The organism is Prochlorococcus sp. G5PB11 (assembly GCF_059772425.1).
Genome location: NZ_CM186287.1, coordinates 285,871 through 343,541 on the forward strand (window position 1 = coordinate 285,871; position 57,671 = coordinate 343,541).

A 57,671-nucleotide genomic window follows, 5' to 3' on the forward strand; every position below is an offset into this window, starting at 1 on the left:
CTATTTGATCAATTGCTTCAAATTTTTCAATCTTTGCTACTACAGGTGTATCAAAACCATGATTTCTAATTAAATCTTTTATTTCAATTAGATCTGATGGATTTCTGACAAAACTGAGTGCTACCCAATCAACACCTTGTTTTAGACCAAATGCTAAATCTTTTTTATCTTTCTCTGTCAAGGCCCTAATTGATAATTGAACATCTGGAAAATTAACTCCTTTGTTATTAGAGAGCACTCCGCCAACAGTTACTTTGCAAATTAATCTTTCTTCTTTTAGTTCAACTTTTTCTACTTGCATTTCTACTCTTCCGTCGTCCAAGAGAATCCTATTTCCTATATTTACTTCTTGAGCTAATTTGTCATAAGTGACATTTGCCTGATATTTATTACATTCAATATTTTTTGATGTGAGAATAAACTTGTCTCCATTTTTGATATTAACAGGACCGTTCTTAAACCTTCCAAGTCTAATCTTAGGTCCCTGAAGATCTTGGAGTATTCCAATGTGAATGCCTAGATCATTAGAAACTTGTCTAATTGTTTTTATCCTTTCAGCATGTTCATCATGGTCACCATGACTAAAATTTAGACGAAATGTAGTAGCACCTGCCTCTACTAATTTTGTTATTTGACTCGCACTTTCAGTCGCTGGGCCTATGGTGGCAACGATTTTGGTCCTTCGGGCTAGGTCGAGTATCGTCATTTATGTTGCTTGTGATAACAAAAAACTAACATCTAGTTGTGTTTTATTTGTCAACTTTGCTTTTTCAAGTAAATAAAAATGGAATTAAATGATTATCAAAGAGAATCTCGCAAGACAGCTCTTTATCCTGAAGTCGGTAGCAATGCTATTTATCCAACATTAGGTCTGGTTGGAGAGGCCGGTGAGGTCGCTGATAAAGTTAAGAAAATTATAAGAGATAAAAAAGGTGTATTTGATAAAGATAGTAAGGATGCAATTAAATTTGAACTAGGTGATGTTCTTTGGTACATATCACAACTCTCTAGCGAATTGGGATATGAATTGGAAGAGGTTGCTCATGCAAACTTGCAGAAGCTGAACAGTCGAAAATCTCGAGGGAAAATTCAAGGCAGCGGCGATAATCGTTGAATTTTAAATTATCCATACATTTGAAACCCTCCCATTGCGAGTGCTGCTGCATTTCCAAGTATTCCTTGAACAACTCTGATTACTACAAAGGCTAAAATAGGAGATAAATCTAAGCCTCCTAATGGAGGAATTATTCCTCTGAAAAAATTCAAATAAGGATCGGTAATAGCGCATAAATTTAGAAGTATGGGATTACTCATATCAAGATTTGGGAACCAGGTCAGTAGAACCCTAATGATCAATATTGTTGAATAAATTCCAAGTGTTTTTAAAAGTACAAGCAGAATTGTTGGAATAATTTCGTAACCCATTGGCGATTAATTTTTGGTTCTATATTATGCCGCATTTTTGTCTTCCGCTTGATTTGGTTCAGGTAATACGGAAAATGTTTGATGAAATTTTTCTGAAAGAGTTAGCCAGAAAGAACGACCATCCTTTTGTCGTCTTCTTTCCACGAAATTCTTATCTACAAGTTCTTTAATGTGATCGTATGCTCCAGATCCTCTAAGATCAACTAATTCTGATTGGAGTATCTTCTTCTTAAGCGCAACAGTAGCCAATGTTCTTAGGGTCGCAATCGACAAATCTGCTGGGAGAAGATCCTGAACCAACTCACCTAGTCCTTGTTTTAATTCCAAGCTGTAATGATTTTTGTTTTCAATTATTTCTAAAGAAGTGTCGCGCTGAGCATATCCAGCCTTAAGTTCCCAGAGTGCTTTTTCAATTTCAGCTATATCTTTTTCAAGTAATTCAGCCATCTCTTTTGATGATGTTGGTCTTCCTTTTAGATAAAGGATTGCTTCAATCTTCGCGGGTAAAGAAATTTGTATGTTCTCACTCATAACTTTGAAATTAAAAATTATTTTTTTTGATATCCAAAATTAACGCGTCTAATTGAAGTGTGCACCTAAAAATAATTTATATGCTGGATTATCTGTCTCTTTCCAACTTTTATAACCTATTTTTTCAACAAATTCATTCCAAGCTGGAATGTCGGAGTCATTGACAAGCACACCTATTACTATTCTTCCAGTATCAGCACCATGGTTTCGATAATGGAAAATGCTTATTGTCCATTCTGGTCTCATTGAATTGACAAATCTCATTAAGGCTCCAGGTCTTTCCGGAAATTCAAATCTGTAAAGTAATTCTCTATATTCTCCATTTGATAGTTGATTTATTGATCTTGGTAGCCTGCCCCCAACCATGTGCCTGAGATGAACCTTAGACAATTCATCATTACTTAAATCACAGCAATCAAAACCCTTTCTTTTTATTTCACTTATTAATAGTTCCCTGTCATTTATGTTCGACACTTCAACACCCATAAATATTTGTGCTGTTTTACCTTCTGACATCCTGTAACTAAATTCAGTTAAACTTCTTGATCCAAGTGTTTGACATAAAAGTTTTAAACTCCCTGCTTTTTCAGGAATCCCGACTGCAATCATTGCTTCTTTTTCTTCTCCTAATTCAGCTCTTTCTGCTACAAATCTTAGTCTTTCAAAGTTCATATTCGCACCACAAGCAATGGCAACTAGATTGCTATTCTTTAACTTATTGTTAATAACATGCTTTTTTAAACCAGCGATAGATAAGGCACCCGCTGGTTCTAGAATTGATCGGGTATCCTCAAAAACATCTTTTATAGCTGCGCATATTTCGTCAGTATTTACTGTAATCATTTCATCAACATTTTTTTTGCAAATTGAGAAAGTATTTTCTCCTACCTTTCTTACAGCAACACCGTCTGCAAAAAGGCCAACACTTTCAAGCTCAACGGTTTTGTTTTCTTTTATTGAAAGTGTCATTGCGCAAGCATCTTCAGGTTCAACACCAATAATCTTTGTGTCTGGCCAAATTGCTTTTACGTATGCACTTACTCCTGCTATGAGTCCTCCTCCTCCTACTGCGATGTATATTGCGTCAGGTGGTGTATGACTTTGTCTAAGTATTTCAAGACCTATTGTTCCCTGTCCAGCTATAACCTCAGGATCATCAAAAGGATGAATAAAAGTTAGATTTTCTTTTTTGGATATTTCTAGGGCTTTTTCGTAACATTCATCATATGTTTCACCAAAAAGAATAACTTCTGCTTTAAGTGATTCAACTGCTTTTACCTTCATTATGGGAGTTGTTAAAGGCATTACAATCACGGATCTGCATTCAAGAAATGATGCACTTAAAGCAACTCCTTGCGCATGGTTTCCAGCGCTTGATGCAATTACACCCTTTGAAAGCTCTTTTTTAGATAATTGAGACATGCGATTAAATGCACCTCTTAATTTGAATGAAAAGACTGGTTGAAGGTCTTCTCTCTTTAACCAGATGTCATTTTTAAATTTTTTGCTTAAGTTTTTTGCTCTTTCTAGGGGTGTTTCTTCAGCAACGTCATAAACACGAGCTCTTAGTATTTTCTGTAGATAGTCCTCCATATCTAGTTTTTCACCGATTTTTGGTTTATGTATTTTCTACATTCCATTTGTTCTTGTGCAAGTTTTATCAAAATGTAGGGTAGACCTCGTAGATTGGAGAGATTCAATCTCAGAGTTGTATGCGTCTGAGCCAGTTAAGTCATCCGAATGAGCTTCATGGCTTAGCCATTAGTGAATTGGAAGATGTTGCTTGCCAAATTAGAGAAAGGCATCTTCAAGTTGTTTCTACTAGTGGTGGGCACTTAGGTCCAGGTCTTGGTGTTGTTGAGTTAACAATTGCTCTCTATCAGACTTTAGATTTAGATGTCGATAAAGTTATTTGGGATGTTGGACATCAAGCTTATCCTCACAAGTTACTCACAGGAAGATATGAGCGATTTGATTCGCTTAGGCAGCAAAAAGGAGTTGCAGGTTACCTAAAAAGAACAGAAAGTAAGTTTGATCATTTTGGAGCGGGGCATGCGAGCACATCTATTTCTGCTGCTCTTGGTATGGCGATCGCTAGAGATCGAAAAGGAGAAGATTATAAGTGTGTAGCTGTAATTGGCGATGGTGCCTTGACGGGTGGAATGGCTTTAGAGGCAATAAATCATGCTGGACATCTACCCAAAACCCCACTTTTGGTTGTTTTAAATGACAATGACATGTCAATCTCTCCTCCAGTTGGTGCATTGTCCACTTATTTAAATCGTATGCGGCATAGCCCACCTGTCCAATTTATTTCGGACAGTGTTCAAGAAAGTGTGAAAAATCTTCCTTTTATGGGAGATGCTATCCAAGAAGAATTTAAATCTCTTACTGGTAGTGTTAGGCGATTAGCAGTTCCCAAGGTTGGAGCTGTTTTTGAAGAATTGGGTTTTACTTATATGGGGCCTGTGGATGGTCATGATATTGCTGAATTAACTAGGACATTTAATGCAGCGCATAAAGTTGGCGGACCAGTAATGGTTCATGTGGTTACTACTAAAGGGAAAGGTTATCCCTATGCTGAGGCTGACCAGGTTGGTTACCATGCTCAGTCCTCCTTTGATTTAACGACAGGTAAATCTATCCCCTCTAAAACTCCTAAACCTCCTAGTTTTAGCAAGGTTTTTGGTCAAACTTTAGTAAAGCTTTGCGAGCAAGACAGCAAGATTGTAGGTATTACAGCAGCGATGGCTGAAGGTACTGCTTTAAATCTCTTGCAGAAAGCTATTCCAGATCAATATGTAGATGTTGGAATAGCTGAACAACATGCTGTAACTCTTGCTGGAGGAATGGCTTGCGAGGGTTTGAAGCCAGTGGTAGCTATTTACAGTACTTTTTTACAACGTGCATATGATCAGCTGATACACGATATCGGAATACAGAATTTACCTGTAACTTTTGTATTAGATAGAGCTGGAATAGTTGGTGCTGATGGGCCTACACATCAAGGACAATATGACATTAGTTATTTGAGATGTGTACCTAATTTCACCGTTATGGCTCCAAAAGATGAGTCAGAATTACAGAGAATGTTAGTTACATGTATTAATCACAATGGTCCGTCAGCTTTAAGAATACCTCGTGGTTCTGGAGAAGGGGCCGCATTAATGGAGGAAGGATGGGAGAGCTTAGAAATTGGTAAGGCTGAGATAATAGAAGAGGGCGATAATTTATTGATTATTGGTTATGGTTCTATGGTTTGCCCAGCAATAAAAACAGCAGAAATACTTAAAGAATTTGGTGTAAATAGCACTGTTATTAATGCTCGCTTTATAAGACCATTAGATGAGGAAACTATTCACAAGGCTGCTAAAAAGATTGGTAAAGTAGTAACAATGGAAGAAGGTACATTGTTGGGTGGTTTTGGTGCAGCAGTAGTTGAATCATTTAATGACAATGATATCCTTGTTCCCACATTAAGAATTGGAATACCAGATAAATTAGTTGATCATGCTACTCCACAGCAAAGTAAAGAATCCCTTGGTTTAACACCAGATATGATGGCTGATCAAATTAGAAATAAATTTAATTTTAATTAATTAACTAATAATAAAAATAATAAAAAAAGGATTATTAACTAATAATCCTTTTTTATTATTTAATTTAAAACTTAATATTTATTATAGGACGCCTCTAGCTGCTAGACCCAAAATTGAACCTATTCCTAAAACATGACCTAGGCAATTTGCAGCAACAAAAGAGCCATGACTTAGTCCGCCGTAGAACTGAGCATTAGGCATAGGAAAACCTTCGTTTGGCTTTTCAATATTTGATCTAGCTATTGCATAAGCAAGTAAATTGAAAATGATCATCACAACGGCACATTTTGGAGACCACTGAAATGTCACAGGATCAGCAGCAGCTAGTAGTGTTGTGAACATCTTTTATACCTATTGAATGTTTTCATTATCGACCATAAACAATGCTTTTGCGTCAAATGTTACTCACCTCTTAAGAGTTTTTTACTTCCGTTTTAGTTTTTATTGACTGCAGCATCAATACAAAACCGTAAACAACAAATGCATCGCTAACCGTTAAAAATGATTCTGCTAGTCCGTGCAGTACATCTACATTTGTTAATTCATCTCCAAAATAAATTTGTGCGATTATTGCAAAAACTATCGTCATGAACACAAATAAGAGAGTTAACTTAAAACCTAAAAATGATATTTTTGGTATCGCTTTTGATTTTCCAGCGTAACGCAGGAATATGAGATAAGGAATTAGAGAAAGGATGAAGAATGGACTAGGATCAATTCGTGCAATTGATTCAAGACTAAGAATTGAAATATTCATTGGTTTGGTTGTGATGACTCAGATTTAAATAAGTTCCATGCAGCAAAAGCAAGACATATATTTCCTATTGTTGTAAGAGCTGCCTGTAATACAACTAATCCTTTTAATTCAATACTATTGTCAAATATATGCCAGGTGATTGCGGCCATAGCGCTAGCTAAATTTGGCAACATTGCTAAAGCGAAATAACCTAATGCCTTGTTATTCGATATTGATGAAATATAGTCAATTATTATTATTGCAATGCCCCACTCAAATAGTGTTGCAATGTGGATAAACCATGTTCCTAAGGAAAGTTCATGCATATATTTTCTTTTGTTTAATAAGCTCTTCTAAAACTTCTTGAGAATGTCCTATGGGTCTTACCCCTATCCATTTATATACAACTATACCCTTTGGATTGATCATAAATGTATTTCTTTTTGAATAGGGATCCAACCATGAATCATATGATTTACTTACTTCTCCTGTTGTATCTGAAAGTAAGGTGTATCCAAGTTTTTCGGATGTACAAAATGATTCATGTTCTTCTTCATTGTCAGCAGAGATTCCAACTATGGAGGAATTAAGTTTTTTAAACTTAGAAAGATTATCTTGAAAATTTTTAGCTTGTAATGTACAACCGCTAGAGTAATCCTTAGGATAAAAATATAAAATTAACCATTCACCAGAAAAATCATCTAGAGACCATTCCTTTTTATTGGGAATGTTTTTGTTATAACCATTTAATAAGAAAAGAGGTGCTTTTTGACCAATCCTAACCGAATTTATACTTGCAAATAATCTTGAGGGTTTAATAAATAAAATACTGGAAGATAAAAAAGATTTTATAAACTGTCGCCTTTTCATTTGATTAACAAATCAAATTTAAAGTTTGTTTAAATCTACCCCTAATGATTTGGCATAGTTTCCTAATCCCTTCTTCTGAATAGTTTTTAGTGCTCTTGTGGTTACTCTTATATTAACCCATTTGTTTTCTTCTTCCCACCATAATCTACGCTGCTGCAAATTCGCTTGCTGCAATTTCTTGGTTCTGATATGGGAATGGCTTACTGACATTCCATTGTTAGCTCTAGTACCTGTAAGTTGGCAAACCCTAGACATTTTTCAAGCTTTATCGTCTTTATATTCTATCAAATGAGGTTGAGTTTAAACGAATTTTTGCATTAATTTTCCTAAAACCTCAGCATTTCTAGTTTGAAAAGCTGCGATATCTTTATTCTCGAGACCTCCAATTGACAGTTTTGCCATCTCATAAACATGGATAGCGATTTCATTAGCTAACTGACCTTCTTCAGAATTGTTAGATCCTTCAATAATTATAGGGTTGGAATTTAACTTTAGTAATCCTTGAATAAGAGGATGGTTTGAATTGATGATTAAATTATGATATTCAGGTAAACCAGGTAGTTTCTGTTCCATTAATGCTGTTATGTCATTAATTCTTCTCATTTGCTCTGGTAATAATATTAATGAAGGGGGTGAATTCTCACTTTTTAGGTTTTGAACTTGTACCGTCACTTTTTCATTATTTAGAGCTGAACTAATAATCTTTTTCAGGGTTTCTGACGTTGTATTTCCATCTTTATCTGCAATTTCAGGCGAATCATCTTTTAAACTTTCATCAAGTTCTGAATCGACTCTGACAAAATTTATGTCTTTGTTTTTTTCTTCTAGCCAAGGAATAAATTGGGTATCAATTACAGTATCAAGTTTTAAAACTTCTTTCCCTTGTGAAGTCCACATATTGAGTGCAGTCGATTGAGAGACTTCATCCGTTGAATATAATACCTTTTTGTTATCATCAGTGAGCCTATTCTTATAACCATCAAGAGTGGTAAAAGTCTTCGAACCAGATTTTATTAGTTCTTCAGCGCCTTCAGTATCTTCTGAAATGTTTTTAGTTGTGGAATATAAAATTATCTCTTTTACTTGCTCGGAAAACTTCTCATCTTCCATAGCACCTATTTTTATAAAAGGAGATATGGAGTCCCAAATATCAGCATAAAATTGGCTTTCATCTTTCTTTAATGTTTTAAGTTTATCGGCTAGCTTCTTTGCTATAAAGTTGCCAATAGATTTAACTCTTCTGTCTGATTGTAATGCGCTTCTGCTTACATTTAAAGGTATGTCGGGTGAATCAATTACTCCCCTCAAAGGTAATAGGTATCTAGGAACAATTTCTTTAATTGAGTCACTTACAAATACCTGATTACAGAAAAGTTTGATTTCACCACTCTCCCAATCGGCTCTTCCACTTATCTTTGGAAAATATAATATACCTTGCAAATTATATGGATAGTCTGTGTTTAGATGAACCCATAAAAGAGGATCGCCTTGAAAAGGGTAGAGGTACTTATAGAGTTCAATATAATCTTCATCTTTTAAATTTTGTTTGTTTTCTCTCCATGGTGGATTCATTTTGTTGATAACTTCTTCTTCAAGAGAGATTTCAATCGGCATGAAATCACAATATTTTTTTATTAATGTTTTAATCCTGCTTGGTTCAATGTATTCAATTTCTTCTTCCATTAAATGTAAAATTATATCTGTACCTATTTCTTCTTTATCTGATACATCAAGAGAGTATTGAGGTGAACCATTACATTTCCATTGAATAGCTTGTGAATCATTCTTTGCTGATTTAGTTATTATTTCAACTTCTTCTGCCACCATAAAACTTGAATAAAAACCGAGTCCAAAATGACCAATGAAGCCATCATCAGGTTGTTTATATTTTTCAAGAAATTCTTCTGCACTTGAGAATGCTACTTGATTTATATATTTTTTGATTTCATCGCTAGTCATTCCTATTCCATTGTCACTAATTGTCAATGTCTTATGCTCTCTGTCAATTGAGATCTTTATTTTTTCATCTTCAGATGCGACACAATCACCTGCAAAGGCGGCCATTTTTCTCTTCTTGATTGCATCTACGGAGTTACTTATAAGTTCTCTAATGAATATTTCATGATCTGAGTAGACTGCTTTCTTTATTATTGGAAATATATTTTCTGTGTGAATTAGAATAGTTCCTTCTTCTTTAACAGGCATGACTTAACTAAATTTTTATCATCATAGCGATACAAATTTATATTTAGGTGTTGAGAGCAAAAGTGTTATTAATTAAAGCTCAATAGTTTTCGATCCCTGACAATTATTGAAAATATATGGATTGATTGATATTAATCAATCCATTCAATTTTATTGCATCTGTTGGATTTTAAAAGTTGATCTGTTTCATCATATGTCTTTAAGGGTTCATGTGAAATTAAGGAAACAATTCCTTGAACATGAAATTCTTTCTGGCGTTTTAAAGCTTTATACAAACTGGCACTTTGCTTATATGCTATTAATACTTTTTCATTATTACTTTTCATTTCCTCATTTGAGGATACTAATTCCCTAATTTTATCAATGCTAATACTAAATCCAATTCCATAGCAATTATGATCGCTTGAACTGAATTTCTTCACTAAATCATCATATCTGCCTCCTTTGGCTAGGATAACAGGAGCACTTGATGATGAAGAAACAAGAGAAAATGTTAATCCACTATATAATTTATATTTTGTTCCTAATGTAGGGTCTAATTGTACTTCTATCCTTTTCTCTTTAGCTAATGGTTCAATAATTGTAAATAATTCCTTTAGGTTATCAATGTAGGAATTTGAGCCATAAATTTTCTTTAGATTAGTTAATATGTTTTCTGGTTTTCCTCTCATATTCATTATATTTTTTATAAACTTTCTTTGTTCATCTTCTACATCAAGCGTACTCAAAGCTATGTAATCCAGATCGCAGAGTATATTTTTTATTTGGTCTATTCTGGTTGAATCAAATGAGCTTAAAATAAGTTCCAATAGATATGTATTTCCAATAAGCAATGTCAATTTATATTTCTGATCTATTTCAATTACTTCTAATGATTCTATCAGCAGAGATAAAAGTTCTATCTCTGCATTAATAGCTTTAGCTCCTATTAACTCAACTCCGCTTTGAAATGACTCTTCAATATCAATACCACCATCAATGCTTTGATTGCATTTAAATGATGTTCCTGTTGACCAAAAACGAAGTGGCCTTTCATATTCATTAAATCTAGTTGAAGCGGCACGAACAATTGATGCTGTTATTTCAGGCCTTAATCCGAGTGGTTCATCAGAAACGATTTTTAGTATTTCATTGTTCGAAATTCCACCAGCTGCCATGAGTGTGTCTAGACGTTCAATATTTGGTGGTGATATTCGCTCATATCCCCATAGTTGATATAAAGATGAAAGTTTTGATGCAATGAGATGGTTTTTTCTTACTTGCTGAGGATTTAAGTCGCGCGCACCCGAGGCAGGTTGCAATGTCATTATTTGAATCTTTTTATTACTTAAGGATCACATAAATTAGGACTATTTTCCACCATAAGAGTTAGGTGTTAATGGTCTAATTTTTTCAAGTTCTGTTAGAAGCTGATTTCGTATCTCTGGGTTAGAAGCAAGAATTCTCCCTGTATTAAGATCAAAATCTCCAGAGGGATAATTGGAAACTATTCCACCTGCCATTTCAACTATTGGTACCCCTGCTGCCATATCCCACTTCGCAAGGCCGCGTTCCCAAAAACCATCTACTTTGCCTGAGGCTACAAATGCTAGATCTACTGCGGCTGCTCCTCCTCTCCTGACGCCATGAGTCCGATGTGTTAGCCAGCAAAATTCGGCATAGTTATTATCTAATACTTCTCGTCTGTCATATGCGAAACCAGTAACTAAGAGCGAATCTGATAAGGAATTTGTGTCCGTTACATTTATCTTCTCGCCATTACAAAATGATCCATGCTCTGGAGAGGCATAATAAATTTCATTTAAAGAAGGTACTGATATTGCTCCCAATACTGGATTGCTATTCCAAATTAAACCTATTGAAGTCGCGAAAAATGGATATCCATGTGCATAGTTTGTTGTTCCATCAAGAGGGTCTATGCACCATTTTAATTCTCCATCTTTTAACTTATATCCACTTTCTTCCGCAAGAATAGAAATGTTAGGAGTCTCTTTTTCTAAATAATCTATTACTATTTTTTCACATTCTATGTCTGCATTAGTAACAAGATCTCCAGTAGTCCCCTTACATTTTATCGTTTTAATCCTGCCATAATTATTCATTAGCGATGCCCCGCCTTTTTCAGCGGCCTGTTTCGCAATTTCTAATAATTTATTGATTTCAGCTTTAGTTAGCCCTGCATCCAAGGCTGCGCTTTTACAGCTAGGTATAATCATAAATTTTGTTTTATTTATAATAATCGTCGCTTATTGGAGGATTCTATTTATCTTTAAATCAATTTATTTTCACTAATAGATAACTGATTTCTGGAGACTATTTTATTATAAAATTATTTAATAAATAAATCCAACATTTAAAATTTTAACAAGAGCTCTCTTGTGGTATATATTAAAATTCAGCAATCGAAAAAGGATTTCATTGCTGAATTTAAGGAGAGGTGGCCGAGTGGTTGAAGGCGCAGCACTGGAAATGCTGTATAGGGGCAACCCTATCGAGGGTTCGAATCCCTCTCTCTCCGTGCTTGCTTATGTTGCGTTTAGATGAAAATCTTTAGTTTTTATCCAAATTTTCCAGAGATGTAGTCTTGCGTTGATTTTTGCTTTGGTGAACTGAACATATTTTTTGTTTTACTAAACTCTACTAAGAATCCAACTTTTCCTCCGAGATCATTTCCTTTTTTTTCTGTATTAAAAAAGGCTGTAAAATCACTCACCCTATTAGCTTGTTGCATATTGTGAGTGACAATAATGATTGTAAAATTCCTTTTCAATTCATGTATTGTCTCTTCAATTTTTAATGTAGATAACGGATCTAGTGCTGAACAAGGCTCGTCCATTAAAATCACATCAGGTTCGATTGCAATTGTCCTTGCGATACATAATCTTTGTTGTTGTCCTCCAGATAATGAATAACCACTTTCGTTTAATTTATCCTTGCATTCATCCCAAACAGCTGCCTTGATAAGAGATTCCTCTACTAATTGATCCATGTCACCTCTAAAACCATTTACTCTCGCTCCGAATGCAATATTCTCGTAAATACTTTTTGGAAAAGGATTAGGTTGCTGAAATACCATTCCAATTCTTCTTCTAACTTCTACTGGATCTATGTCTTTTGCATATATATCTGTACCTTCAAAAATGACACTTCCTGATAATTCACAGCCTTCAATTAAATCGTTCATACGATTTATTGCTCTAATAACCGTTGATTTACCACATCCTGATGGACCGATAAAAGATGTAACTTGATGTTTTTTTATATCACAAAAGATATTTTTTACTGCTACTGAATTTCCATATTTTATCGAAACATTATCTAAGGAAATAGAGATAGAGGAGTCGTTTTTAAATTTTTTGTTTTTTGGATTTATTTTGTCAACCATTTTATTATTTACTTATTTCATGATTATACTTTATTTTTAGAAAAAGCACCACGTTTATTGATCCATCTTGAGAAAATATTTAGACTTAATAGTACAACAACTAAAATAAAAGATGCTGCCCAAGCTAGTTGATTTTGTGATTCATAAGGTTCAAGTGCAAAATTATAAATTAGCACTGATAATGAACCCATTTCATAAAAAAGATCGTCAAAACTTGTTATGTAATATCTAGAAAATAATGCTGTAAAGATTAATGGAGCTGTCTCGCCTGCGGCTCTGGCAAGTGCTAAAAGTATCCCCGTAGAAATAGAACTAAATGCTGCTGGCAAAGTGATATTATATATCATAGTAAATTTAGATGCACCAACTCCAAAGGCAGCCCTTCTTAGATTATCTGGCACTAATTTTAATGCTTCATCAGTTGTCTTAATTATTGTTGGCAACATTAAAATAGACAAAGAAATACCACCTGCAATACCACTAAACATTGAACCAAATAATATTTTTGTAGAAACAATTATTGCGTATATAAATACTCCAGCAATTATAGATGGTACTCCTGCAAGTACATTTGATCCAAACCTAACAAAGCTTGCAAATTTTCCAGACTTAGAATATTCAGCAAGATAAATTCCACCACCTACTCCTACAGGTATGGATATTATTGAAGCAATTAATGTCATTATAAAAGTTCCAGTAATTGCGGGCCCTATTCCTCCTGCAGATAGAAGATCATCGCCAGGAGGTTCGGGTTCAAGTATTAATGTCTCAAAATTTATATAGCTTCCGCCTTTGATTAACACATAGCTTATGACTAATATTAAAGGAAGTACAGAGATTATGGCAAAAAGAGCAGAAATAATACTTAAGGCTTTGTTCCCAATATTTCTATTTAGAGAGGGATTATAAGTTAGAATTTTTTGTGAATTATATTTCATTTATTTATATTTTAAGCTCAGTTTTTTAACGATCCACTGAGCAAATACATTTACCATTAATGTTAATATCATAAGGATTAATGCCGCATACATCAGAGAAGAGACCTGGCTACCATCTGCCTCCCCAAATTGATTGGCTAACATTGATGAAATTGTATATGAAGGTGCAAAGATTGACCAGCTAAAGTTATTTGAATTGCCAATAATCATTGTTACTGCCATTGTTTCACCCATGGCTCTACCGAGAGCTAGTAAAACACCTCCAGTAATTCCAGAAATTGCTGCTGGAATAATTACTTTAAAAATTGTTGTCCATCTTGTTGCTCCAATTCCATAGGCTGCTTGTCTAAGATTTGATGGAATTTGATTTAATGAGTCTTTTGAAATAGATGTAATTATAGGTAATATCATTACAACTAAAATTAATATTGCAGGCATCATTCCAGCTCCCAGAGGTTCAGTCCCAAAAAAAGGTATAAAACCAAGTATTTCGTGGACCATGTTCAAAAATGGTCTTATAAATGGCTCCATAATAAACACTGCCCAGAGCCCTAAAACTACTGATGGAATAGCTGCTAAAAGCTCAACCATTATTCCGATAACATCTCTTATATTTTTAGGGATTATATTTTCAGTTATAAATATTGCAGTGCCTACGCCTAATGGAATAGCAATTAATAAAGAAGCTATTGATGTAAAAAGAGTTCCATATATTGCAGTGAATGCTCCATACTCGTCCGTAACAGGATTCCACGCTGAGCTAAAAAGAAACCTCAATCCATATCTTGAAATTGATTCGGTTGATTCATAGTAAACAACTGCAAATATCGAAAAAAGTATGATAGCTACCATTGAAGCCATAGCTAGAACAAGATTTTTAAAGCTTATATCTACCAACTTTTCTGAAGTTGGCCTTCTCCTTAGCAAAAATTTTTTTGTAGTAGCTTTGTCCACTTGCAAAAGCATTTACATTATGAATCTATATCTAATTTCAAATTTTTCATTAACAGGGGGTTAATGATTGGCTTTAAGTGTTGAAGGGTACATAATAAGTATTGAAAACCCTTGAATGCTATTTACTGTGGGGCTTAAATAAGTATTGCCATGGGGAGAATCGTTGGCATTGACTTGGGAACTACTAATTCCGTTGTAGCGGTGTTAGAGGCTGGTAGGCCAGTAGTAATTTCTAATGCTGAAGGTGCCAGAACCACTCCATCAGTTGTTGGCTTTACTAAGGACTCTGAATTATTGGTGGGTCAACTAGCCAGAAGACAATTAGTTCTTAATCCAAAAAATACTTTCTCAAATTTAAAAAGATTTGTTGGTAGAGCATGGGATGAGCTTGAAGACACAAGTCTCTCTGTTCCTTATACCGTTCGCTCAAATGATCAGGGTAATGTTCGAATTACCTCTCCAGTGACAAAAAGAGAATATGCCCCAGAAGAATTAATTGGCAACATTATTAGGAAGTTAATAGATGACGCAGAAACCTATTTAGGCGAAAATGTTGATTCTGCTGTTATCACTGTTCCCGCCTATTTCAACGATTCACAAAGACAAGCAACTCGAGATGCTGCAGTATTGGCTGGTATATCCGTTGAAAGGATTCTGAATGAGCCAACCTCAGCTGCTCTTGCTTATGGATTTGACAAGAGTTCTTCTCGAAAAGTATTGGTTTTTGATTTAGGCGGTGGAACATTTGATGTCTCTTTAATGTCTATTTCAAATGGCGTCTTTGACGTAAAGGCAACTTCAGGCGATACCCAATTAGGTGGTAATGATTTTGATCAAAGAATTGTTGATTGGCTCGCTGAAGATTTTTTAGAAAAAAATAAAATTGATCTAAGAAGAGATAGGCAATCTTTACAAAGACTAACTGAAGCAGCTGAAAAAGCTAAACAAGAACTTTCTGGTGTACAAACAACGCCAATATCACTACCTTTTATTTCTACAGGCAAAGACGGTCCGTTACACATAGAGACGACTCTTACTAGAAAAATGTACGAGAGTCTTTGTAGTGATCTTTTAGATAGATTGTTTGATCCTGTTAATACTGTTATTGATGATTCAGGATGGAATCCTGAAGAAATTGATGAAGTAGTGCTTGTAGGAGGCAGCACTCGTATGCCAATGGTAAAGCAATTAGTTAAGACTTTGGTACCAAATCCACCTTGTCAATCTGTCAACCCTGATGAAGTAGTCGCTATTGGGGCCGCAATACAAGGCGGGATCCTTTCAGGAGAGTTAAGAGACCTTCTATTAAATGATGTAACTCCTCTTTCATTAGGACTTGAAACAGTCGGAGGTTTAATGAAAGTTTTAATTCCTCGTAATACCTCAATACCAGTTAGACAATCCGATGTTTTTAGTACATCGGCTTCCAACCAATCATCAGTAGAAATTCATATATGGCAAGGCGAGAGACAAATGGCTTCTGATAACAAATCATTGGGTAAATTCAGATTGTCTGGTATACCGCCAGCCCCAAGAGGAGTGCCTCAAGTTCAGGTTGCTTTTGATATCGATGCCAATGGTTTATTAGAAGTTAGTGCAACGGACAGAACTACTGGAAGGAAACAATCCGTAAGTGTTACTGGTGGTTCAAACCTGAATCAAAATGAAGTTAATAAATTGATTGAAGAGTCAAAAATAAAAGCATCTGAGGATAGAAAGAAGCGTGCTTCTATTGATCAAAAGAATAATGCTTTAACACTTGTTGCCCAAGCTGAAAGACGATTAAGAGATGCTTCTCTTGAATTAGGACCTTATGGTGCAGAAAGACAACAAAGATCAGTTGAAGTTGCTATGAGGGACGTTGAGGATTTGCTAGAAGATGATGATTTACAAGAACTTGAATACGCCGTTGGTGCTCTTCAAGAGGCATTGTTTGGTTTGAATCGTCGTTTATCAGCAGAAAGAAAAACAGAATCTAATCCAATACAAGGGATTAAAAATACTTTTGGATCTTTAAAGGATGAATTATTTTCCGATGATTACTGGGATGATGATCCTTGGGATTATTCTCAAAGAGGTCAAAATAGAAGTGGTGAAAATAATTATGGAAGAAGGGATATAGATCCTTGGGATAATGACTACTACCGTTGATCCTAACTATTGGTCTTTACTAGGTGTCTCTCCTGAATGTGATGCTACTGAACTTAAATTAGCCTTTAGGAAAGAGGCTAGAAAATGGCACCCTGATTTAAATAAAAATGATGCCAATGCTGAAGAAAGATTCAAATTAATTAACGAAGCCTATGCAATTTTAAGTGATCCAATAAAGAGAAAAGAATGGGAAAAATTACATAATAAAAGTCAAGATATCTTTGAAAATAGATTTCCATCTTATGAGGAATATTTAGATGTTGTTTTAGGTATAAAAACAAATTTTAAAAATGATAAAGATGATATTAATGATCCATATCCCGACCTTTCTGAGGATGAATACGAAGACTATGAAGAATCTAATTTTAATGAATATGTTCCTACTACAAGTTATCCTTCACCACCACCAACATTAATTTATGAAGACCAAGAATCAGTTGTAGAAATCACTCCAGATCAAGCTCTTCATGGTTCAGCAGTTGAAATTCAGTTGCAAGACGGGACTCTTGTTGAAGTCTTAACGCCTCCTTTTGCTGGAGATGGTTGGAGATTAAGAATAGAAGGTGCTGCAATTGGTTGCCGAGATCATTTTGTACAATTAAAGGTTCAAACCGATGATGGGTTAAGAATTGATGGATTAAGAGTTATGTATCGTCTTGAATTATTCCCTCATGATGCTTTGTTGGGTTGTGCAGTTGATATACCAACTCTTAATGGAACAGTAACCTTACAAGTTCCCCCTAATTCTTCCACAGGAAGGTTGTTAAGACTTAGAGGTCGTGGATTGAAGTATGAAGAATATCGAGGTGATCAAATTGTTGAAATAATTATTGTATTACCAGATAATTTAAGTGATTCTGAACTTGCATTGTATCAACGTTTAAATGAAATATCACTAGAGTCTTATTAGAAACATATTGTGTATTTATTTTATCTATTTATAATGTATTTGATTGTTTAATTCCTATGTTAGTTAATGTCCTTTTATATGATGCGGGGACTGAAAATGAGGGCATACATTCCCTTGAGCTTAAAGGTAAAACGGTAATCCTTATGTTCGAAGATAAAGACGATGCTGAGAGATATTGTGGTCTTTTAGAAGCTCAGGATTTTCCTACACCATCCGTTGAACTGTTGACGAAGATCGATATAGAGGCTTTTTGTGTTGAAGCAGGTTATGAAGCTCGTTATGTCGAAAAAGGTTTTATTCCAAGTAACGATGAGGAACGTTTAATGATTTCTCCACCTCTTTCAAATTTAGAAGTAGGAAATTGGAAGGATCAAGATAAAACAGATGATAAGTTATCAACTAATGATCAACTCGAAGAGATAAAAAAAAGATTAGAAAATCTCTTATGAGAAATTTAAATAACAAGTTAAATAATAATAATTATCGAATATTAACTGAGCAGATTAATTTGTCTTCATTAGATTTAGATACTAAATCGACCTATGAAATAGTCAATATTTTTTCCGCCGCTGATAAAGAGCCTCAAAAGGCAGTTGAGAAAGCTATTCCAGAGATAGTTAAAGCTATTGATGAAATTACTTTAAGACTAAAATCAAATGGAAGATTATTTTATATAGGCACTGGTACATCCGGAAGATTGGGTGTTCTAGATGCATCTGAATGTCCTCCGACTTTTTGTACAGAACCAGATCTTATTCAAGGATTAATTGCTGGGGGTGAACCCTCACTAACAAGAAGTTCTGAATCTCTAGAAGATTTATCTCAGCCTGCTATTTTTGATCTTAAAGATAAAAAGTTTTCTAATAAAGATGTCTTAATTGGAATAACTGCTAGTGGACGTACACCTTATGTTCTTGCCGCATTAAATTATTCTAAAAGCATAAATGCACTATCAATTTCTATTTCATCTGTTCCCTTAAGTGAATCAGCTATATCAACTGATATTGATATAAGACTGATTACGGGACCAGAGATTCTTGCAGGCTCAACTAGATTAAAAGCTGGAACAGCAACGAAGATGGCTCTCAATATTATTTCTACATCTGTGATGATTCAACTAGGCAAGGTTTATGGCAACAGGATGATTGATTTATCTGTAACTAATAATAAATTATTAGATAGAGCTCTAGGTATTCTGTTAGATATTGGTTCAGTTGATAAAGAAGAAGGCCTTGAATTATTAAACAAAACAAATGGATCAGTAAAACTATCTTTATTAATTGCTTTGTCTGGCATGGATGTTATTAATGCAAAGAAAATGCTTGATGAATCTCAAGGAAACTTAAGAACAGCACTAAGTAAAGTTTGTTGTGATTGAATTATTTTTAAATTTAGATTTAGACATACATAATAACTATTCTGCATTTAATTTTAAAAGCAGTTACTATAAAAAAAATTATTTGAGCTATGTCCAAAGTATTGATGAACACAGATAAAGGCCAATTGACTATTGACCTATTTGATAATGATGCACCAAAAACTGTAGAAAATTTTTTGAAGCTAGTAAAAGAGGGTTTTTATGATGGACTTTCTTTTCACAGGGTAATTAATGGATTTATGGCTCAGGGGGGATGTCCTAATACTAGAGAAGGAGCAAAAGGGATGCCTGGCACAGGAGGACCTGGTTATTCCATTGATTGTGAAATTAACTCAAATAAACACCTAGCTGGATCTCTTTCCATGGCCCATGCAGGGAAAAACACTGGAGGTAGTCAATTCTTTTTAGTTCATGCGCCCCAGCCTCATTTGGATGGAGTTCATACAGTTTTTGGTAAAACAGATGACATGAAGATTCTTCTATCCATAACTAATGGTACAAAGATTAATAGCGTAAGTGTTATAAAATAGAAGTACTGCATAATTTTAATTTTTAAATTTAGCTCCATTCAATATTAATTGTTTTATCTCTTAAATCCCAATCAAACAATGGTGAATTTTCAAAACTTGAGAGCTCATTCATTTTCTTCTCTTCAATTAATAAGTTTGAAGATGGATGCAAAAGTTTTTCGTAATTGTCAGTTTTGATTATTCCAATTCTGTCTGTGTTTTTCCAATTACTTAGTTCTTTAAGGAGTGATTCCAGTAACCTTTTATCTATTAAGCTGCCTTCTAAATGAGTTTTAATATCCCTATGTCGTACATTCCAAATGAATAATGGGTTTTTACATAGAGCTACTAACCTTTGAGAGTTTTGAATAGAAATATTTAAAAAATGATTTTCCGACCATTTAGTTGCCCTATCTTCAAAATGTTTTAATTCATTATTGTTTACTTTACCATCCCAATAAACTACGATGTTTTGTCTTTCATTGCTTAAATTTGCCTTGATATTATTATCAAATAAGTGACCAAGTTTTTCTCTTTTTACCTCCAGATAGGCAGCATTATGATCTCCTGGACAAATTACTAGAGGTACTCTTGATTCAACCTGTAATCCGTAACCTCCAAGTCCTGCAATTTTTCTTGGATTATTAGTTAATAACTTAAGCCTGTTTATTCCTAAATCAGTCAATATTTGTGCACCTACCCCATAATTTCTCAGATCAGCAGGAAAACCCAACTTCTCATTAGCTTCAACAGTATCTAATCCCCCATCTTGCAAATTATAGGCTTTTAATTTATTAACTAAGCCTATTCCTCTGCCTTCCTGCCTTAGATATACAACAACCCCTTCTCCTTCTTCAGATATTCTTGATAAGGCAGCTTCTAATTGAGGTCTGCAATCACACCTTAGTGAGCCAAAAGCATCTCCAGTAAGACACTCAGAATGCATACGGACCAATACTGGCTCTTTTAAATTTTCTGGTTCTCCTTTTATTATTGCTACATGTTCTGATCCATCCAATTCATTCTTGTAACCAATAGCCTTGAAATCTCCAAATAGGCTTGGTAGCTTAGCTACCGCTTGTCTATATACAAATCTCTCATTTTCAAGTCTGTAATGAATTAAATCTGCAATACTTATCAGTTTTAAATTTCGTTTCTTGGCATATGTTTTTAATTCCGGCAGTCTTGCCATTGATCCATCTTGATTTTGGATTTCACAAATAACGCCCGCAGGAGATAAGCCAGCTAACAAGGATAAGTCTACTGCTGCTTCGGTATGTCCAGCTCTTTTTAATACCCCACCTATTTTTGCTCTTAATGGAAAAATATGCCCCGGTCTTCTCAAATCTACTGGTCTTGTTTGACTATTAAGAGCAACTTGAATTGTCTTGGCTCTATCTTCAGCCGATATACCAGTTGATACACCAAATTCAGGACCTGCATCAATGCTTACAGTAAAGGCTGTTTGGTTTGAATCGGTATTTCTGTCAACCATTAGTGGGAGATCTAACTGGTCTAATCGATCCCCTTGCATTGCTAGACATATTAAACCTCTAGCCTCAGTTGCCATAAAATTTATTTGCTGAGGAGTTGCAAATTGTGCAGCACAGATTAGATCTCCTTCGTTTTCTCTTTTTTCATCATCAACTACAACAACACACTCACCGTTCCTAATAGCAGCAAGAGCATCCGCTATATCATCAAATTCAATTTCATAGCAATCTTCTGATTTCAACTTATTCCTCGTGTTTGTGGTGAAATGGTTCTTTGCTAATTATTCTCATATGAATATCTCATCATTCTACGAAATAACCTAGATGTTATGGCTATTAGCACATTGAAAACTGGGAGGATCGCAATTATTGGAGCATCTGGATATGGAGGACTTCAACTCGTTAAGTTAATTAATGAACATCCAAACTTTGAGATATCAATTTTAAATGGAGAGCGTTCAGCGGGTAAGAGCTGGAATGAAATAAATCCCTTTATGAAACTTTTGTTAGATAAAGACATTACTAAAAGCAATGTTGATGAAATCGCTCGAGTCTCAGATTATGCAATATTGAGTCTCCCTAATGGTTTGTCATCACAACTAACACCTACATTATTAGAAAATGGTATTAAAGTTCTTGATTTATCAGCTGATTATAGATTTAAATCATTAGATAAATGGAAGGAAGTATATTCTAAAGAAGCTGCAAAATATCAAAGATATGACTATGAATTATGTGAAGAGGCTGTTTATGGCTTTTCAGAAGAATTTAGTAATGAAATCTCAAGATCTAGATTAATAGCTTGTCCAGGTTGCTATCCAACCTCATCTCTTAGTGTCCTTATTCCATTCTTAAAGCAAGGGTTAATAGAAAGTGAGGGAATTATTATTGATGCAAAATCTGGTACATCTGGGGGCGGAAGAAATCCAAGTGAGCAACTTTTATTGTCTGAATGCTCTGAATCAATTAAGCCCTATGGAGTCATTGGCCATAGGCATACGGCAGAGATAGAAAGGATCGCTAGTCAATTTGCTGGGCATGAAGTGAATTTACAATTTACTCCTCATTTGGTGCCAATGGTTAGAGGGATTTTATCTACTGTTTATGCTCGATTAAGAGATCCTGGATTAACAGCAGAAGATTGCAAAATTGTAATCGAAGCTTTTTATAAAAATCAACCATTCATTGATATTTTGCCTGTCGGAACATATCCAGCTACAAAATGGGTTAAAAATACTAATAAAGTTATGATTTCAGTAGAAGTTGATAACCGTAATGGAAGAATAGTGCTTATGAGTGTTATTGATAATCTATTAAAAGGTCAAGCTGGACAAGCTATTCAAAATTTAAATATTATGCATGGACTTGAATCAGATATTGGTCTTCCCAAGATTACTTTTTATCCTTGATACTAGCTCTTATATCCATTGCTACTTTTGCAATAGCTAAAGGTAATATTATATGTTCCATATCTTGAATTCTTTTTTTTAAAGTCTCTTTACTATCTTCTTCCTTAAGGGGTACTGCAGCTTGAATAATTATTGACCCGGAATCAACCTCCTTTTGAACATAGTGAACAGTGCAACCGGTAATAGTTACTCTTTTGTCCATTGCTTGCTGTATTGCATCAACGCCCTTGAAAGATGGTAAAAGTGATGGATGTATATTAATCAGTCGTCTCTCAAACCTATTAATTATTTCCTCACCAACAATTCTCATCCATCCAGCCATAACAACTAGTTCTACGGATAATTCCTCTAGTTTTTTCATAACCAATATGTCGTGTTCTGATCTCGAATTACAATCTCTATGATTTAAAACTACATAAGGTATTTTGTATTTGATTGCCTTTTTTATTGCTAAACAATTAGGATTATTGACGATTAATATAGAAATTTCCGCATTAAGTTGTTTATTTTGTATTGATTTAATAATGTACTCAAAATTTGATCCATTACCAGACGCCAGGATACCTAATCTTATCTTTGGACCAAATGAATGGTTTAATTTATCTAATGGACTAATTATACTCTGCTCATTTAAATCATAAGACATATCGTTCTCACTAAACTCTCTATTATACTGTTTCATCAAATAATGATTATTTACAACTTAATATATGACTTTTAGAAAAAATTACAATATCTAACTATAAAGACATATTTAATAGTAATAAAAGCTAAATCAATACTTAGATATCCCTAACTTAGATAATAATAATAATTATCAAGCTTAGTTTATTCCTATTTGTCAATTACTAAACATTCGCCACTTGAAAACCAATCTTGACTAATATAAATTAAATCAATTTGCTTAGCGGTTCTCATTTGAGAATACCTGCTAACAGAACTCATTAAGGAGTATTCTTTTATCAATAATGGCAATAACTGACATCTTCCAGTTGAATAACAACGATAAATGGTTAAGGTACTGCGATCTTCTATTTTGCGATGATTCATTAGGTTTTTGGCTAGATATAAGCAGAATGGATGTGGAGAAGAGTGATTTTGAAAAATTTAAGGACATTTATTCCCAAGCCTTTGACTCTTTAGAAAGTCTTGAGAATGGATCGATTGCCAACATCGACGAAGATAGACAAGTTGGTCATTATTGGCTTCGAAATCCCAAGATTGCTCCAACTCAACAAATTTCAGACTCTATCGCCAAAGAAATTGAAGATATATCAAAGTTTGGTACATCAATATTAAATGGTGAAATAACTAACAGCGATGGAAAAAAATATACCGATGTTTTTTGGATAGGAATTGGTGGTAGTGGTTTGGGTCCCTTACTTATTAAAGAGTCATTTAAGAGAGACTCAATCGGATTGAATCTTCATTTTCTAGACAATGTTGACCCCGAAGGAATTTCACACAAATTGAATTCAATTCTACCTAATATTGAATCAACTTTGTTTGTAGTTGTTAGTAAATCAGGTGGGACACCTGAACCTTTGATAGGTATGGAGCAAGCAATCAAGTTTGTCCAAGATAATGACCAGATTTGGCCATCTAGAGCTATTGCAATTACATCAAAAGGTAGCAAGTTAGATGATTTAGCAGTAAATGAAAATTGGTTAAATGTTTTTGATTTACCTGATTGGGTTGGTGGAAGGACAAGTATTACTGGTGCCGTTGGATTATTGCCTGCCGTCTTAATTGGCGCTGATATAGACAAGTTTTTAGATGGTGCATCTAAAATGGATGCTCTAACAAGAGAAAAAGACATTAAAAATAATCCAGCAGGACTTTTATCCTTAGCTTGGTACAAATCCGGAAATGGAAAAGGGTTAAGAGATATGGTTGTACTTCCATATAGAGACAGGTTAGAAGTTTTCAGTAGATATCTTCAACAATTAGTAATGGAATCTTTAGGGAAGAAGTTAGATAGAGATGGAAATCAAGTTAATCAAGGTATCGCAGTTTATGGAAATAAAGGTTCTACAGATCAGCATGCATATGTGCAGCAATTAAGAGATGGTGTTGATAATTTCTTTGTTAATTTTATTGAGATTCTTCAGGATCCATCTGAGATAGTAGAAGTAAAAAATAAACAACCAGGAGATTATTTGTCAGGCTTTCTTCAAGGAACTCGATCAGCATTGACTGAGGGCGGTAGACAGAATTTGACAATCACATTTAAATCATTTGATGAATCAAGTCTTGGGGCTTTAATTGCTTTATTCGAGCGATCAGTAAGTTTATACGCAGAATTGATTAATGTTAATGCTTACAATCAACCAGGTGTTGAAGCTGGGAAAAAAGCCGCTACAAGCATAATTAATCTACAAAAAGAAATCGAGGAGCTTTTGGAAGATGGAGAGGAAAGAACTGTAAGTCAAATTAATGATGCATTGTCAACTGACTCAACTGAGTCGATTTATTTAATCCTGAGGAAACTTTCGGAAAATTCTGATCATTATTTAATGAATGGCAATCAATCAAATCCAGATCAATTAATTATTTCAAAAAATTGATTTTTAAATAACTATATTTACTAGTTTATTCGGAACAACAATTATTCGCTTTGGTTCATTTCCATCTATCCATTTTTGAGCGGCCTCACTTTTAATAGCTATATCTCCTAATTCGTCTTTAGATAGATTTTTACTTGCATTGATTGATCCTCTAACTTTTCCATTAATTTGAATCATAAGTTTAAAAGTATCTTGTTCAATTGCACCTGCATCGAAATTTGGCCATGACTGAAGATGAATACTTTGAGTATTTCCGATTGTCTTCCATAGCTCCTCTGCAATATGAGGAGAAAATGGAGAGGTTATTTTAACTAATATTGAAATAACATTATTTAGAGTTTCATTACTACAGTAATTAACTATTGAACTTAGGCCATTTACAGCTTTCATAAGTTCAGATATTGCTGTATTAAATTGAAGATTGTCAAGATCATCAGTGATTTCTTTAATAGCAATATTAATTAAACGTAAAGCTTCATCATCTTTAGACTTTTCTTTTTCGATTTTTAATCTTGAATTACTCTTTGTTAGTTCTAAAGTATTTATAACAAATTTCCAGAGTCTTTGTATAAATCGATATTGTCCCTCTACATCAGAGTCATCCCATTCTAAATCTTTTTCAGGAGGAGCCTTAAAAAGAATAAACATTCTGGCTGTGTCAGCACCGTATTTATCAATGACCAATGATGGGTTCACACCATTATATTTAGACTTTGACATCTTTTCATAGATAATTTCAATATTTTCTCCGGTAATTGGATCTTTAGGATCATTAATATCTTTGATTTGATCTTTTGAAAAATATTTATTATTTTTTGGATTTTTAAAAGTAATAGCTTGGACCATACCCTGAGTTAATAGTTTCTTAAAGGGTTCATCAATATTTAATAATCCACAGCTTTTTAGAGCTTTGGTTAAAAACCTTGAATAAAGTAAATGAAGGATTGCGTGTTCAATACCACCAACGTATTGTTTAACTGGTAGCCATTTATCTATTTCGCTTTTTATAAATGGATCTTTTTCATTCTCAGGGTTTATATATCTAAGAAAGTACCATGATGAACACATAAATGTGTCCATTGTATCAGTTTCTCTTTTTGCCTCAATTCCACATTTAGGACAACAAGTATTTATCCATTCTGTTTTAGTAGTTAAAGGTGACTTGCCTTTACCATTTAATTTAATATCAACAGGAAGAGAAACAGGTAGATCCTTGTCTGGAACTCTTACTTGACCGCACTTCTTACAATTAATTATCGGAATTGGGCAACCCCAGTATCTTTGTCTAGATATAAGCCAATCCCTTAACTTATAAGTAATTTTAGATTTTGCCCAATTGGCATTGGATCCAAATTCAAGTATTTTGGCTTTTGCAATATCAGATTCAATCCCATTGAATATATCAGAATTTATCATTATTCCCTTATCTACATACTCAGAATTTAAATAATTATCATCTTCATCATTGTTGGGTTTTATTACATAATTAATTGGCAAATCATAAGATTTAGCAAACTGATAATCTCTACTATCATGTGCTGGAACACCCATGACAGCTCCAGTTCCATATTCCATAATCACATAATCGCCAATCCAAATAGGGATCTCTTTATTATTTGCTGGATTGACTGCATTTTTTCCTAAATACATTCCAAGTTTTTGTCTACTATCTGAATTGCGTTCTAGATCACTTAACTTTTCTTGATTTTTTCTGAACTCTCTTAATTGATCAATATCTTTATCACTTATTAATTGATCAATTATTGGATGATTTGATGCTAAAACTAGATAACTTACTCCATAAAGAGTATCTATTCTTGTAGTAAAAGCGGTTATTTTTTGATCATGATTTTTTATATCAAAGGTTATTTCCGCGCCAATTGATTTTCCAATCCAATTTTTTTGCATAACCCTGACTCTTTCTGGCCAGTCATTAAGCTTAACTAGATCCTTATTTAAATCTTCGGCAAAACTTGTAATTCTTAAAAACCACTGATTCAATTCTTTTTTCTCAACTTTTGCTCCAGATCTCCAAGATTTACCATCCGCATCTACTTGTTCATTAGCAAGAACGGTTTGATCAATTGGATCCCAATTTACCGTCGCTTTTTTTTGATAGGCCAGATTATTTTTATGTAATTGATTAAATATATATTGAGTCCATTTATAATAATCTTCTTTGCAAGTAGTAACTTCTTTAGACCAATCTATTGATAATCCAAGTCGATCTAATTGGTCTTTCATTTGTGAAATATTTTTATCTGTCCAGGTAGATGGACTAGTTTCTCTATCTATTGCTGCATTTTCAGCCGGTAGGCCGAATGCATCCCATCCCATAGGATGAAGAACGTTATAACCTTGCATCCTTTTATATCTAGCCAGTACATCTGTAATGACATAATTTCTCACATGCCCCATATGTAAAGAACCTGAAGGGTATGGAAACATCGACAAAGCGTAAAAGGTATTATTTTTGTTTACATTCGTTTTTGTTTTATAAAGCCCTTGCTCAGCCCACTCTTTTTGCCAATACCTTTCTACATTACCTGGCTCGTAACGCTGGTTAATAATCTCTGAAGTAGTATTATTCAAGGAAGATCTCCTTCAGTAGTTGATTTACCAATCAGATAATATTCTCATAAATTGATGCCCAATATGCAAATAGTTTTGAAATTACTACCAACAAAGCTTAATTTATTAACAACATAGTAAAAGAAACATTAAATCATGAAAAATAATTTCTCAAAATATCAAGGACTTGGTAACGACTTTATTATCTTTGATGCTCGTGGGAATAACTTAGATAATTTGTTTACTGAAAATAAAGATAATTTTATTGAACATCTATGTAATAGAAACTTTGGCATCGGAGCTGATGGAATTATTCTTGTATTAGAGTCCAAAAATAAATGTTTTGTGAGAATGAGGATATTTAATTCTGATGGTTCTGAGCCAGAAATGTGTGGCAATGGAATAAGATGTTTGATTGCTTTCTTAAATGATAATTTTGAAATTAAAGATAAGTCTGAGATTCGAATCGAAACTAAAGCTGGTCTGATTATTACCTCTATTGATGGTAATAAAAATATCAAAGTAAATATGGGGGAACCTATCCTTTCTCCTGAAAATATACCTACTAAACTATTATTGAATAATTTAACTATTCCCAATGGAAAGATTACAATAAATGATCAAACTTTAAATGTTTATGCTGCTAGCATGGGGAATCCTCATATGATCGTATTTGTTGATAAAATTGAAAATATACCATTCGAAGATTGGGGAATATATCTTGAAAAACACAATACATTTCCCAATGATACCAATGTGCACTTTGTAGAATTAATTGATAAATCAAATATTAAAGTCAAAGTATGGGAGAGAGGATGTGGGCCCACGCTGGCTTGTGGAACTGGAGCTTGCGCATGTCTTGTAGTAACAGCTAATCTAGGTAAGACTTTAAACAAAGCTAATGTCTATTTACCAGGTGGAAAGTTAGAAATTGAATGGCCCAATCAAACAGGTCCAGTTTTAATGCAGGGGCCTGCATTAAAAGTATTTAGTGGAGAGATAGATATTTAATTACTCTTCTATATGAAAAATATTTATCTCGATGCATCAGCTACTACTCCGCCACATATTGATGTTATTAATAAATTAAAGGATATACAATCTGAATGCTGGGGGAATCCATCAAGTATTCATAAAGTTGGTGTTATTGCAAGAGATATTTTAGAAAGATCTAGATTATCAATAGCTAATAAATTAAAAGCTTCATCCGATGAAGTATTTTTCACTTCTGGAGCAACTGAATCGAATTATCTTGCTCTTAAATCTGTATCTAAAAATCTTGATAAAGGAAGACTTGTTATAAGTAGCGTTGAACACCCTTCTATTAACTTAATTGCAAATCAATTGCGTATTGATGGCTGGGATATTAAATACTGGCCTGTAGATAATTATGGAATTATTGACTTAGATCTGTTGGATGAAATATTATCTCCTCCGACAAAAATTGTTTCGATAATCTGGGGGCAAAGTGAGATTGGGTCCATTCAGCCAATAAATCTTATAGGAATGGAATGTAAAAAACGAAATATACTTTTTCATACTGATGCGACACAGGTCCTCCCTAGCGGTCTTATTAATTGGAGTAATTTAAATGTTGATATGCTCAGTGCCTCTGCGCATAAACTTCAAGGCCCTAAAGGCATTGGATTATTAATGTTGCGAAAAGGGGTTCGAGATTTATTGATAAATGATCCTTCCTATGGATTTAAGAATGGGTCTATAAGATCTGGCACTGAATCGGTTCCCCTGATTGCAGGGTTTGCGACAGCAATTGACCTGCTAAATGAATACATAGAGGTTAATGGTAATCAAACATTATTCCCTGAGAATAATGTTTCCAAAATGACTAAGCTGTTAAAAAAAAATCTGGTTAAGAATAAACAACTTACTTTTATTGGTCCACATAAAGAACGACTACCGAATAATATTTCATTTCTCTGTCATACAAAATCAATGATAGCTATTAAAGGTAGAGAAATGGTTCGATTATTGTCACGACATGGTGTTTATATAAGTAGTGGTAGTGCTTGCTCCTCATCTAGTCAAGGACCAAATCCCATATTGGTAGCAATTAATGTTGATAAATCGCTTCAAGAATCTGGATTAAGAATAACTATTGGTCCATGGATTTCAAATGATGATATTAATTCAGTTTCAAATATAATATATGAATCATTGCAATCTTTAGATTTCGAAAAGCAATGATTATCAAATGAACAATAAGCTACCCTCAGATCTTAGAGAAGCAGAATCAAATATATATGAATCAATTCAAAGTTATTTCTTAAGTAATTCTGAACAATCTTTTCTTTCTATTAACCTAAAATTCGAAGGGTTAAGAATCAATCCAATAATTTTTCGTTTATCCAATAAACTAACTGAATTTAAATTCGATAATATTTTATTGTGGGCCGATGCTGGTGGAGCCGCTCTAGCTAAAAGGGATAACCCTGACTTGGCAAATAAGATTTTTACATTTAAAGAGTTTAATAATTCTACAGATTTTTTGAATTCAGTATTAATAGTCTGTTCCCCTCAACCATATGATATTGAGATGTTTGAGCAGGTATGCTCCCATACAAATTCAACCGTTATTATGATAAATGGTAAATTGGAAGATCCCATTGTAGGAATTGGAAGTGTAGGTAGGGAAATGAGAAAAAGATTTGCTGAAAAATGGAAAGTCCTTTATTTTGTTCAACCATTATCTATGGGAGCATTATTAAAAAGATACCCTAATAATTGGGAGCTTTTTAAATTAAACTCTAATGGTTATTCTTTCGTAAAATCATTCGATAAGCGTCCTGACGATGAAACTATAATCCTTAATTTATAATTGTATGATTAAAAAGTTTTGTTTATATAGTAGCTTAATTTTTATATCAGTAAATATAATTAATGGCAATATAAATTCATTATTTTTATACTTAAGACAAAGGCTAAATGTTAATTCTATAAGCCCTGAAAAGATTAATATATGTGAGCCTTTGCAAAAGAAGTTGATGGATTATACTTATAACTTTAATTATAAAATAAGTGTTAGTGTTTTAGACGAATCTGGCGATTTTATTGTAGATATCAATGGCAAAGTACCTAGAATACCTGCTTCTAATCAGAAGATTCTTTCAAGTGCTTTCTCATTAGATATCTTAGGACCTAATTATACTCTTAATACATCTTTAAAAGAGACAAATGATGGTAGCCTCTTTATTGAGGCATCTGGCGATCCTGATTTTGAAAAAAGTCATTTAGAGGAGCTAATTAATGGTCTTAATAATTTTCGTTATAATCCTAATTTAAAATATCCAATAATTATTAAAAGTAGTAATGCAGTAAATTGGTGGCCTTCTAGTTGGTCGTATGCAGATAGAAAAGAAGAATATGGAGCACCTATTACTAAGTATTCAATAGCTAGTAATTCAAGTATTAACTCTTTAAATAATCCTATTGATAATTTTATTTATGAGGTCGAGACAGCTTTAAGAAAAAAGAACTTATCTAAAAATTATTTTGTAAAAGTTGTAAATGAGAATCATCCTATAGAATTTATTTCAACGATTAATGTTATCAATTCTGCTCCTTTATTTGTTTTACTAAATCTTGTTAATTCTGAGAGCCATAATTTTACTGCGGAGGTTATTTTCAGGCATGCTTTAAATAACTGGTCTCATGATTTTCCTAATATAAAATACAGTAATTGGATAGATGATCAAAACTTTAATTCAGATAATTTTATTTTTGCAGATGCCAGTGGTTTATCAAGAAATAATAGAGTAACTACTTATGGTTTATCTCAGTTTTTGAGAAGAATGAAGCTTAATAGATTTTCTGACTATTATTTCTCATCTTTTTCAATTTTAGGTGTTAGAGGCTCATTAGCTAATGTAAGTGCTCCAGTAAGCCTTAAGGGTAGAATTCTAGCTAAATCTGGAAGACTTAATAACGTTAGATCTGTTTCTGGTATTATTTTGGGTGAGGGAAAAATTTTTAGTATTATAGTCAACAATATGGATGATTCAACAAAACATATAATGAAAATATTATCAATAGTAGATAATACTAATAATTGTAGTTAATTAGTATTTAGTGCAATCAGATCTTTGGCTATAAACTCAGGAACCATGTGGCGAATCTCGCCACCAAATCTTGCAACTTCTTTGACTACAGAACTACTTAAAAAACTATGATGTGTTTCTGTCGCAAGAAAAATTGTTTCGTATTGATTATTTAAAGACCTATTTGTATGAGCAACCTGTAGTTCATATTCAAAATCACTCATGGCTCTTAATCCTCTTAAAATAAGGTCCGCTTTGTGTTCACTAGCACAATCCACAGTTAGACCTTTAAAAGCTATTGTTCTACAACCTGGTATATCTTTGGTAGCATTATTAATCTGCTCTATTCTTCTCTCGCAGGAGAATGTTGCCTTTTTTGAGGGATTTTCCAAAACTGCAATGATTACTTCTCCAAATAAATCACTTCCTCTTTGAATAAGATCAAGGTGCCCAAAGGTTAACGGGTCGAAACTTCCGGGATAAAGCGCCTTCATGGTTTTTTAACTTTAAAAAAGTCCATTTCTTTCTTAGAATCTCATATCTATAAACCTATCAAAGCGCATGACTCTTAATCAGGATGCCAAAAAAGTTCTCTTGCGCAAAATCCCTCATGGATTATTTATATGCGCGGTAAGAGAAGGAGATGAAATAAATGGTTTTACTGCTAGCTGGGTAACCCAAGGTTCATTTACCCCTCCTTTAGTTGTAATGGCTGTTCGCGCCGATGGATCTAGTCATGGAATTATTCAAAGAACTAAGATGTTTTCTCTAAATGTTTTGAGAGAAGATCAAAAGGATCTAGCCGCTGTGTTCTTTAAGCCACAAAAAGGATTAGGTGGACGATTTGAAGCATGTAAATTCACTTATGGTGAATTTGGTATGCCTTTAATCGAAGATGTAATAGGGGGTGTTGAATGTGAAGTTATTTCAGGGGTTGAACACGGCGACCATACAGTCTTTGTCGCTGAAGTAAAAAGTGCAGTATTGAATAAAGATGGATCTGCCTTAAATTTAGCGAGTACAGGTTGGAACTATGGCGGCTAATTTAACGAGACATGATCGGTGGAATTAACGCCGTTAATTAAGGACAAGTCAAGACTATCGAATTTTTTGAAGGATATACCAAACGATCCTGGTTGTTATTTGATGAAAGATCGTGAGGATAGATTGTTATATGTTGGTAAGTCAAAAAAGTTAAGAAATAGAGTTAGAAGTTATTTTCGAGCCAGTGATGAATTGAGTCCAAGAATCTCTTTAATGGTTAGGCAAGTTGTAGATATTGAGTTGATAGTTACTGATACCGAAAGTGAAGCCTTAACTCTTGAGTCAAATTTAATAAAATCTAATCAACCCTATTTTAATGTTCTATTAAAAGATGATAAGAAATATCCCTATATTTGTATAACCTGGGGTGATAAATATCCAAGAATCTTTTTAACTAGGAAAAGACGGGAAAGACAGAAAAAAGATAAATATTATGGTCCATACGTTGATGTTTATTTACTTCGACAGACCTTATTTAGTATAAAAAAACTGTTTCCTCTTAGACAAAGAAGAATACCGCTTTACAAAGATAGAACGTGTCTTAACTATTCAATTGGAAGATGTCCAGGCGTTTGTCAAGAAGAAATAAGTTCAGAAGATTATAAAAATACACTAAAACGAGTTGAAATGATATTTCAAGGGAGAACCGAAGAATTGAGATTATTATTAGAAAAACAGATGCATTCTTTTTCAGATTCATTGAAGTTTGAAGAAGCTGGATTTGTCAGAGATCAACTAAAAGGTTTAGATAGATTGTATGAATCTCAGAAGATGATTATTCCTGATTCATCAGTATGCAGAGATATTATCGCATTGGCATTAGAAGAAAATGTATGTTCTATTCAAATTTTTCAAATGCGTTCTGGAAAATTAATAGGAAGACTTGGCTATTTCTCAGATACTAATAATCTAAGTACCTCTCAAATACTTCAAAAAGTTGTAGAAAATCATTACTCAAATGTTGATCCGGTAGAGATACCTTCAGAAATATTAGTTCAACATCAATTACAAAATACAGAATTAATATCAGATTGGTTAAGTGAATTAAAAAAACAAAAAGTTAATATTAAAATTCCAAAAAGATCTAAGAAAGCTGAAATTATAAAATTAGTAGAAAAGAATGCAAATATGGAGTTGCAAAGAATTAAACAATCTCATGATAAAAATTTAGTTGAGCTAGACGATTTAACCAATATTCTTGAGCTAATAAAAATTCCAAAAAGAATTGAATGTTACGATATTAGTCATATTCAAGGTAGTGATGCTGTCGCTTCTCAGGTTGTATTTATTGATGGTATTGCAGCTAGACAACATTACAGGAAATATAAAATTAAAAGTTCAAATATAAAACTGGGACATAGTGACGATTTCGAATCAATGGCTGAAGTTATTACTAGGAGATTTAGAAGATGGGCTCGTTATAAAGAAGAAGGTGGCGATATGAATGAGCTATCAATGAATGAATCGAGTGTTTTAGACAAGGATAACTTAAATGACTGGCCTGATTTAGTCGTAATAGATGGAGGCAAAGGGCAATTAAGTTCGGTATTAAAGGCTTTAGAGGAATTGAATCTTGATCAAAATATAAATCTTATATCTTTAGCTAAGAAGAAAGAAGAGATATTTATTCCAAATGTTAAAAAATCATTAGACACTGACCCCAATCAACCAGGAATGCTTTTGTTAAGAAGACTTAGAGATGAAGCTCATAGGTTTGCAATTACCTTTCACAGACAAAAGAGAAGCCAACGTATGAAACGCTCTCAATTAAATGAGATACCTGGATTGGGACCACAAAGAATTAAATTATTATTGGAGCATTTTAGATCAATTGAGGCTATCCAAATGGCATCTCTTTCCGAGCTCTCATCAACACCAGGCTTAGGTTCATCTACTGCTGGTGTTATCCGAAAATATTTTCATCCAGAGGAAAATGATTAATTGATTGATAAATTATAATGAATCAGAGATGGTTAATAATTATTGATATAACTATCAATAATTCATAGAAATTGATAATTTAGGTTTTTATTGAAAATTAGAAGTAAAATATAAGCAAGTATCAAAAAAACTAACTGTGGCTGAAGAAAAGTCTAAACTTTTAATTTTATATTCAACCGTTGACGGACATACAAAACACATATGTGAATATATGTCAGAAAAACTTAATAAAGATAAGGAGATAACAATTTCTTCTCTTGAGGAATCCTCTAAATTTAATTTGACAGATTTCAGCGAAATCGTTCTTGGTGCAAGTGTAAGATATGGTTATCATCGAAAAAATGTTTATGAGTTTATTAATACTAATAAAGAAACATTAGAGAAAAAAAAGACTGCCTTCTTTTCATTAAATCTTACTGCCCGGAAACCCGAAAAAAACACACCAGAAACTAATCCCTATATTATAAAATTTCTTAAAAAAGTACAATGGGAACCAACCATCAAAGGGGTTTTCGCTGGAAGACTAGATTATCCTAGCCTCGATTGTGCAAATAAATTAGCAATATTATTCATAATGGTTATTACAAATGGACCTAAGGATATCTCACAAGTTTATGAATTAACAGATTTCAAAAAAGTTGATGAATTAATTGAATCAGTATCCAATTTTTAATTTAATTAATATGTCTAATTTTGATAATCAAAAGTTAATTAATATAATTAAATCAATTACTAAATATAGTTGTCCAAAGTCAATCAACTTTCATATCCACTCCACATATAGTGATGGAAGTTTAACTGCTATAGAAATTTATAAACAAGCAATTGAACTAAATATTGAACATTATGCGATTACAGATCATCATTCAGTTGATGCATATATTGAATTAAGTAAATCTATTGACTCTATATATAAAGATAGATCAAATTTTCCTAAACTTTGGACTGGAATTGAAATTACGTGTCTGTTAAAGGGGTGTTTAGTTCATGTTTTAGGGCTTGGTTTTGATCATAAATCAAAATACTTATTACCTTATGTTGACCATAAGTCTACTATTGGTAATGAATTATTAGCTTCTACTGTAGTTGATTCGATTCATAAAGCCAATGGAATTACTGTATTGGCTCATCCTGCTAGATATAAGCTTCCATTTGATCTACTGATTAAAGAGGCATCAAAACTAAATTTTGATGCTGTTGAAACTTGGTATAACTATGAAAGAGCACATAATTGGATCCCGTCGGAATTTGTATGCGACAAAATATTTGATTGCGCAAATTCTTATTCATTATTATCAACTTGTGGTACCGATAGCCACGGACTATCTCTTCTTAGGCGTTAAATAATTTTTGAATTATTATTAGAAGTATAGTTTTCAATTTTACTATCTATATCTGAAAGTAATTTTTTTATAGATGATATTTCTTCAATAGTTGCATTTGTCCAAAGTTTTCTGTTAGATGCTTCTAGTAATCTTTCAGCGATATCTCTTAAAGCCCAAGGATTGTTTTCACTAATAAAATTTTTCGTATTATTATTCATTAACCAATTATTCACTATAGATTGATAACACCAATTAGGAACTAAGTTTGTAGTTGCATCATAAGAGAATAAATAGTCAAGGCTAGCTGACATTTCAAAAGCTCCTTTATATCCATGTTCTTTAATCCCCTCTATCCATTTAGGGTTTAATAATCTGCTACGAACGACTTTATCAATTTCTTTTGAGAGTTTATGAATTCTTGGCCGTTGATACTTTGAATTATCTGCAAAATAGGCTTGAGGATTTGTTCCACTAGTTTTTTTAATCGCAGAAATTAATCCACCCTGAAATTGATAGTAATCATCTGAATCAAGTATGTCGTGTTCTCTATTGTCCTGACTATGAAGTACTACTTTTACCTTTGATAAATTACTTTCTAATCCATCTTTATCTTTTATGATTTTACTTGAACCTTCATATCTCCATTTACTCCATTCGATAAAAGCATCAGCCAGTTCTGATTGATTCTCCCAAGATCCACTATTGATTATTTCTTGTAATCCCGCCCCGTATGATCCTGGGGCAGATCCATATATTCTTGATTTTGTATTTCCATTTCTATATGACTCAGCAAGTGGATTATTAGAAGAGGATTCTTTTAAATTTCCAATAAGATTTTGACCTCTTCTAATCAATTCAATTATCTGCGGAAATGCATCCCTGAATAAACCAGAAATTCTTAATGTTACGTCTACCCTTGGTCTGTTCAATACACTCAGGGGAATTACCTCAACGTCAACTACTCTTCTTAAAGTACCGTCCCATATTGGCCTTAAACCCATGAGAGCAAAAAGCTGACAAATATCTTCTCCACCATTTCTCATTGTTGAAGTACCCCAAATTGAAATAGCAAGGTGTGAAAGATGTTCACCATTTTCTTGAAGGTAAAGTTCCATTATTTGTTCAGCACTTCTTTTCCCTAAGTCCCAAGCTGTTTCAGTTGGTATTGCTCTTATATCAACCGAAAAGAAATTCTTGCCTGTGGGTAAAACTTCTAATTTCCCTCTTGTAGGAGCCCCAGAAGGACCGCTAGAAATTCTTTTACCGCATAAAGCCTTGAGAAAATTTGTTTTTTCGTTAGCTGAACTATTTAATAGTTTGGGTAAAATATTATTTATTAAATGATTTATAAAAATATTAGGTTTTTCATGATCTAGGTAATTTAAAATTTTACTATCAAGTTTTATCTTCTTTTTTGATGTATTCTTGTAATTAAGATTTTTAAAAAAATGAAACTCTATTATATATTTCCCGAGGTCATTCAACCAGTCAACTACTTTACCGACTTTCCTTACATTAATATCTGTATAGTCTTTAAATAAATCAATGTCAACTTGGTTTAAGTTTTTACTCTCTTCGTCACTCCAAGGGTCTAACGTAAAACCTAAATCTTCTGCTAAACCTTGTGTAAGACCGAGAATATTTCCTGTAGGTACATTAGAAATTGTGAGTGTTAATTCTAATAATTTATCTATACTATTATTAGCTCCAAAAACATGAAGACCAGTTCTTATCTGAGAATTCTTAATTTCACATAAATAACTCTCTGCATTATCTATTAGATCTTGTATAATTAATTTATCTTTTTCTGCTTTTAATTTATTTGATTCAATGCCTGGCCATGAATTCTTAATTAAAAGATCTAGTATCTTTTTTTCTAATAATTCATTTCTATTATCGTTAATTAACTTAGATTCATAATATTCATCAATTAAATTTTCAATTATTAGCAGGTCATTAAAACTACCGGCATGAGAAAGTGGTGGGGTTAAGTGATCTATAATGATTGCATGTGTTCTTCTTTTTGCTTGAGAGCCTTCGCCAGGATCATTTACAATAAATGGATATATATTTGGAATAGGAGGGCAAAGAATAAATGGGAAACAATTATGACCTAAACCAACCCCTTTTCCTGGTAACCATTCCAAACTTCCATGTTTCCCTAGATGTACAATTGCATTTGCTTTGAATATATTATATAGCCAACAATATTGTGCAATATATTTATGTGTAGGAGGTAAGTCGGGCGAGTGTAAATCAGATAAATTATCGCTCTCATAGCCCCTATTTGACTGAATTAAGATTGTTATATTTCCAAAGTTTATTCCATTAATAGGAAATCCAGACTTTTCTAATTGAAAAGAATCAAGTGGGTCTCCCCATCGATTTGATATCTTTTCTTTAACATTAGATTCGAGTTCTTTCCAATAAATTAAATAATCTTGAATATTTAAATATGATTGAGGTTCGTTTGCGATTGTCTCTTCAGAATTTGTCCTATGACTTAATAGAAGGTTAATTAATTCTTTACTATTATCAGGAATATTTTCATTTCCTAGATTATATCCCTCGTCTTTAAGCCAGTTCAAAATATTTAATAGGCTTTCGGGTGTATCTAAACCAACTCCATTCGCAATTCTTGAGTCTTTTACTGGGTAATTTGCTATCACTAGAGCTATTTTTTTATTTGAATTATTAGTTTGTTGTAGATAAGTTAGATTTTTTATATATTTTATGCACCATTCAATATGTTTATCATATGGCTCTGTTTTATATACAGCAATTGATAATTCATTATCTGTATAAGTAAGGTTTTTAAATGCAACTGGAATTGTACATATTCGACCATCCACTTCTGGTAAAACAACTTGAATTGATAAGTCAATGGGGTTAAGACCTACTGTAGATTCTTTCCACTCAGTAATTGATGAGCTAGATATTAGTAATTGATATATAGGTATATCTAATCTATCCCACAAATTTTTTTTCACATCATCATGCTTATATTCAACTGATGAGAATGAGGTTGTAGTTATTATTGCTTTTATGTTTTCTTTCTCTAATAAACTTATTATTTGATTCTCTATATTTTTAGATTTAAAACTTGTAATCCATATTATTTTGGCATTTAAGTTATATTTATTAGATATTTCATCTATTTTATCAGCTAACTCTGTATTACCCGATTGTAAAAGTGATTTATAGAGAAATACGGCAATAGATGGATTTCCATTATTTTTCCATTTCCATTTTATTAACCCATGATTATATTCAATTAAATCTGAATTTAAATTAATTTCTTCAAAAGCAATTATTTTCTCTAAGGTTTGAAGCATATAATTATAGTTTTTTATACCTCCTTGATTTAAAAGTGTTTGAATTAAATCAACTTTCTCTTGATTTAAGCTACTAATTTCTTGAACATCATTTGCTGTACTTTCTATTCCCGAGACTACTATCAGATGTCTATTTGGTTTCTCTAATTGCCATAAACCTAATTGTTCAAAGCCATAAGACCAGTATGATCTTGACCCTAAAAACCTAACAAGAATAATTTCTGCGGTATTACATGTATTAGTTATATAATGATCAATTGATGCATTTGAAGATAAATAAGCTATGGGTAATGCTCTTATTTTATTTTTCCACTTATTATTGACAGGGAGCTTTAATACTGATGATAAACAGGTTATATCAGATGTAGCGCTAGTTAGGAAGACAACTGGAGCTGATGGCTGTTCGATAAATGTATTTTCTTCTTGAGGTTCATTCCCTGGAAGGCTGGAAATTCTATGCATTCATTTATTATGTGTAATAAGAGCAGTAAAAACTGAAATGCTGATTGTTTTCATCTTAGCTGGGACTAATAATGCATAATTTTCTTCCATTCGCTTGGTTTGAAGGGCAATGTATCCCATTTGATGAGGCGAAGCTATCTATAGCTACTCATGCACTTCATTATGGAACTGCAGCTTTTGGAGGAATGCGGGCTATTCCTGATCCAAATAATAGTAAATCATTTTTATTATTTAGAGCAGACAAACATGTAAAAAGATTATGTCAAAGTGCTAGATTTTTGATGACTGAATTAGATGAGGATTTTGTATTAAAGTCTCTTGAAACTTTTCTTGTTAAAAACAAACCGACTCAACCTGTATACATCAGACCATTTGTATATACTAGTGACTTAGGAATTGCACCAAGGTTACATAATATAGAAACTAATTTCTTTATTTATGGAATAGAACTAGGTGATTATCTATCACCTGATGGGGTTACTTGTCGCGTTAGCAGCTGGACTCGTCAGCAAGACAACTCACTTCCATTAAGAGGTAAAATTAGTGGAGCTTATATCACTAGCTCCTTAGCCAAAACTGAAGCAGTAAAAAGTGGATTTGATGAAGCACTATTATTAAATAGTCAAGGAAAAATCAGTGAAGCCAGTGGTATGAACATTTTTATAGTACGTAATGGTGAATTAATTACACCTGGTGTTGATCAAGATATTCTTGAAGGAATAACTCGTTCAAGTGTTATAGAACTAGCAAAAAAAGATGGTTTAAAAGTTATTGAAAGACCAGTTGATAAAACAGAATTGTTTATATCTGATGAGGTATTCCTTACAGGAACGGCGGCAAAAATTACCCCTATAAAAATGATTGAAACTACATCAATGAGCAAAGATATGCCAATAATGAATTCATTAAGAACGAAGTTGACTAAAATTACAGAAGGTTTAGTTCCTGAATATGAAAATTGGGTTAAGCGTGTACATATAGATTAAAATAACATTATATAATTTATTTAAATTAATGATTTTCATTCTAATAAGTTAAATATATAATTTATGACTGATTTTTTAGGCTATCTCAACTCTGAAAAGAGACCGATATTAGTCTTTGATGGCGCTACCGGCACGTCTCTGCAAGATCAACAACTTAATGCAGATGACTATGGCGGAGCTTCATTAGAAGGTTGTAATGAAAACCTTGTATTGACATCAGTCTCCAGCGTCGAGAAAGTACATGAATCATTTTTAAATGCAGGTTGTGATGTAATCGAAACAAATACATTTGGTGCTACTTCAATTGTTCTAGATGAATATGGAATTGGTAATAAAGCTTATGAGATCAATTTAAAAGCAGCACAAATAGCAAGGAATGTTGCAAATAAATATCAATCAGATGAAAAACCAAGATTTGTGGCTGGATCTATTGGACCAACAACCAAGCTACCAACCCTAGGTCATATAAGTTTTGATGAGCTAAAAAATTCTTATCTTGAGCAAGCTAAAGCACTAATTGAAGGTGGAATTGATCTTTTTATTATTGAAACTTGCCAAGATGTCCTTCAAATCAAGGCTGCACTTCAAAGCGTAAATGAAGCTATTGGTTCTGGAAAGAGAATTCCATTAATGGTGTCGGTAACCATGGAAACCACCGGCCAGATGCTTATTGGTAGTGATATTTCTTCTATTACAACAATACTGGAGCCATTTAATATTGACATTTTGGGCCTTAATTGTGCAACTGGCCCGGAAGAAATGAAAGATCATATTAAATATTTATCGCAACATTCACCATTTCATATAAGTTGTATACCAAATGCAGGACTTCCAGAGAATGTAGGTGGCAAGGCTCATTATCGATTAACTCCAATGGAACTTAAGTTCCAACTTAGTCATTTTATTAATGATTTAGGAGTTCAATTAATTGGAGGTTGTTGTGGAACTAGGCCGGAACATATTAAGCAACTTTCAGATTTATCTAAAGAGCTTTTAACTTCTGAGCAAAGATTTGATACTCTTTCAAAAGAAAGATCTATAATTCCAGCTGCATCATCAATATATGAGTCTATTCCCTATGTGCAAGATAATTCTTTCTTGATCGTAGGTGAGAGATTAAATGCTAGTGGATCTAAAAAAGTAAGAGAACTCCTAAACGATGAGGATTGGGACGGACTTGTTGGAATTGCTAAATCTCAGCTGAAGGAAAATGCTCATGTTTTAGATGTAAATGTAGATTTTGTTGGAAGAAATGGGATCGAAGATATGTCTATGTTAGTCAAAAGACTTGTTAATAATATTAATTTGCCTTTAATGCTTGATTCAACAGATTATGAAAAAATGGAGAGTGGGTTAAAGCATGCTGGCGGAAAATGTATTTTAAATTCTACTAATTATGAGGATGGACCAGATAGATTCTATAAAGTAATTGATCTTGCTAAACGATACGGTTCAGCGGTCGTAATTGGAACAATTGACGAAGATGGAATGGCTAGATCTGCTGATAAAAAAGCAGAAATAGCAATAAGAGCTTATAAGGATGCGACTGATTCTGGATTAAAATCTTATGAACTTTTTTATGATCCGTTAGCATTACCTATCTCAACAGGATTAGAAGAAGATAGAAAGAATGGTTTAGAAACTATAAATGCAATTAAGTTAATTAAAGATAAATATCCAGAAGTTCATTTAATTCTTGGAATTTCAAATGTAAGTTTTGGTTTATCTTCTAGTGCAAGAATTGTTCTTAATTCTATCTTTCTTAGTGAAGCAATTAAGGCTGGTCTTGATTCTGCAATTGTTTCTCCCTCCAAGATTTTACCTCTAAATAAAATAAGTGAAGAAGAGATAAAAATTTGCCTTGATCTTATTTATGATAGAAGAATATTTGAAAATAAAGTATGCACATATGATCCTTTAACAACCTTAACTAGTTATTTCGATGATTCAAAGACACTTTTAAATAAAAGTACAAATAATGATGATATTAAATTACCAATAGAAGAAAAACTAAAGAATCATATTATTGATGGTGAAAAAACTAATTTACATTCAAATCTTGATTTCGCATTAAAGAAATATAAACCTTTGATAATAATTAATGAATATTTATTGGATGGCATGAAAGTAGTCGGTGAATTATTTGGGTCTGGTCAAATGCAATTACCCTTTGTTCTCCAATCTGCGGAAACAATGAAATTTGCTGTTTCATATTTAGAGGATTTTATGGATAAATCTGAGGTTAATCAATCAAAAGGAAAATTTATTATCGCTACAGTTAAGGGTGATGTTCATGATATTGGTAAAAATCTAGTAGATATAATTTTATCTAATAACGGTTATGAAGTTATTAATTTAGGAATTAAACAAGAAGTCAATTCAATAATTAATGCTCAGAAAGAGCATAACGCTGATTGTATTGCCATGAGTGGACTACTAGTTAAATCAACTGCATTTATGAAAGATAATCTTAAAGCATTAAATGAAGAAGATATATCTGTGCCTATTATTCTTGGTGGAGCAGCTCTGACTCCAAAATTTGTTAATCAAGATTGTGCAAGTGTTTATAAAGGGAAGGTTATTTACGGTAAAGATGCTTTTACAGATTTAAAATTTATGGATTCATATATGAAAGCAAAGGAATTAAATAACTGGGATAATTTCTCAGGTTTCAAAGAAGGTGCTCCCGAGGGGATTACTATTGGTAATTATAAAAATACAAATACTCATCAAGAAATTAATATCAATAAAATTAAAGAAAAGCCTATTGAAGATAACTCAAGATCAAAAAATATTCCTCAAATAGATCCTATTAAACCACCATTCATAGGCCCAAAGTTTTTACTAGAAAAAGATATAGATATAACTAAGGTTTTTACTTTCTTAGATCGTAATTCTTTATTTGCAGGCCAATGGCAAATGAAACGTTCCAAGGAAATGTCTGCATCCGACTATAAGAATTTTTTACTAGAGAAGGCAGAACCGAAATTAGATTACTGGATGAATAAAATAATCAATGACAAGCTAATTAGCCCCTCATTAGTCTATGGGTATTTCCCTTGTGGTAGAGATGGTAATTCTTTAAATATATATGATAAAGATCACCAAAGTCTGTTGGGTAATTTTTTATTACCCAGGCAAAGATCCGGAAAAAGATTTTGTATAGCAGATTTTTATAATGATTTAAATAACAATCAGCCTGCAGATTATTTGCCAATGCAAGCTGTAACAATGGGAGAATCAGCTAGTGAATATTCACATAAATTATTTAGTCAGGATTCATACTCAGATTATCTATTCTTTCATGGTTTGACAGTCCAGCTGGCAGAAGCACTTGCTGAATATATACATTCTGTTATTAGGATTGAATGTGGATTTAAAGACTGTGAACCAAACAATATAAAAGATATCTTAGATGTTAAATATCGAGGATGCCGTTATTCTTTTGGCTACCCAGCTTGTCCTGAAGTTTCTGATTCTAGAAAACAATTGTTATGGCTTAATGCTGAAAAAATTAATATCTCTATGGATGAAAGTGAGCAACTCCATCCCGAACAAAGTACAACAGCTATTGTTGCATTACATCCAGTAGCTAAATACTTTGGTATTTAAATTATTTAAATATTTTCTTCAATTTATAAATTAATTTAGAAAATTATTTATTCATTTCATCGATAGTTTCTAGTACTTCCATCTGAAACTCAGCCATTGATTCTGAGTCACTCAAATCAATCCCCTCCCCGGCAGCATTTTGAGTTAATTCCTGAAAGTGAAAAGCACCTTCACCTGTTGCCAAAAATTCCATGGCAGATGTTTCTCCGCTCTCGCGAAACGCAACGCAAAGAGCCAAAAAAGCTTCGTCTTCAGAAAAGTCCCAATCCATCGAGGACACATTACTGAAAGAGGTTTTACCTCTTTCCCCCCTGCTTTCGTCAACCTTATTTGCTAATAATCTGAAACTATTTTGCAAATTGATAAATTTGAATTTTCATTGTTTATCCCAAAACCTCTCCAGTACAATAGATCTCGGGATTATGCTCATTTAATTACCAATTCATTATTCAAGACTTTTTTTCTTTTGATTTTTGTAATTTTTTTTTTAAACTTTCATACAACAATTTTTCAAAAAGAACTTATCAGGAATAAATCGACCTGTAGATGCCCATAAATCGTCTCTAGAGCACCAAACCATTCAGTTAGATAAAATTCCCAGCTTTCATACCTTTGAAGCCTTAATAGGCATAAATTACCTGATTTAAAGAAGTTTATGTTATTTTTCAAGTACTTGCTAATTGATCATTAGTGGGTAGTTACTAAGCTTTTTATTTAATCTTTATGTTTTTGAATATTAATAATATAATTGAACAAGATTATTTATCAAAGGACTATTTGAAGTGAAGAGCCAACTTATATGGGCTAAAGCTCTTCAAATTAGTAGAAAAGCTGTTAATTCTGGGGCTGTAATTCCTCTAGAAACCGAAAAATATAAAACAAATAAATCATATTGTGATTATGAGTTACGTATTCTTTTTAGTCATATTCCAAGGTATTTAATTGAATATGGTCCAAAAAGAAACCCGTTTATTCCTTGGGATACCAGACTTGAAATAAAATCTGTAAATAGTAAACATACATTGATTCTTAATAAATATCCAGTTCAAATTGGACATATGTTGTTAATAACAAATAAATGGAAACCGCAAAATGGATGGCTTGATAGTGATGATTTCGCAGCTATAAAAAATGTTGATAATGATACTACTGGTTTATGGTTCTTTAATAGCAGTAAGGAAGCTGGTGCAAGTCAACCTCATCGACATTTTCAATTGTTACCAAGAAATAATAATGAGAGTATTTGCCCTAGATACGATTGGTTCTGCTCATTATTAAATAGTAATAATAGTGGAAAATCTCTGATTTCTTCTTCTGTTTCAATTAAACGAAGGAATAATAACTCTAATTCAAATGACTTATACAGTTCATATAAATCTTTGATTCATGAGATGAAATTAGGTGATATTGGTTTAGATAGAAAGCCTTTAAAACCATATAATTTAATTATTACTTCAGATTGGATTGCACTTATAACGCGTAAAACAGATAGGGCATATGGATTTAGTATAAATGCTCTTGGTTTTGCAGGATATTTTCTTGGAACAAAAAGATCTGATGTAGATCAACTTATTAAGTTTGGTCCAGAGAAAATATTGAAAGATGTAATTGAATAACTAAATCAGAGTTAATTTAGCTTTCAAAACCTGGACTGCTTGTATTCATTTGTTCTTCCAGCTTTGATATTGATGCAGTAATAGCTGCAAGTTTTCTTTCATAGGATTCTTTGACAGAGATTAAAAAATTTAATTTCCTCGCTTGAAAAAATTTTTTTCTTTCGCTCCAATTTTGGGAGGATGTGCAGAAGTCCATCTAAAGTGACTGATTTTTTTTAAATAATACTTAATAGAGTTGATCGATGTGGCTATTTCCTAGTTTTTAAACAATGTATCAAAAATTATATTCATTTCTTAATTATTTTAATTATATAAATTCAAAGCTAAAGGTGTGTTGAAAATAAAAAGAGCATTAATATATGAATAGTTTTTAGGATCTTGTGACGGAAGGTGAAGAAAAAGATATTAAGAGAATTTCAATTGATTTACCAATTGATCTTATTGAAGGCGTCGATCGCCTTCGTAAAGAGTGGGGATTTAGGAGAAGAGGACAGGTTTTCGAGAGACTTTTACAAGTTATTTTACCAAAGGATTTAGATGAAGAAATAATTGAAAATGAACAATTAGATTTAACTTATAATGATATTCATGACTCTATAAGCGATCAAGGTGGAATTGAAAATAGTAAAAAGGAAGAAAAAGCATTAGTGATAGTAGGAAATAAAAATATTGAAATAAAAAATGTAATTGTAAATGATGTCAAAACTAATAATGCAAAAACTAATCAAAAGCTAACTGTCTCTACAGGGATTGAATTACCAGGTTTTATCAGAAAGCAAGCGACAAACCTGAAAAAAAGTTTGAGTAAAGATAAAACTTTTAAAAATATGGAAGATACTTCAATAACCACAATTAATATTGATGATTTGATAAAAGCGAAAGATGCTGCTGACAAACATTGGATATACCTTTATGGGCAAAAACCGACTGATAGTGTAATTGAGGCATCAATGATTTGGCTTGCAAGGGATATCTGGCCCCATGTCGATGGTACAGAAAACATACCTTTTACATGGAATGCTGCTTGTAAAATGCTTAATTCATATTGTCGTGATTGGAATATCGATTCAGTAACTTTTGATCATGTTGTCATCATGGCAGGTGCTCTCGAAGACCCCTTTTCAACTAAAAACTTAAGAAATAGAATTCCCACTCTTATTCGAAGGTTTGTGAATAAATTTAAACGTAGTCAAAATGTGACTTCGTTCCAAACACTTGAGTCAACTATGACTGTTCACGGTGCTCTGAAGTTACTGGGTTTACCAACAAAGGCGGGATCATCTCTGACTCTCTCATTCATCCGAGACGCATACAAAGAAAAAGCTCTTTCCAATCACCCTGATGCTGGAGGATCAAACGAAAACATGAGAAAATTAAACGAGGCTTATCAACTACTAAAAGATTTATACAAAAATTAGCTCCCAATAGTCTCATGTTGGTCTAATACCTAGTCTACTAAAGCGAATCATGTAAGAATTTGTAGACTTTTTTAATTCATCTTTCAATCATTCTGATACTGGAGGATCAAACGAAAGCATGAGAAAATTAAACGATGCTTATCGACTACTAAAAAATTTATATAAAAATTAGTTCCAAGGAGTCTCATATTGGTCTAATATCTAGTCTAATAAATCGACTCATCTAAGACTTAATAGACTTTGATTAAATTTTTTTTTTTTATGTTTATTCACGTTTTTTATATTTGAATCGCTCGCATCGATTATTTGCTGGTTCTTTTGTGCAAAAAAATATCAAGAGTACTATAGACGTCGTTCAGTGCATTTTAAAATGCAAGAATGTTCTGCGTTTTTGATAAGTTGTTTCTATCTAGTCTTCATATCTTTATCGCCTGAAAATGTCCATAATTTGTCCATTTAGATTTCCTGGTTTAAATAGCATTGGCATGACTGCCTTTATCATTATGCATAACTGCTTATTAGACAGTTATGCATGATTATTGGTGCTAAATCGATATAGATTTCAGGTGAGCAGAGAATTAAGTTGTGCAGTCGAACATTACCGCTCTCGCTAATCTTTAATGAGACTCTGTCTGAGTCCTAGTTGGATTCTTTTATGAGATTCGCGAGAAATATTTTTTTATTTTTGTTGTGAAATCGGCTTCGTTTTAAGGCTTGAGCTTTTTGGATCTAACAAAAATTTTTAAGCCAAAGCTTTGCACTGACAAACAATTATTTAAATAATTTATATTATTATCATATAAAGTCTAGCTTGTTTCATATTAGTCTCTTTATTGGACTCTTTTTGAGACTATACATAGACTAAAGAGATTAGCTCCTTAGTTCCGCGTTTATTTTTTCTTTAAGAGCACTTCTTATTTTCTCGTGTATCGGATTTATATCTTCTTCTACTAGGGTTTTCTTAGGATCTCTGTAGTTTATTCTAAAGGCATGACTAACTGAATTCTCGGGAATAGAAGATCCCTCGTAGCGGTCTATTAATTCAACTTTCTCTAAGAGTGGTCTTCCAGATTTTTTTATTAGGTTAATTATTTCTAATGAGCTATATTTTTTTGAGTGAATAAGTGCAATATCTCTTTCCATAAAAGGTACAGTGGGGTAATCCTTATAAATTCTTGTCCAATTTGTTTTCCTTGTTGCTGCTTTAATTAAGGAATCATAGTCCAGATTAAATAAGTAGGTTTCTTTAATTACGTCATATTTCTCAGAGAGAGAAGGGTGAATTTGTCCAAAGAAGCCGATACTTTTACCCTCAACAAACAATTCTGAAGTTCGACCCGGATGCATGAAATCTTTGTCGGTAAGTTTCTTGTCAACAGTTTCAATTCCTAGCACTTCAAGAGCTTGTTTAAGTTTTCCTCTTGCTTCAAAATAATCTAAAGATATTTTTTTTGCTGCTTTGCCCCACTTACTTACTCGTTTATTACCAGTTAAAGAACCTGCTAATAAATTTGTTTCAAAATAGTTATTGTTATCTTTTTTATACGTCTTTGCTATTTCAAAGATCCAACAACCTTCAGCTCCAAACGATACATTTCTCTGAAGAATTTTAAGATGTTCATCCCATACATTTGTTCTTAATCTACTAGTCTCAGATAGTAATGGATTTTTTATTATTACAGTATTTTCATCAGTGTTATCAGGACCAACAAGTGATGAAGTCACTACTTCTTGAAAACCATTGTGTATAAGGGAATTTCGTAAACGTCTTTCAACCAAATTTGCAGGTTTTAGTACTCCTGGCTCAAGAGGATTTGGCATATTTGAATCAAAATTATCATATCCAATAAGTCTTGCTATCTCTTCTATTAAATCGATTTCTCTAGTTAAATCAGATGATCTGTAAGGAGGAATCTGAACATCCCAGCCACTAGAATTTGACGTAATTAGGCAGCCAAGTTTTGTTAGAAGAGGCTCAATATCATCCTTATTAAGATAACGGAATGTATTAGAACTTTTATCTAATTGATTATTATCTATGTATGTCAATTTACCTAGAACTTTGTTTATTTTGTCTATTCTAAGATTGACACTAATATCTTTCCTAATAAATTCTTTATTGACATGAGTCGATTTGATATTACCACCTAATTCTAACGAAATAAGATCACTAGCTCTTTGTGAAACGGCAATTGTCATGTTAGGCGATATCCCCTTTTCGTATCTACTACTTGCATCTGTTCTGAGCCCTATTTCTCTACTACTATTCCTAACTGATCTAGGAGTAAATACAGCCGCTTCCAACCAAACTCTAGTGGTTTTAGCACTTACGGAACTGTTGTTTCCTCCAATAACACCAGCTATTGCAATTGGTATATCGCAGCATGTAATTATCTTTATATTTTCATTTAATTTATATTCTTTTTTATCGAGTGCAATGAATGATTCGCCTTCTCTACCATTTCTAATACCAAAATCACTTTGCATAACTATTCTACCAACTAAATTATCTAATAGATCTGCATCAAATGCATGTAGTGGCTGGCCTTGCTCAAGCATTAAAAAATTTGTTATGTCTACAACAGGGTTTATACAATTTTGTCTTAATGAATTTAATTTATTAGATATAGATTTATTTATCTTTCCAGTATTGTCTATATTATCTATATACGTAAGTGAGTATATAAAGTCTGATCCTATTGTTTCTTTTTCTTTTATTTGTGGCTCAAATTTTTCAAACTCTTTATTGAAATTTAAAGTTGGTAATGTTAATTTTGAATTTGTTATTGTTGATATTTCTCTTGCTATACCAGCCATAGACATACCATCTGGTCTGTTAGCAGTAATAGCTAATTCAATAATGGTGTCATTTAAACCAAGATAATCGACAGCATTTGAACCAATTGGGGGAATATTTTTTTTACTTTCTTCAAGAATTTCTATACCTTCATTACTACTTTCAATCCCTAATTCATCCAATGAACAAATCATTCCTGCGCTTTCAACCCCTCGTAAATTAGATAATTTTATGTTTAATGACTTTGAAGATAAATAGGCTCCAACCTTCGCCACAAGCACGTGATATCCCGCTTTTACGTTTGGTGCACCACAAACAATACTTAACTTTTTGGGTAAACCAACATCTACTGAACAAATTTTGAGCTTTTCGGCATTTGGATGTGGTGTGATTTCGTCAACATAACCAATAACAACATTCTTCGCTTGGTCTGATAAGTCTTCTAATGATTCAACTTCAAAGCCTGTCATTGAAAGCTTTTCAGCCAATTCATCAATATCATTGTTAAATTCGACAAGATCTTTTAGCCAAGAAATTGATACCTTCATGATTTGCTCTGACAGGAGTTAAACATAGTTGCTCGAATGAATTTATAAAAAAGGGTGCTTTGCCTAGTAAGATTGTACTTTGTTCCCTAGACTCACAAAAGTTGAGCTAAGTTCATATGGCTAAAAAAGGTACCAGAATAGTGGTCACTTTAGAATGTACTGAGTCTAGATCTGTACCTAGCTCAGAAAAGCGTTCTGCAGGAGTATCTAGATACACCACAGAAAAAAATCGTAGGAACACTACTGAGAGACTGGAACTTAAAAAATTCTGCCCTGAATTAAATAAAATGACCATTCATAGAGAAATCAAATAATCATTTCTTTTTATACAAGCATTAAAAATGACTAATTCACTATTCAAACAAAAGCTCTCTCCAATAAAGCCTGGAGATCCTATTGACTATAAAGACGTAGAATTATTAAAGAAATTTATTACCGACAGAGGAAAAATCTTACCTAGAAGGCTTACTGGGTTAACAGCTAAGCAACAAAGAGATTTAACCACAGCAGTTAAAAGAGCACGAATTATTGCCCTACTTCCCTTTGTTAATCCAGAAGGGTAAGCTAATATTCTATTAATAATAGAATGTGCAATAAAATAATAGATAATGAAGTTACAAATATAATTTTTAGATTTAAACAAACAAAAAATGTAAACACTTCAGTTAAAGACCTTACATATCTTAAAACATATTCAATAGATGATTCACAAACATCTGAAATAGATGATGCTATTTCTTTAGAGAAAATATCTTATCAACATAAGTTATGGATCCACATTGCTTCCCCTAGTTCATATTTTGAATATCAGTCAGCCATTGATAAGAAGGCAAGGAAACTTATTTCAACTGTTTATTTATCATCTAATACTTATTATATGCTTCCTGAAATTTTAATAAATGATGTTTTTAGTCTAAGTGAAAAAGAAAAGAGAGCATCACTAAGTTTAGGTGTTATTTTTAATGAAGACGGTAGTATTGGATCTACAGAAATAGTCCAGAGTATTATTAGAGTAGACTTCAGATTAAATTATACTGAAGCTGATGAGTTAATAGATTATGCGCCAAAAGAAGAAGAAGATTTAAGTATTATCTCAGAAATTTTACAAAGTAGAAAATGTTGGAGACAGAATTCTGGTGCTACGGAAATATTAGAATCATTTGGAAAGATTATTGTAGAAGATAACAACCCCTCCCTTAAGATAATAGATCCAACGTTATCGAGACAATTAATAAGTGAAGCAATGATCTTGTATGGAAATCTTATTTCAAATTTTACTAATATCAACAATATTCCTGTTCCATATAGAGTCCAACAAAGTTTAGATAAAGTTTCTAAAGATAATATTCAAGGTTCTGATAATAAAGTTTTATACAATTTTTTACTTAAGAAAACAATGGGTAAGTCATATTATTCGATAAATCCTATGCCTCACACAAGTTTGGGGTTGAAATCTTACGTGCATTCCACTTCACCGATTAGAAGATATGCTGACTTGTTAGTTAACTACCAATTAAATAGATATCTCAATAATCGAGACCTTATATCTAAAGAAGATATTGAACAAATTATTCATAAGATTAATAATCAAGGAAGAGAAAATATTATGAGATTTAGAGAAGATCAAAGATATTGGCTAAATAGATGGTTCGAAAATAACTCTATTAAGGAACATAACGTGATATTGCTAAATTGGATTAATAGATATAAAAACATTTGTATTTTATACTTTTCAGACTATCATTTCTCTACTATATGTAATCTAAAATCAAATAAAAACTTAAATATCGGCGAGAGCTTTAAGGTTGAAAATATAGTCAATAATAATAACAATGATATAATATTTTTTGAATTAATTTCATTATCAAATTAAGCGTTCATCATAAGTGTGCAATAGTTTTAAAAATACAATATAATAATCAGAATATGTTATGAAAATGAAATACACAATTACAACACCACTATATTATGTTAATGACAAGCCTCATTTAGGTAGTTCATACACAACAATCGCTTGTGATGCAATAGCTCGATTTCAAAGACTAAGTGGAAACACAGTACTTTTTCTTACTGGCGTTGACGAACATGGTCAAAAAATAGAGCGAACCGCAGAAAGTAAAAACCTCCAACCTCAACTGCATTGTGATGAGATCACAGAAAAGTATAAATTTTTATGGGATAAATTAAATATTAGTTATGATCGCTTTGTTAGAACAACTTCTGAAGAGCATGCATCATTAGTTTATCAATTTTATTCAAAAGTTTTGAAATCTGACGATGTTTATATGGGTAGACAAAGTGGGTGGTATTGTGTTGGATGTGAGGAATATAAAGAGGTAGATGAGGATGATAAAAGCCCAATATGTTCTATTCATAAAAAGAAATTAGAATGGAGAGATGAAGAAAATTTATTTTTTAAATTATCAAGATATCAAGAACAAATTGAACAATTAATTCAAAATGATGGTTTTATTTCTCCTAAAAGTAGGAAAAATGAAATTATTAATTTTGTCTCAAAAGGGTTAAGGGATTTCTCAATTTCTAGAGTAAACTTAAAATGGGGTATAAATGTTCCTGGAAACAATGATCACACTTTTTATGTATGGTTCGATGCTTTATTAGGTTATATTAGTGGATCTCTTTGTGATCAAAAATCTCCTGAACTTACCGAGGAATCGTTATGTAACTGGCCTGCAAATATACATGTAATTGGAAAGGATATACTTAGATTTCATGCGGTTTATTGGCCAGCAATGCTACTCTCTGCTGGTATGAAACCACCTGTAAGTGTTTTTGGGCATGGGTTTTTAACACGAGAAGGCCAAAAAATGGGTAAATCATTAGGTAACGTGCTCGATCCGATTGAACTCTTGGAATATGGGGGTATCGATGCGATGAGATGGTATCTTTTAAGAGATATTGAATTTGGTGAAGATGGTGATTTTCAAATGAGAAGATTTGTTGATATTGTTAATAGTGATTTAAGTAATACTATTGGTAATTTGTTAAACAGAACAATTACAATGTCTAAAAAATGGTTTAATGATAAAATTCCAATAGATAATTCTTTATTACCTGAATCTCCTCTTAAACTTCAGTCAGAGATAAAAATAAATGAATATATGCAATCATTTAAAGATAGCAATTTTAAAAATGCAGCAAATGCAATTATAGAACTTTCTAATAGTGCAAATCTTTACTTAAACGATCGTGCACCATGGAAGCTAATTAAAGATATAACAAAAAAAGATACTGTTGCTCTTGATATATATTCTGTACTTGAATCTTGCCGAATTATTGCAATATTGCTAAATCCTTTTGTACCCAATTTAAGTATTAGAATATTAAATCAATTAAATATTGATTCTACTACTATAAATTTTCAAAAATCTTTACATTGGGGGTTGTTAGATCCTCATAATCGACTACAAGACCCATGTCCTGTAATGGATAAAATTGAATTTAATGAAAATTCTGCATAGTGAATTATTTACCCATTTATTTTCTGCTAATAATTACTACTTTACCTCTGCTTGGGTGTCAAAAATCAAATAAATCTTCTACTCAGTTAGAGATTAAAAGCTACATTAAAAATTTTGAACTACTTCAGGAGAATCCTAATAATCAAACAAGCGTAAGAATCACTAGTCCTAAAGCCATAATTGACCCAACAAATAATGATATAGATATATTTGACAGCTCAATTGAATTACTTAATAAAAATGCTCAAGACTTTAAAGTTAAGTCTGGCAATTCAACTCTTAATAATTTAACTAATTCTATTAGAGGTTTTAATAGTGTAAACATATCATTTCTTGATAATCAGGATTACTATATAAATACTAATTCATTTGATTGGAATTTAAATACCTCTATCATTGATATAAATAATCAAGTTTATCTTAATTTTAATAATACTAGAATAAATGCATCTAATGGATTTTATAATATTGATGCAAGCCTACTTAAAATAGACAATATTGAATTTAATAGATATATATATAATTCAAAAGGTGAAGAGGAGTATCAGGTAAAAATTATTTCTGATTTTGCAAAATGGTTTAAAAAAGATAATATTTTAGTATTTACATCTAACGATAAACAGGTAGAAACAACAATAAACTTCTTACTTACTCAGTAGTACATATAACTTATCTGACCATCCTGATATCCATTTTTCATCTGAATTGGTAAATGATCTCTTTGACCAACCCCCAACTATTGTAAGTCCTCTATTTTCAAGAGGATAAACAATCACTGCAGGCAAATTATTTAGAACTCCATCAAACTCATCTCTACCTGGAAATAATTCAGTATTAACTAATGAAATTAATCTTTTTTGATCAATTGATCTTTTACATATTTCTCCAGGTTCAAATATATTTTCAGATATCAAGCCTCTTCTAAGTATTACTTTATTATCCCAATATACTAATATTGTACTAGCTGCCGTTGCAGTAAGTATTTGCTGGCTTCCCCACGCCAATTCATTTTTTTGATCGTCAGTTAATTTAGTACAAAGTTCAAAACCCTCTTTCCCATCCAAGCTAACCTTAGAAGGTTGTTTAGGTTTAATTTCAGTCCATAGATAACCTATTGTTATTAATGCTATTGATGCAATTCCAGATATTGTCTCTGCTCTTACTAGAGTTGGATTTACTTGATTAGCAGTTCCAATATTTATAATTGATAAAATTAGTAAAAAAGAACCAAATATTATAACCAAGCTAGAAACTTTATACATTTATCTATTCAATATTTTAAATAAATATATTGATTCTTTATTATACATATCAATGCCTACCTTTATTCTTTAATCAATATAGATATAATATATTAAACAGATAAATAGATTTATCCGATTGCTTAGAATATGATCACACCAATATCCAAGAATTATAAAGGACTCATATCAATTACAGGACCAACAAGAAGTGGAAAAAGTAAATTAGCTGAATTTTTAATATCAGAGCAAGATCCCGTCACTTACATAGCAACATCAAAACCAAGACCAAATGATTCAGATTGGCAAAAAAGAATCGGTGTTCACAGGAAGAGAAGACCTGATAGCTGGACGCTAATTGAGCATCCAAAAGACATCAGCAATGCAATTGAATCGATTAAAGGAAATGAGTCAATATTAATTGACTCATTAGGTGGATTAGTGGAACAGCACCTGATAAAAGATGACGATCAATGGAATGATTTCCAACTTAAATTTCTTAACTGCCTTTCAGAAGAAAATTTATGTATTGTTGTTGTTTCAGAGGAAGTTGGCTGGGGAATTGTTCCCGCCACACCAATAGGTCATTTATTTCGTGAACGACAGAGCACCCTAACCTCATTGATAAGTCGCCATTCAAAACAAAGGTGGCTTGCTGTAAATGGCACAGCTATTGACTTAGATAAATTTGGGGATCTAATACCATGAATTCATTAAATAGTTCTCGACCAAGAGTCGCTCTATTTGAACCAAGAATTCCACAGAACACAGGAACAATTGGTAGATCATGCTTAGCCTTTGATATGTCGCTAGATATTATTAAGCCAACTGGCTTTAGCTTTGAGGATAAATATTTAAAAAGAGCTGGTTTAGATTACTGGCCTTATGTCGATGTACATTTATATGAATCATTTGAAGATTATAAAAATTCTTTTAAAAGCTCAAGAATTATTGCTCTAACTAAAAAAAGTGGTAACTCAATCTCAAATATTATTTATAAAGAAACAGATATACTTTTATTTGGAAGAGAGGACACAGGTTTACCAGATAACGTCATGAACAAGTGTGAAATAGTTGCGGGTATACCTATGCCTGGTGGTGAGAAAAAATTAAAAGCTGGTGGAGTTAGGAGTTTGAATTTATCTGTTGCTTGTGGAATTGTTTCTTATTCAGCTTGTTTGCAATTAGATTTACTAAGTAAATAGTTTTTATTTTATCTAAGATAGTTACAATATAATACTCCATCACTAATTGCATTATTATCGTCTACCTCCAACCATTCTTTATATTCATCATAAAGTGCCTCCCTATTCTTACTTTTTAAACTATTAAGACGCTTAAGTGATCCGTTAAGCATTACCTCAACTGCTTGTAAAGCTCCAGATTGCATTGAAGACATAGATGAAATATCTCTACTTATATTTTAAATGATACAAATGCTTGGTTCAGTTGCATTTATTACACATTGCAAAATTATAGTATAGTTATATAAATCGTATGAATTAAGTTGGAAAGCCTTTAAAAATATAAATACTTATTAATTTTGAATTGATGATAAATTTGAATATATTACGGGATTTACTAATTAACCTTTTTTAGTCAAATTATTATGATAGCGAAACCAAGAGTGATTCAAATGTCAAAAGCAAGCTTAATCGGTAGCTGTGAGGTGACTCTTAATTCTGCAATCAAAAGACTTTCTATTTTAGAAGGTAAAAATAAGGAAGCTCTAGAAAGTGAGTTTAAAGAATGGATAAATGCAGTTGAAAGCGTTGATAAAAATTATGACGTTTTATTTCTCAATAAGATTAAATAATTTGGTAATGAATTAGGCCCTAGGATGCAAGTCTGGAAATCTAGTATTCTGATCCTTAATAGTATTGGGATTCTCTCTATCAGAATTCCGTGCGGCATTAAAATAATTATAAAGGGTATGAATATTGCGAAAAAATAAAAATGCACAACTAAAAGATCCCAAGGATCACCAGCATTTCCATAATCAGGCAAAAAGAGTGCTGTTGCTAATGAAAACATATCAAATATGAGATTATTATTAAAATAACTACTATTTGTTCTCATCGTAACTTATTCCATAGAAAAAAGGGACAATTAATTACTATATTTCTGATAAAATTTATTTTGTTAATATTATTTGCTTCTAAAATTTATATCTTTTAA

The 57,671-nt window shown here is 32.6% G+C and carries 52 protein-coding genes, 1 tRNA gene and 1 pseudogene (1 of these 54 running past the window's edge); 30 read left to right on the top strand and 24 right to left on the bottom strand.

All coding sequences use genetic code 11. The features are described from left to right. Positions 1-706: pseudogene (gene pyk / locus AC6EI0_RS01515) on the bottom strand (pyruvate kinase) (its annotated part extends 719 nt beyond the left edge of the window); the annotation flags it as partial. Between the two features lie 78 nt (positions 707-784). Here pyk and AC6EI0_RS01520 point away from each other — a divergent pair. Further along, positions 785-1,114, top strand: a complete 330-nt coding sequence (locus AC6EI0_RS01520; RefSeq protein ID WP_498522757.1) for a nucleoside triphosphate pyrophosphohydrolase family protein — start codon at positions 785-787, stop codon at positions 1,112-1,114. Positions 1,115-1,122: 8 nt separating this feature from the next. On the opposite strand, the gene AC6EI0_RS01525 is transcribed toward AC6EI0_RS01520, so the two are convergent. Genes AC6EI0_RS01525 through ilvA form a run of 3 tightly spaced genes read right to left on the bottom strand, consistent with a single transcriptional unit; the run spans position 1,123 to position 3,549 of the window. Further along, positions 1,123-1,425 carry a YggT family protein gene (locus AC6EI0_RS01525; RefSeq protein WP_158466549.1) on the bottom strand — a complete coding sequence of 101 codons (303 nt, stop codon included), beginning with the start codon at positions 1,423-1,425 and terminating at the stop codon, positions 1,123-1,125. Positions 1,426-1,449: 24 nt separating this feature from the next. After that, the gene (gene scpB / locus AC6EI0_RS01530; protein WP_498522758.1) at positions 1,450-1,956 is read right to left on the bottom strand and encodes an SMC-Scp complex subunit ScpB; all 507 of its coding nucleotides are present in this window, start codon (positions 1,954-1,956) and stop codon (positions 1,450-1,452) included. Positions 1,957-2,004: 48 nt separating this feature from the next. Then, positions 2,005-3,549, bottom strand: coding sequence for a threonine ammonia-lyase, biosynthetic (ilvA, locus tag AC6EI0_RS01535; RefSeq protein ID WP_498522759.1), 1,545 nt, complete (start codon positions 3,547-3,549; stop codon positions 2,005-2,007). Positions 3,550-3,668: 119 nt separating this feature from the next. On the opposite strand from ilvA, the gene dxs reads away from it, so the two are divergent. Further along, positions 3,669-5,555: a 1-deoxy-D-xylulose-5-phosphate synthase gene (gene dxs, locus AC6EI0_RS01540; RefSeq protein WP_498522760.1), complete on the top strand. Its 1,887-nt coding sequence runs from the start codon at positions 3,669-3,671 to the stop codon at positions 5,553-5,555. Positions 5,556-5,636: 81 nt separating this feature from the next. Here the strand turns inward: dxs and psaK are convergent, their stop codons facing one another. The 8 genes from psaK to AC6EI0_RS01580 form a co-directional block, all read right to left on the bottom strand. After that, complete coding sequence (psaK, locus tag AC6EI0_RS01545) at positions 5,637-5,897, bottom strand: photosystem I reaction center subunit PsaK (RefSeq protein WP_498522761.1); 261 nt, start codon at positions 5,895-5,897, stop codon at positions 5,637-5,639. 70 nt (positions 5,898-5,967) lie between these two features. Beyond that, positions 5,968-6,312 carry a DUF3593 domain-containing protein gene (locus AC6EI0_RS01550; protein ID WP_498522762.1) on the bottom strand — a complete coding sequence of 115 codons (345 nt, stop codon included), beginning with the start codon at positions 6,310-6,312 and terminating at the stop codon, positions 5,968-5,970. Next, complete coding sequence (locus AC6EI0_RS01555) at positions 6,309-6,617, bottom strand: DUF2499 domain-containing protein (protein WP_498522763.1); 309 nt, start codon at positions 6,615-6,617, stop codon at positions 6,309-6,311. Before AC6EI0_RS01555 ends, AC6EI0_RS01550 begins: the two co-directional genes overlap by 4 nt. Continuing rightward, positions 6,610-7,161: a peroxiredoxin gene (locus AC6EI0_RS01560; protein WP_498522764.1), complete on the bottom strand. Its 552-nt coding sequence runs from the start codon at positions 7,159-7,161 to the stop codon at positions 6,610-6,612. Before AC6EI0_RS01560 ends, AC6EI0_RS01555 begins: the two co-directional genes overlap by 8 nt. Positions 7,162-7,179: 18 nt before the next feature. After that, complete coding sequence (gene rpmB, locus AC6EI0_RS01565) at positions 7,180-7,416, bottom strand: 50S ribosomal protein L28 (RefSeq protein WP_498522765.1); 237 nt, start codon at positions 7,414-7,416, stop codon at positions 7,180-7,182. 45 nt (positions 7,417-7,461) lie between these two features. Further along, positions 7,462-9,366 (bottom strand): molecular chaperone HtpG, encoded by a 1,905-nt coding sequence (gene htpG, locus AC6EI0_RS01570; RefSeq protein WP_498522766.1) that lies wholly within the window; start codon positions 9,364-9,366, stop codon positions 7,462-7,464. A gap of 131 nt (positions 9,367-9,497) precedes the next feature. After that, positions 9,498-10,673 (bottom strand): ATP phosphoribosyltransferase regulatory subunit, encoded by a 1,176-nt coding sequence (locus AC6EI0_RS01575; RefSeq protein ID WP_498522767.1) that lies wholly within the window; start codon positions 10,671-10,673, stop codon positions 9,498-9,500. A gap of 42 nt (positions 10,674-10,715) precedes the next feature. Continuing rightward, positions 10,716-11,582 carry an inositol monophosphatase family protein gene (locus AC6EI0_RS01580; RefSeq protein ID WP_498522768.1) on the bottom strand — a complete coding sequence of 289 codons (867 nt, stop codon included), beginning with the start codon at positions 11,580-11,582 and terminating at the stop codon, positions 10,716-10,718. Positions 11,583-11,797: 215 nt separating this feature from the next. Here AC6EI0_RS01580 and AC6EI0_RS01585 point away from each other — a divergent pair. Continuing rightward, positions 11,798-11,884, top strand: a tRNA-Ser gene (locus AC6EI0_RS01585). A gap of 39 nt (positions 11,885-11,923) precedes the next feature. Here AC6EI0_RS01585 and pstB read toward each other — a convergent pair. The 3 genes from pstB to pstC are packed head-to-tail and all read right to left on the bottom strand — an operon-like array spanning position 11,924 to position 14,643. Continuing rightward, positions 11,924-12,739: a phosphate ABC transporter ATP-binding protein PstB gene (gene pstB, locus AC6EI0_RS01590; protein WP_498523485.1), complete on the bottom strand. Its 816-nt coding sequence runs from the start codon at positions 12,737-12,739 to the stop codon at positions 11,924-11,926. A 35-nt stretch (positions 12,740-12,774) separates the two neighbouring features. Beyond that, the gene (pstA, locus tag AC6EI0_RS01595) at positions 12,775-13,689 is read right to left on the bottom strand and encodes a phosphate ABC transporter permease PstA (protein ID WP_498522769.1); all 915 of its coding nucleotides are present in this window, start codon (positions 13,687-13,689) and stop codon (positions 12,775-12,777) included. Further along, positions 13,690-14,643, bottom strand: a complete 954-nt coding sequence (pstC, locus tag AC6EI0_RS01600; protein WP_498522770.1) for a phosphate ABC transporter permease subunit PstC — start codon at positions 14,641-14,643, stop codon at positions 13,690-13,692. Positions 14,644-14,793: 150 nt separating this feature from the next. On the opposite strand from pstC, the gene dnaK reads away from it, so the two are divergent. From dnaK to AC6EI0_RS01625, 5 genes are all read left to right on the top strand, one after another. Beyond that, positions 14,794-16,794: a molecular chaperone DnaK gene (gene dnaK / locus AC6EI0_RS01605; protein ID WP_498522771.1), complete on the top strand. Its 2,001-nt coding sequence runs from the start codon at positions 14,794-14,796 to the stop codon at positions 16,792-16,794. Next, positions 16,778-17,704, top strand: a complete 927-nt coding sequence (locus AC6EI0_RS01610; protein ID WP_498522772.1) for a DnaJ domain-containing protein — start codon at positions 16,778-16,780, stop codon at positions 17,702-17,704. The genes dnaK and AC6EI0_RS01610 overlap by 17 nt, the downstream gene beginning before the upstream one ends. A gap of 56 nt (positions 17,705-17,760) precedes the next feature. After that, the gene (locus AC6EI0_RS01615; RefSeq protein ID WP_498462689.1) at positions 17,761-18,153 is read left to right on the top strand and encodes a DUF3110 domain-containing protein; all 393 of its coding nucleotides are present in this window, start codon (positions 17,761-17,763) and stop codon (positions 18,151-18,153) included. Continuing rightward, the gene (murQ, locus tag AC6EI0_RS01620; protein ID WP_498522773.1) at positions 18,150-19,082 is read left to right on the top strand and encodes an N-acetylmuramic acid 6-phosphate etherase; all 933 of its coding nucleotides are present in this window, start codon (positions 18,150-18,152) and stop codon (positions 19,080-19,082) included. Before AC6EI0_RS01615 ends, murQ begins: the two co-directional genes overlap by 4 nt. An 89-nt stretch (positions 19,083-19,171) precedes the next feature. After that, positions 19,172-19,612: a peptidylprolyl isomerase gene (locus tag AC6EI0_RS01625; RefSeq protein WP_498522774.1), complete on the top strand. Its 441-nt coding sequence runs from the start codon at positions 19,172-19,174 to the stop codon at positions 19,610-19,612. A 28-nt stretch (positions 19,613-19,640) separates the two neighbouring features. Here AC6EI0_RS01625 and ribBA read toward each other — a convergent pair whose 3' ends face one another. Beyond that, positions 19,641-21,326 carry a bifunctional 3,4-dihydroxy-2-butanone-4-phosphate synthase/GTP cyclohydrolase II gene (gene ribBA / locus AC6EI0_RS01630; protein ID WP_498522775.1) on the bottom strand — a complete coding sequence of 562 codons (1,686 nt, stop codon included), beginning with the start codon at positions 21,324-21,326 and terminating at the stop codon, positions 19,641-19,643. 87 nt (positions 21,327-21,413) lie between these two features. Between ribBA and argC the strand changes: the two genes are divergently transcribed. Next, on the top strand, positions 21,414-22,493 hold the full coding sequence (gene argC / locus AC6EI0_RS01635) for an N-acetyl-gamma-glutamyl-phosphate reductase (protein WP_498522776.1): 1,080 nt from the start codon (positions 21,414-21,416) through the stop codon (positions 22,491-22,493). On the opposite strand, the gene purN is transcribed toward argC, so the two are convergent. Beyond that, positions 22,477-23,139 carry a phosphoribosylglycinamide formyltransferase gene (purN, locus tag AC6EI0_RS01640; RefSeq protein ID WP_498522777.1) on the bottom strand — a complete coding sequence of 221 codons (663 nt, stop codon included), beginning with the start codon at positions 23,137-23,139 and terminating at the stop codon, positions 22,477-22,479. The genes argC and purN overlap by 17 nt on opposite strands. A 322-nt stretch (positions 23,140-23,461) precedes the next feature. Between purN and AC6EI0_RS01645 the strand changes: the two genes are divergently transcribed. Continuing rightward, positions 23,462-25,060, top strand: coding sequence for a glucose-6-phosphate isomerase (locus AC6EI0_RS01645; RefSeq protein WP_498522778.1), 1,599 nt, complete (start codon positions 23,462-23,464; stop codon positions 25,058-25,060). A gap of 3 nt (positions 25,061-25,063) precedes the next feature. Here the strand turns inward: AC6EI0_RS01645 and leuS are convergent, their stop codons facing one another. Further along, complete coding sequence (gene leuS / locus AC6EI0_RS01650; protein WP_498522779.1) at positions 25,064-27,652, bottom strand: leucine--tRNA ligase; 2,589 nt, start codon at positions 27,650-27,652, stop codon at positions 25,064-25,066. A 135-nt stretch (positions 27,653-27,787) separates the two neighbouring features. Here leuS and dapF point away from each other — a divergent pair, with 135 nt between their 5' ends. From dapF to AC6EI0_RS01670, 4 genes are all read left to right on the top strand, one after another. Continuing rightward, the gene (dapF, locus tag AC6EI0_RS01655; RefSeq protein ID WP_498522780.1) at positions 27,788-28,642 is read left to right on the top strand and encodes a diaminopimelate epimerase; all 855 of its coding nucleotides are present in this window, start codon (positions 27,788-27,790) and stop codon (positions 28,640-28,642) included. 12 nt (positions 28,643-28,654) lie between these two features. After that, a complete protein-coding gene (locus AC6EI0_RS01660; protein WP_498522781.1) occupies positions 28,655-29,836 on the top strand; it encodes a cysteine desulfurase family protein in 1,182 nt (393 codons plus the stop codon). A 7-nt stretch (positions 29,837-29,843) separates the two neighbouring features. Next, a complete protein-coding gene (locus tag AC6EI0_RS01665) occupies positions 29,844-30,467 on the top strand; it encodes a DUF1995 family protein (RefSeq protein WP_498522782.1) in 624 nt (207 codons plus the stop codon). A gap of 166 nt (positions 30,468-30,633) precedes the next feature. Next, entirely contained in the window at positions 30,634-31,707 is a 1,074-nt protein-coding gene (locus tag AC6EI0_RS01670) for a D-alanyl-D-alanine carboxypeptidase (RefSeq protein ID WP_498522783.1), read from the top strand. On the opposite strand, the gene coaD is transcribed toward AC6EI0_RS01670, so the two are convergent. Continuing rightward, positions 31,704-32,180, bottom strand: coding sequence for a pantetheine-phosphate adenylyltransferase (gene coaD / locus AC6EI0_RS01675; protein ID WP_498520896.1), 477 nt, complete (start codon positions 32,178-32,180; stop codon positions 31,704-31,706). The two genes, AC6EI0_RS01670 and coaD, sit on opposite strands and share 4 nt — an antisense overlap. A 67-nt stretch (positions 32,181-32,247) precedes the next feature. Here coaD and AC6EI0_RS01680 point away from each other — a divergent pair, with 67 nt between their 5' ends. The 4 genes from AC6EI0_RS01680 to AC6EI0_RS01695 all read left to right on the top strand — a co-directional run bounded on the left by AC6EI0_RS01680 (position 32,248) and on the right by AC6EI0_RS01695 (position 36,014). Continuing rightward, on the top strand, positions 32,248-32,730 hold the full coding sequence (locus AC6EI0_RS01680; protein ID WP_269605578.1) for a flavin reductase family protein: 483 nt from the start codon (positions 32,248-32,250) through the stop codon (positions 32,728-32,730). Between the two features lie 18 nt (positions 32,731-32,748). Next, complete coding sequence (uvrC, locus tag AC6EI0_RS01685; protein ID WP_498522784.1) at positions 32,749-34,671, top strand: excinuclease ABC subunit UvrC; 1,923 nt, start codon at positions 32,749-32,751, stop codon at positions 34,669-34,671. Positions 34,672-34,807: 136 nt separating this feature from the next. Then, positions 34,808-35,344, top strand: a complete 537-nt coding sequence (gene hemG / locus AC6EI0_RS01690; protein WP_498522785.1) for a menaquinone-dependent protoporphyrinogen IX dehydrogenase — start codon at positions 34,808-34,810, stop codon at positions 35,342-35,344. A 10-nt stretch (positions 35,345-35,354) separates the two neighbouring features. Continuing rightward, a complete protein-coding gene (locus AC6EI0_RS01695) occupies positions 35,355-36,014 on the top strand; it encodes a PHP domain-containing protein (protein ID WP_498522786.1) in 660 nt (219 codons plus the stop codon). Here the strand turns inward: AC6EI0_RS01695 and cobN are convergent. After that, entirely contained in the window at positions 36,011-39,793 is a 3,783-nt protein-coding gene (cobN, locus tag AC6EI0_RS01700) for a cobaltochelatase subunit CobN (RefSeq protein ID WP_498522787.1), read from the bottom strand. The genes AC6EI0_RS01695 and cobN overlap by 4 nt on opposite strands. A 71-nt stretch (positions 39,794-39,864) precedes the next feature. On the opposite strand from cobN, the gene AC6EI0_RS01705 reads away from it, so the two are divergent. Both AC6EI0_RS01705 and metH read left to right on the top strand, forming a co-directional pair. Further along, on the top strand, positions 39,865-40,779 hold the full coding sequence (locus AC6EI0_RS01705) for a branched-chain amino acid transaminase (RefSeq protein ID WP_498522788.1): 915 nt from the start codon (positions 39,865-39,867) through the stop codon (positions 40,777-40,779). Positions 40,780-40,842: 63 nt separating this feature from the next. Then, on the top strand, positions 40,843-44,391 hold the full coding sequence (metH, locus tag AC6EI0_RS01710; RefSeq protein WP_498522789.1) for a methionine synthase: 3,549 nt from the start codon (positions 40,843-40,845) through the stop codon (positions 44,389-44,391). 43 nt (positions 44,392-44,434) lie between these two features. Here the strand turns inward: metH and AC6EI0_RS01715 are convergent, their stop codons facing one another. Next, the gene (locus tag AC6EI0_RS01715; RefSeq protein WP_498522790.1) at positions 44,435-44,662 is read right to left on the bottom strand and encodes a DUF8667 family protein; all 228 of its coding nucleotides are present in this window, start codon (positions 44,660-44,662) and stop codon (positions 44,435-44,437) included. Positions 44,663-45,173: 511 nt separating this feature from the next. Between AC6EI0_RS01715 and AC6EI0_RS01720 the strand changes: the two genes are divergently transcribed. Next, positions 45,174-46,007: an ATP adenylyltransferase family protein gene (locus AC6EI0_RS01720; protein ID WP_498522791.1), complete on the top strand. Its 834-nt coding sequence runs from the start codon at positions 45,174-45,176 to the stop codon at positions 46,005-46,007. A gap of 380 nt (positions 46,008-46,387) precedes the next feature. Beyond that, on the top strand, positions 46,388-47,425 hold the full coding sequence (locus AC6EI0_RS01725; protein WP_498522792.1) for a molecular chaperone DnaJ: 1,038 nt from the start codon (positions 46,388-46,390) through the stop codon (positions 47,423-47,425). Between the two features lie 870 nt (positions 47,426-48,295). Here the strand turns inward: AC6EI0_RS01725 and pheT are convergent. Next, positions 48,296-50,770, bottom strand: coding sequence for a phenylalanine--tRNA ligase subunit beta (pheT, locus tag AC6EI0_RS01730; RefSeq protein WP_498522793.1), 2,475 nt, complete (start codon positions 50,768-50,770; stop codon positions 48,296-48,298). A gap of 116 nt (positions 50,771-50,886) precedes the next feature. Between pheT and rpmG the strand changes: the two genes are divergently transcribed. From rpmG to lptC, 5 genes are read left to right on the top strand one after another with little or no spacing between them, the layout of a single operon-like run. Further along, positions 50,887-51,084, top strand: coding sequence for a 50S ribosomal protein L33 (gene rpmG, locus AC6EI0_RS01735; RefSeq protein ID WP_011823694.1), 198 nt, complete (start codon positions 50,887-50,889; stop codon positions 51,082-51,084). A 27-nt stretch (positions 51,085-51,111) separates the two neighbouring features. Beyond that, positions 51,112-51,333, top strand: a complete 222-nt coding sequence (rpsR, locus tag AC6EI0_RS01740) for a 30S ribosomal protein S18 (RefSeq protein WP_011293874.1) — start codon at positions 51,112-51,114, stop codon at positions 51,331-51,333. A 23-nt stretch (positions 51,334-51,356) separates the two neighbouring features. Beyond that, a complete protein-coding gene (locus AC6EI0_RS01745) occupies positions 51,357-52,643 on the top strand; it encodes a ribonuclease catalytic domain-containing protein (RefSeq protein ID WP_498522794.1) in 1,287 nt (428 codons plus the stop codon). Between the two features lie 58 nt (positions 52,644-52,701). After that, positions 52,702-54,252, top strand: coding sequence for a methionine--tRNA ligase (gene metG, locus AC6EI0_RS01750; protein WP_498522795.1), 1,551 nt, complete (start codon positions 52,702-52,704; stop codon positions 54,250-54,252). Further along, a complete protein-coding gene (lptC, locus tag AC6EI0_RS01755; RefSeq protein WP_498522796.1) occupies positions 54,252-54,911 on the top strand; it encodes an LPS export ABC transporter periplasmic protein LptC in 660 nt (219 codons plus the stop codon). Before metG ends, lptC begins: the two co-directional genes overlap by 1 nt. On the opposite strand, the gene AC6EI0_RS01760 is transcribed toward lptC, so the two are convergent. Continuing rightward, a complete protein-coding gene (locus AC6EI0_RS01760) occupies positions 54,897-55,514 on the bottom strand; it encodes a cofactor assembly of complex C subunit B (protein ID WP_498522797.1) in 618 nt (205 codons plus the stop codon). The genes lptC and AC6EI0_RS01760 overlap by 15 nt on opposite strands. A 129-nt stretch (positions 55,515-55,643) precedes the next feature. Between AC6EI0_RS01760 and AC6EI0_RS01765 the strand changes: the two genes are divergently transcribed. Then, positions 55,644-56,201: a bifunctional adenosylcobinamide kinase/adenosylcobinamide-phosphate guanylyltransferase gene (locus AC6EI0_RS01765; RefSeq protein ID WP_498522798.1), complete on the top strand. Its 558-nt coding sequence runs from the start codon at positions 55,644-55,646 to the stop codon at positions 56,199-56,201. Continuing rightward, complete coding sequence (locus AC6EI0_RS01770) at positions 56,198-56,698, top strand: tRNA (cytidine(34)-2'-O)-methyltransferase (RefSeq protein WP_498522799.1); 501 nt, start codon at positions 56,198-56,200, stop codon at positions 56,696-56,698. The genes AC6EI0_RS01765 and AC6EI0_RS01770 overlap by 4 nt, the downstream gene beginning before the upstream one ends. 8 nt (positions 56,699-56,706) lie before the next feature. Here the strand turns inward: AC6EI0_RS01770 and AC6EI0_RS01775 are convergent, their stop codons facing one another. Continuing rightward, complete coding sequence (locus tag AC6EI0_RS01775) at positions 56,707-56,892, bottom strand: hypothetical protein (protein WP_498522800.1); 186 nt, start codon at positions 56,890-56,892, stop codon at positions 56,707-56,709. Positions 56,893-57,102: 210 nt separating this feature from the next. Between AC6EI0_RS01775 and AC6EI0_RS01780 the strand changes: the two genes are divergently transcribed. Next, positions 57,103-57,309: a hypothetical protein gene (locus tag AC6EI0_RS01780; RefSeq protein WP_498522801.1), complete on the top strand. Its 207-nt coding sequence runs from the start codon at positions 57,103-57,105 to the stop codon at positions 57,307-57,309. Positions 57,310-57,671 lie beyond the last annotated feature (362 nt).

What these genes read in the sequence shown, in the direction of transcription:
- AC6EI0_RS01520 (WP_498522757.1), top strand. Translation starts at nt 785, where the DNA reads ATGGAATTAAATGATTATCAAAGAGAATCTCGCAAGACAGCTCTTTAT.
- AC6EI0_RS01525 (WP_158466549.1), bottom strand. Translation starts at nt 1,425, where the DNA reads ATGGGTTACGAAATTATTCCAACAATTCTGCTTGTACTTTTAAAAACA.
- scpB (WP_498522758.1), bottom strand. Translation starts at nt 1,956, where the DNA reads ATGAGTGAGAACATACAAATTTCTTTACCCGCGAAGATTGAAGCAATC.
- ilvA (WP_498522759.1), bottom strand. Translation starts at nt 3,549, where the DNA reads ATGGAGGACTATCTACAGAAAATACTAAGAGCTCGTGTTTATGACGTT.
- dxs (WP_498522760.1), top strand. Translation starts at nt 3,669, where the DNA reads ATGCGTCTGAGCCAGTTAAGTCATCCGAATGAGCTTCATGGCTTAGCC.
- psaK (WP_498522761.1), bottom strand. Translation starts at nt 5,897, where the DNA reads ATGTTCACAACACTACTAGCTGCTGCTGATCCTGTGACATTTCAGTGG.
- AC6EI0_RS01550 (WP_498522762.1), bottom strand. Translation starts at nt 6,312, where the DNA reads ATGAATATTTCAATTCTTAGTCTTGAATCAATTGCACGAATTGATCCT.
- AC6EI0_RS01555 (WP_498522763.1), bottom strand. Translation starts at nt 6,617, where the DNA reads ATGCATGAACTTTCCTTAGGAACATGGTTTATCCACATTGCAACACTA.
- AC6EI0_RS01560 (WP_498522764.1), bottom strand. Translation starts at nt 7,161, where the DNA reads ATGAAAAGGCGACAGTTTATAAAATCTTTTTTATCTTCCAGTATTTTA.
- rpmB (WP_498522765.1), bottom strand. Translation starts at nt 7,416, where the DNA reads ATGTCTAGGGTTTGCCAACTTACAGGTACTAGAGCTAACAATGGAATG.
- htpG (WP_498522766.1), bottom strand. Translation starts at nt 9,366, where the DNA reads ATGCCTGTTAAAGAAGAAGGAACTATTCTAATTCACACAGAAAATATA.
- AC6EI0_RS01575 (WP_498522767.1), bottom strand. Translation starts at nt 10,673, where the DNA reads ATGACATTGCAACCTGCCTCGGGTGCGCGCGACTTAAATCCTCAGCAA.
- AC6EI0_RS01580 (WP_498522768.1), bottom strand. Translation starts at nt 11,582, where the DNA reads ATGATTATACCTAGCTGTAAAAGCGCAGCCTTGGATGCAGGGCTAACT.
- pstA (WP_498522769.1), bottom strand. Translation starts at nt 13,689, where the DNA reads ATGAAATATAATTCACAAAAAATTCTAACTTATAATCCCTCTCTAAAT.
- dnaK (WP_498522771.1), top strand. Translation starts at nt 14,794, where the DNA reads ATGGGGAGAATCGTTGGCATTGACTTGGGAACTACTAATTCCGTTGTA.
- AC6EI0_RS01610 (WP_498522772.1), top strand. Translation starts at nt 16,778, where the DNA reads ATGACTACTACCGTTGATCCTAACTATTGGTCTTTACTAGGTGTCTCT.
- AC6EI0_RS01615 (WP_498462689.1), top strand. Translation starts at nt 17,761, where the DNA reads ATGTTAGTTAATGTCCTTTTATATGATGCGGGGACTGAAAATGAGGGC.
- murQ (WP_498522773.1), top strand. Translation starts at nt 18,150, where the DNA reads ATGAGAAATTTAAATAACAAGTTAAATAATAATAATTATCGAATATTA.
- AC6EI0_RS01625 (WP_498522774.1), top strand. Translation starts at nt 19,172, where the DNA reads ATGTCCAAAGTATTGATGAACACAGATAAAGGCCAATTGACTATTGAC.
- argC (WP_498522776.1), top strand. Translation starts at nt 21,414, where the DNA reads ATGGCTATTAGCACATTGAAAACTGGGAGGATCGCAATTATTGGAGCA.
- purN (WP_498522777.1), bottom strand. Translation starts at nt 23,139, where the DNA reads ATGTCTTATGATTTAAATGAGCAGAGTATAATTAGTCCATTAGATAAA.
- AC6EI0_RS01645 (WP_498522778.1), top strand. Translation starts at nt 23,462, where the DNA reads ATGGCAATAACTGACATCTTCCAGTTGAATAACAACGATAAATGGTTA.
- dapF (WP_498522780.1), top strand. Translation starts at nt 27,788, where the DNA reads ATGAAAAATAATTTCTCAAAATATCAAGGACTTGGTAACGACTTTATT.
- AC6EI0_RS01660 (WP_498522781.1), top strand. Translation starts at nt 28,655, where the DNA reads ATGAAAAATATTTATCTCGATGCATCAGCTACTACTCCGCCACATATT.
- AC6EI0_RS01665 (WP_498522782.1), top strand. Translation starts at nt 29,844, where the DNA reads ATGAACAATAAGCTACCCTCAGATCTTAGAGAAGCAGAATCAAATATA.
- AC6EI0_RS01670 (WP_498522783.1), top strand. Translation starts at nt 30,634, where the DNA reads ATGGATTATACTTATAACTTTAATTATAAAATAAGTGTTAGTGTTTTA.
- coaD (WP_498520896.1), bottom strand. Translation starts at nt 32,180, where the DNA reads ATGAAGGCGCTTTATCCCGGAAGTTTCGACCCGTTAACCTTTGGGCAC.
- AC6EI0_RS01680 (WP_269605578.1), top strand. Translation starts at nt 32,248, where the DNA reads ATGACTCTTAATCAGGATGCCAAAAAAGTTCTCTTGCGCAAAATCCCT.
- AC6EI0_RS01695 (WP_498522786.1), top strand. Translation starts at nt 35,355, where the DNA reads ATGTCTAATTTTGATAATCAAAAGTTAATTAATATAATTAAATCAATT.
- cobN (WP_498522787.1), bottom strand. Translation starts at nt 39,793, where the DNA reads ATGCATAGAATTTCCAGCCTTCCAGGGAATGAACCTCAAGAAGAAAAT.
- AC6EI0_RS01705 (WP_498522788.1), top strand. Translation starts at nt 39,865, where the DNA reads ATGCATAATTTTCTTCCATTCGCTTGGTTTGAAGGGCAATGTATCCCA.
- metH (WP_498522789.1), top strand. Translation starts at nt 40,843, where the DNA reads ATGACTGATTTTTTAGGCTATCTCAACTCTGAAAAGAGACCGATATTA.
- AC6EI0_RS01715 (WP_498522790.1), bottom strand. Translation starts at nt 44,662, where the DNA reads ATGGATTGGGACTTTTCTGAAGACGAAGCTTTTTTGGCTCTTTGCGTT.
- pheT (WP_498522793.1), bottom strand. Translation starts at nt 50,770, where the DNA reads ATGAAGGTATCAATTTCTTGGCTAAAAGATCTTGTCGAATTTAACAAT.
- rpmG (WP_011823694.1), top strand. Translation starts at nt 50,887, where the DNA reads ATGGCTAAAAAAGGTACCAGAATAGTGGTCACTTTAGAATGTACTGAG.
- rpsR (WP_011293874.1), top strand. Translation starts at nt 51,112, where the DNA reads ATGACTAATTCACTATTCAAACAAAAGCTCTCTCCAATAAAGCCTGGA.
- AC6EI0_RS01745 (WP_498522794.1), top strand. Translation starts at nt 51,357, where the DNA reads ATGTGCAATAAAATAATAGATAATGAAGTTACAAATATAATTTTTAGA.
- metG (WP_498522795.1), top strand. Translation starts at nt 52,702, where the DNA reads ATGAAAATGAAATACACAATTACAACACCACTATATTATGTTAATGAC.
- AC6EI0_RS01760 (WP_498522797.1), bottom strand. Translation starts at nt 55,514, where the DNA reads ATGTATAAAGTTTCTAGCTTGGTTATAATATTTGGTTCTTTTTTACTA.
- AC6EI0_RS01765 (WP_498522798.1), top strand. Translation starts at nt 55,644, where the DNA reads ATGATCACACCAATATCCAAGAATTATAAAGGACTCATATCAATTACA.
- AC6EI0_RS01770 (WP_498522799.1), top strand. Translation starts at nt 56,198, where the DNA reads ATGAATTCATTAAATAGTTCTCGACCAAGAGTCGCTCTATTTGAACCA.
- AC6EI0_RS01775 (WP_498522800.1), bottom strand. Translation starts at nt 56,892, where the DNA reads ATGTCTTCAATGCAATCTGGAGCTTTACAAGCAGTTGAGGTAATGCTT.
- AC6EI0_RS01780 (WP_498522801.1), top strand. Translation starts at nt 57,103, where the DNA reads ATGATAGCGAAACCAAGAGTGATTCAAATGTCAAAAGCAAGCTTAATC.